The 57,671-nt window shown below is 35.4% G+C and carries 48 protein-coding genes (2 of these 48 cut by a window edge); 24 read left to right on the forward strand and 24 right to left on the reverse strand.

Annotation, left to right across the window (positions count from 1 at the left end):
- The 4 genes from A8L32_RS18460 to A8L32_RS18480 form a co-directional block, all read left to right on the forward strand.
- Positions 1–369: the final stretch of a DUF438 domain-containing protein gene (locus A8L32_RS18460; protein ID WP_083631401.1), read on the forward strand. The gene continues 822 nt to the left of window position 1, outside the view; the window shows 369 of its 1,191 coding nt (coding positions 823–1,191); the start codon falls outside the window, past its left edge; the stop codon is at positions 367–369.
- Positions 370–745: 376 nt separating this feature from the next.
- Positions 746–1,870: a Fic family protein gene (locus A8L32_RS18465; RefSeq protein WP_075591170.1), complete on the forward strand. Its 1,125-nt coding sequence runs from the start codon at positions 746–748 to the stop codon at positions 1,868–1,870.
- 780 nt (positions 1,871–2,650) lie between these two features.
- Positions 2,651–3,550 carry a hypothetical protein gene (locus tag A8L32_RS18475; RefSeq protein WP_075591172.1) on the forward strand — a complete coding sequence of 300 codons (900 nt, stop codon included), beginning with the start codon at positions 2,651–2,653 and terminating at the stop codon, positions 3,548–3,550.
- 28 nt (positions 3,551–3,578) lie between these two features.
- Positions 3,579–4,424 (forward strand): pentapeptide repeat-containing protein, encoded by an 846-nt coding sequence (locus A8L32_RS18480; RefSeq protein ID WP_075591173.1) that lies wholly within the window; start codon positions 3,579–3,581, stop codon positions 4,422–4,424.
- A gap of 170 nt (positions 4,425–4,594) precedes the next feature.
- Here the strand turns inward: A8L32_RS18480 and A8L32_RS18485 are convergent, their stop codons facing one another.
- The gene (locus A8L32_RS18485; protein ID WP_083631402.1) at positions 4,595–6,040 is read right to left on the reverse strand and encodes a carbohydrate porin; all 1,446 of its coding nucleotides are present in this window, start codon (positions 6,038–6,040) and stop codon (positions 4,595–4,597) included.
- A gap of 271 nt (positions 6,041–6,311) precedes the next feature.
- Here A8L32_RS18485 and A8L32_RS18490 point away from each other — a divergent pair, with 271 nt between their 5' ends.
- A complete protein-coding gene (locus A8L32_RS18490; protein WP_075591175.1) occupies positions 6,312–7,220 on the forward strand; it encodes a helix-turn-helix domain-containing protein in 909 nt (302 codons plus the stop codon).
- Between the two features lie 167 nt (positions 7,221–7,387).
- Complete coding sequence (locus A8L32_RS18495; RefSeq protein WP_075591176.1) at positions 7,388–8,512, forward strand: MBL fold metallo-hydrolase; 1,125 nt, start codon at positions 7,388–7,390, stop codon at positions 8,510–8,512.
- Between the two features lie 411 nt (positions 8,513–8,923).
- On the opposite strand, the gene A8L32_RS18500 is transcribed toward A8L32_RS18495, so the two are convergent.
- Positions 8,924–11,119: a glycoside hydrolase family 3 C-terminal domain-containing protein gene (locus A8L32_RS18500; protein WP_075591177.1), complete on the reverse strand. Its 2,196-nt coding sequence runs from the start codon at positions 11,117–11,119 to the stop codon at positions 8,924–8,926.
- Positions 11,120–11,316: 197 nt separating this feature from the next.
- On the opposite strand from A8L32_RS18500, the gene A8L32_RS18505 reads away from it, so the two are divergent.
- Entirely contained in the window at positions 11,317–12,918 is a 1,602-nt protein-coding gene (locus tag A8L32_RS18505) for a tetratricopeptide repeat protein (protein WP_075591178.1), read from the forward strand.
- Positions 12,919–13,039: 121 nt separating this feature from the next.
- Here A8L32_RS18505 and A8L32_RS23330 read toward each other — a convergent pair whose 3' ends face one another.
- From A8L32_RS23330 to A8L32_RS18520, 3 genes are all read right to left on the reverse strand, one after another.
- Entirely contained in the window at positions 13,040–16,075 is a 3,036-nt protein-coding gene (locus tag A8L32_RS23330; RefSeq protein WP_198931814.1) for a DUF5060 domain-containing protein, read from the reverse strand.
- A 241-nt stretch (positions 16,076–16,316) separates the two neighbouring features.
- Positions 16,317–17,084 (reverse strand): alpha/beta hydrolase-fold protein, encoded by a 768-nt coding sequence (locus A8L32_RS18515; RefSeq protein WP_075591179.1) that lies wholly within the window; start codon positions 17,082–17,084, stop codon positions 16,317–16,319.
- A gap of 118 nt (positions 17,085–17,202) precedes the next feature.
- The gene (locus A8L32_RS18520) at positions 17,203–17,592 is read right to left on the reverse strand and encodes a hypothetical protein (protein ID WP_075591180.1); all 390 of its coding nucleotides are present in this window, start codon (positions 17,590–17,592) and stop codon (positions 17,203–17,205) included.
- 201 nt (positions 17,593–17,793) lie between these two features.
- On the opposite strand from A8L32_RS18520, the gene A8L32_RS18525 reads away from it, so the two are divergent.
- The 3 genes from A8L32_RS18525 (at position 17,794) to A8L32_RS18535 (ending at position 20,220) form a co-directional block, all read left to right on the forward strand.
- Entirely contained in the window at positions 17,794–18,867 is a 1,074-nt protein-coding gene (locus A8L32_RS18525; protein ID WP_075591181.1) for a sensor histidine kinase, read from the forward strand.
- Entirely contained in the window at positions 18,860–19,579 is a 720-nt protein-coding gene (locus A8L32_RS18530; protein WP_075591182.1) for a LytR/AlgR family response regulator transcription factor, read from the forward strand. Before A8L32_RS18525 ends, A8L32_RS18530 begins: the two co-directional genes overlap by 8 nt.
- 122 nt (positions 19,580–19,701) lie before the next feature.
- A complete protein-coding gene (locus A8L32_RS18535) occupies positions 19,702–20,220 on the forward strand; it encodes a porin family protein (protein WP_075591183.1) in 519 nt (172 codons plus the stop codon).
- 90 nt (positions 20,221–20,310) lie between these two features.
- Here the strand turns inward: A8L32_RS18535 and A8L32_RS18540 are convergent, their stop codons facing one another.
- Entirely contained in the window at positions 20,311–21,831 is a 1,521-nt protein-coding gene (locus A8L32_RS18540) for a peptide MFS transporter (protein ID WP_075591184.1), read from the reverse strand.
- Positions 21,832–22,016: 185 nt separating this feature from the next.
- On the opposite strand from A8L32_RS18540, the gene A8L32_RS18545 reads away from it, so the two are divergent.
- From A8L32_RS18545 to A8L32_RS18555, 3 genes are all read left to right on the forward strand, one after another.
- A complete protein-coding gene (locus tag A8L32_RS18545) occupies positions 22,017–23,534 on the forward strand; it encodes a bifunctional ADP-dependent NAD(P)H-hydrate dehydratase/NAD(P)H-hydrate epimerase (RefSeq protein WP_075591185.1) in 1,518 nt (505 codons plus the stop codon).
- Between the two features lie 100 nt (positions 23,535–23,634).
- Entirely contained in the window at positions 23,635–24,747 is a 1,113-nt protein-coding gene (locus A8L32_RS18550) for a DUF4831 family protein (RefSeq protein WP_075591186.1), read from the forward strand.
- 237 nt (positions 24,748–24,984) lie between these two features.
- Positions 24,985–26,445, forward strand: coding sequence for an aminoacyl-histidine dipeptidase (locus A8L32_RS18555; RefSeq protein ID WP_075591248.1), 1,461 nt, complete (start codon positions 24,985–24,987; stop codon positions 26,443–26,445).
- A gap of 74 nt (positions 26,446–26,519) precedes the next feature.
- Here the strand turns inward: A8L32_RS18555 and A8L32_RS18560 are convergent, their stop codons facing one another.
- The gene (locus A8L32_RS18560) at positions 26,520–27,404 is read right to left on the reverse strand and encodes a sugar phosphate isomerase/epimerase family protein (RefSeq protein ID WP_075591187.1); all 885 of its coding nucleotides are present in this window, start codon (positions 27,402–27,404) and stop codon (positions 26,520–26,522) included.
- Positions 27,405–27,446: 42 nt separating this feature from the next.
- Positions 27,447–28,304, reverse strand: coding sequence for a helix-turn-helix domain-containing protein (locus A8L32_RS18565; protein WP_075591188.1), 858 nt, complete (start codon positions 28,302–28,304; stop codon positions 27,447–27,449).
- A gap of 96 nt (positions 28,305–28,400) precedes the next feature.
- Between A8L32_RS18565 and A8L32_RS18570 the strand changes: the two genes are divergently transcribed.
- A complete protein-coding gene (locus tag A8L32_RS18570; protein ID WP_075591189.1) occupies positions 28,401–29,573 on the forward strand; it encodes an MFS transporter in 1,173 nt (390 codons plus the stop codon).
- Between the two features lie 369 nt (positions 29,574–29,942).
- Here the strand turns inward: A8L32_RS18570 and A8L32_RS18575 are convergent, their stop codons facing one another.
- The 12 genes from A8L32_RS18575 to A8L32_RS18630 form a co-directional block, all read right to left on the reverse strand.
- Positions 29,943–30,266 (reverse strand): hypothetical protein, encoded by a 324-nt coding sequence (locus tag A8L32_RS18575; RefSeq protein ID WP_075591190.1) that lies wholly within the window; start codon positions 30,264–30,266, stop codon positions 29,943–29,945.
- 494 nt (positions 30,267–30,760) lie between these two features.
- The gene (locus A8L32_RS18580) at positions 30,761–31,501 is read right to left on the reverse strand and encodes a PKD domain-containing protein (RefSeq protein WP_075591191.1); all 741 of its coding nucleotides are present in this window, start codon (positions 31,499–31,501) and stop codon (positions 30,761–30,763) included.
- Positions 31,502–31,897: 396 nt separating this feature from the next.
- Positions 31,898–32,527: a hypothetical protein gene (locus A8L32_RS18585; RefSeq protein ID WP_075591192.1), complete on the reverse strand. Its 630-nt coding sequence runs from the start codon at positions 32,525–32,527 to the stop codon at positions 31,898–31,900.
- Positions 32,528–32,774: 247 nt separating this feature from the next.
- Positions 32,775–33,314, reverse strand: a complete 540-nt coding sequence (locus tag A8L32_RS18590; RefSeq protein WP_143525164.1) for a hypothetical protein — start codon at positions 33,312–33,314, stop codon at positions 32,775–32,777.
- A gap of 220 nt (positions 33,315–33,534) precedes the next feature.
- On the reverse strand, positions 33,535–34,242 hold the full coding sequence (locus A8L32_RS18595; RefSeq protein WP_075591194.1) for an FRG domain-containing protein: 708 nt from the start codon (positions 34,240–34,242) through the stop codon (positions 33,535–33,537).
- 201 nt (positions 34,243–34,443) lie between these two features.
- The gene (locus A8L32_RS18600) at positions 34,444–35,100 is read right to left on the reverse strand and encodes a hypothetical protein (protein ID WP_075591195.1); all 657 of its coding nucleotides are present in this window, start codon (positions 35,098–35,100) and stop codon (positions 34,444–34,446) included.
- A 608-nt stretch (positions 35,101–35,708) separates the two neighbouring features.
- The gene (locus A8L32_RS18605; protein WP_075591196.1) at positions 35,709–36,662 is read right to left on the reverse strand and encodes an LPP20 family lipoprotein; all 954 of its coding nucleotides are present in this window, start codon (positions 36,660–36,662) and stop codon (positions 35,709–35,711) included.
- Between the two features lie 6 nt (positions 36,663–36,668).
- A complete protein-coding gene (locus A8L32_RS18610) occupies positions 36,669–38,057 on the reverse strand; it encodes a hypothetical protein (protein WP_075591197.1) in 1,389 nt (462 codons plus the stop codon).
- 43 nt (positions 38,058–38,100) lie between these two features.
- Positions 38,101–39,195, reverse strand: coding sequence for an alanine racemase (locus A8L32_RS18615; protein WP_075591198.1), 1,095 nt, complete (start codon positions 39,193–39,195; stop codon positions 38,101–38,103).
- A gap of 471 nt (positions 39,196–39,666) precedes the next feature.
- Positions 39,667–40,155 carry a DUF4625 domain-containing protein gene (locus tag A8L32_RS18620; RefSeq protein ID WP_075591199.1) on the reverse strand — a complete coding sequence of 163 codons (489 nt, stop codon included), beginning with the start codon at positions 40,153–40,155 and terminating at the stop codon, positions 39,667–39,669.
- 76 nt (positions 40,156–40,231) lie between these two features.
- Positions 40,232–42,610 carry a TonB-dependent receptor gene (locus tag A8L32_RS18625; protein WP_143525165.1) on the reverse strand — a complete coding sequence of 793 codons (2,379 nt, stop codon included), beginning with the start codon at positions 42,608–42,610 and terminating at the stop codon, positions 40,232–40,234.
- Positions 42,611–42,671: 61 nt separating this feature from the next.
- Positions 42,672–43,034 (reverse strand): hypothetical protein, encoded by a 363-nt coding sequence (locus tag A8L32_RS18630; protein ID WP_075591201.1) that lies wholly within the window; start codon positions 43,032–43,034, stop codon positions 42,672–42,674.
- Between the two features lie 146 nt (positions 43,035–43,180).
- Here A8L32_RS18630 and A8L32_RS18635 point away from each other — a divergent pair, with 146 nt between their 5' ends.
- Together A8L32_RS18635 and A8L32_RS18640 are read left to right on the forward strand one after the other, a co-directional pair.
- Positions 43,181–44,356, forward strand: a complete 1,176-nt coding sequence (locus A8L32_RS18635; RefSeq protein WP_075591202.1) for an NAD(P)/FAD-dependent oxidoreductase — start codon at positions 43,181–43,183, stop codon at positions 44,354–44,356.
- Positions 44,357–44,456: 100 nt separating this feature from the next.
- A complete protein-coding gene (locus tag A8L32_RS18640; protein ID WP_075591203.1) occupies positions 44,457–45,719 on the forward strand; it encodes an arginine deiminase in 1,263 nt (420 codons plus the stop codon).
- Between the two features lie 86 nt (positions 45,720–45,805).
- On the opposite strand, the gene A8L32_RS18645 is transcribed toward A8L32_RS18640, so the two are convergent.
- Positions 45,806–47,032 (reverse strand): serpin family protein, encoded by a 1,227-nt coding sequence (locus tag A8L32_RS18645; protein WP_075591204.1) that lies wholly within the window; start codon positions 47,030–47,032, stop codon positions 45,806–45,808.
- 75 nt (positions 47,033–47,107) lie between these two features.
- The gene (locus A8L32_RS18650; protein ID WP_075591205.1) at positions 47,108–47,482 is read right to left on the reverse strand and encodes a hypothetical protein; all 375 of its coding nucleotides are present in this window, start codon (positions 47,480–47,482) and stop codon (positions 47,108–47,110) included.
- 284 nt (positions 47,483–47,766) lie between these two features.
- Here A8L32_RS18650 and ahpC point away from each other — a divergent pair, with 284 nt between their 5' ends.
- Together ahpC and ahpF are read left to right on the forward strand one after the other, a co-directional pair.
- Positions 47,767–48,330, forward strand: a complete 564-nt coding sequence (gene ahpC, locus A8L32_RS18655; protein WP_075591206.1) for an alkyl hydroperoxide reductase subunit C — start codon at positions 47,767–47,769, stop codon at positions 48,328–48,330.
- 231 nt (positions 48,331–48,561) lie between these two features.
- A complete protein-coding gene (gene ahpF, locus A8L32_RS18660) occupies positions 48,562–50,121 on the forward strand; it encodes an alkyl hydroperoxide reductase subunit F (protein WP_075591207.1) in 1,560 nt (519 codons plus the stop codon).
- 101 nt (positions 50,122–50,222) lie between these two features.
- Here ahpF and A8L32_RS18665 read toward each other — a convergent pair whose 3' ends face one another.
- Positions 50,223–51,350 (reverse strand): aldose epimerase family protein, encoded by a 1,128-nt coding sequence (locus A8L32_RS18665; protein ID WP_075591208.1) that lies wholly within the window; start codon positions 51,348–51,350, stop codon positions 50,223–50,225.
- A gap of 197 nt (positions 51,351–51,547) precedes the next feature.
- Here A8L32_RS18665 and A8L32_RS18670 point away from each other — a divergent pair, with 197 nt between their 5' ends.
- The 6 genes from A8L32_RS18670 to A8L32_RS18695 all read left to right on the forward strand — a co-directional run bounded on the left by A8L32_RS18670 (position 51,548) and on the right by A8L32_RS18695 (position 57,578).
- Positions 51,548–52,711 (forward strand): aldo/keto reductase, encoded by a 1,164-nt coding sequence (locus A8L32_RS18670; RefSeq protein ID WP_075591209.1) that lies wholly within the window; start codon positions 51,548–51,550, stop codon positions 52,709–52,711.
- An 84-nt stretch (positions 52,712–52,795) separates the two neighbouring features.
- A complete protein-coding gene (locus A8L32_RS18675) occupies positions 52,796–53,635 on the forward strand; it encodes a DUF6599 family protein (RefSeq protein WP_075591210.1) in 840 nt (279 codons plus the stop codon).
- A 143-nt stretch (positions 53,636–53,778) separates the two neighbouring features.
- Positions 53,779–54,663: a GTPase Era gene (gene era / locus A8L32_RS18680; protein WP_075591211.1), complete on the forward strand. Its 885-nt coding sequence runs from the start codon at positions 53,779–53,781 to the stop codon at positions 54,661–54,663.
- Positions 54,664–54,830: 167 nt separating this feature from the next.
- Positions 54,831–56,135, forward strand: a complete 1,305-nt coding sequence (gene der / locus A8L32_RS18685) for a ribosome biogenesis GTPase Der (RefSeq protein WP_075591212.1) — start codon at positions 54,831–54,833, stop codon at positions 56,133–56,135.
- A gap of 128 nt (positions 56,136–56,263) precedes the next feature.
- Positions 56,264–56,989 carry a hemerythrin domain-containing protein gene (locus tag A8L32_RS18690; protein ID WP_075591213.1) on the forward strand — a complete coding sequence of 242 codons (726 nt, stop codon included), beginning with the start codon at positions 56,264–56,266 and terminating at the stop codon, positions 56,987–56,989.
- Between the two features lie 10 nt (positions 56,990–56,999).
- A complete protein-coding gene (locus A8L32_RS18695; RefSeq protein ID WP_075591214.1) occupies positions 57,000–57,578 on the forward strand; it encodes a response regulator transcription factor in 579 nt (192 codons plus the stop codon).
- Positions 57,579–57,619: 41 nt separating this feature from the next.
- On the opposite strand, the gene A8L32_RS18700 is transcribed toward A8L32_RS18695, so the two are convergent.
- A protein-coding gene (locus A8L32_RS18700; protein WP_075591215.1) for a sensor histidine kinase crosses the window boundary here: on the reverse strand, positions 57,620–57,671 show its end. It continues 3,635 nt past the right edge of the window; the window shows 52 of its 3,687 coding nt (coding positions 3,636–3,687); its start codon lies off the right edge, out of view; it ends in the stop codon at positions 57,620–57,622.

A 57,671-nucleotide genomic window follows, 5' to 3' on the forward strand; every position in this document is an offset into this window, starting at 1 on the left:
GAGCAGATTAAATTAATTTTCAATCACCTACCTGTTGATATTACTTACGTAGATGAAAATAACCGGGTACTCTATTTTTCTACGCCTAAAAAGCGAATATTTCCTCGTACTACCGCTATCATTGGCCGACAAGTAAGTAATTGTCATCCTCCAGAAAGCGTTCATGTAGTAGAGCAAATTGTTGAATCGTTTAAAAAAGGAGAACAGGACCAAGCCGATTTCTGGATTAAAATGAGAGGGGAATATATCCTTATACAGTATTTTGCGGTTAGAGACGAACAGAAAAAGTATAGAGGTGTGATTGAGGTTTCGCAAGAAATTTCGGAAATAAAAGCCTTAGAAGGTGAAAAACGTTTGCTCGATTGGTAGTAGACAGAAGCAAAAAAAAAATAGGCCGATAGGTATTTAGGCTATAAATGAGGGATCTATTAAATCATTGGTTTGATAGAAAAAAAGACTGTAAAGGGTGTGAGGGTATAAAGGTTTAAAGGTACGAAGGTACAAGGTGTAATGGTTCAACGGATACAGGGCGTATTTTAAGTAAAAAAATATTTGCTCTGATGTGTTTAGAAGGTTTCGTTCATTAAATCCCAACACATTTCATCTGGCCAATCGTTGGCAAACATTAAAATTCACACAGCACTAATTAAGTAATTACTTTAATATTAAAAAAACACGACTCGTTATTTAAGAAAATTGATAAAATCTTAAATAAGGATTATCTTTGTTTAAATAAATAAAGATAATGAGGAACTTTAAAGCCGGTTATTATATAAATCAGGGAACTTTTAAAAGTTTTCAACCAGAGAGAATTAACAAGCAATGGATTCTTGAGAATATGGAGCTGGTTAATCTTCTTAGTCAAGCAGACAGACAACTTGGGCGCCTAGACATGTATTCTGAATACATCCCAAATATTGATTTATTTATTAGCATGCACATTGCAAAAGAAGCCACAAAGTCAAGCAAGATTGAAGGAACTAAAACTAATATCGAAGATGCACTTTTGGACAAGGATGATGTTAATCAGGAAAAAAGAAATGATTGGGAAGAAGTAAATAATTATATATCAGCATTAAATTTAGCGGTAGAGAACCTAAAAAAAATACCTTTTTCATCTCGACTCATTAAAGAAACCCATAGAACCTTATTAAAAGGAGTTCGAGGAAAACACAAATTACCTGGTGAATTTAGAAGTAGTCAAAATTGGATTGGGGGAGCCTCAATTAAAGATGCCACATTTATTCCACCCTCCTTTGATTCTATTAATGAATATATGAGTGACATAGAAAAATTTGCACATTCTGAGGAATTCTACTTTCCAGATTTATTGAAAATTGCACTTATTCATTATCAATTTGAGACAGTTCACCCATTTTTAGATGGAAACGGTAGAGTTGGTAGATTAATGATAACTCTATATTTAGTAGAAAAGGGTATTTTGAAAAAGCCTATTTTATACTTATCTGATTTCTTTGAAAGAAACAGAACCTTATATTATGATAATTTAACTAACGTTCGAGAAAAGGACAATATAGTACAATGGTTCAAATTTTTCTTAGTTGGAGTAATTGAAACGGCAAAGAATGGTATTGAAACATTTGACGGAATTCTAAAACTGCAAAAGGAAGTTGAAGGAAAAATACAGGAATTAGGAAGTCGTTCAAGTAATGCTGGATTAATTCTAAATCATTTATTTCAACGACCAATAATTAATGCTCAAATTGCTCATCAAATAACAGGATTATCATTGCCTTCTGTCTATAAGCTAATTAAAGAGTTAGAAGACTTGAAAATTGTTGATGAAATCACTGGAGGTAAACGAGGTAAATTATTTGTATTCAACGATTATTTACAACTATTCCAATAAAGTATGCCAAAAATCAATATACGTAATGCGGTTCTAGTCGGCATTGTGCCAGCTAAAAAATTAAATCGATAGGTATTTAAATCAGTTAATGATGCATCTATAAATCATTGGTTCGATAGAGAAAAGGGTGGTAAAAGGTGTAGGGTGTGAAGGTGCGAGGGTATTCAGGAAAATCATTTTCATCTTCTGCAGCCCTACGGAAGTTACTTTTAAAATAGAAACAAGCTTCCGTACCCCTACAGAAGGTACTTTTAAAAATAAAACAGACTTCCGTACTTATACGGAACCCACTTTTAAGGTAAAAACAGGCTTAGCTACTATTAGCGTATATTGTTTTGTTATGAGATTTAGCCTTCTTCTATTTGAATTAAACCAAGAGATAAAATATAGTGCCATAGGGTGAGGTACGTACTGGGAGGTAGTTTCATCAATAATTGCTAAAGATCCCGATGCAAATATTTATAGTATAATTAAGTTACTTGATGATGCGTCGGGCTTGCGTTTGTGCCATCCGGGAATGTGTTTGTAGGACTCGGCCGTGTATATATTGCTAAAAACACCTGTTTATAAATAAAAACCATTCTTTTAAAAAGGGCAGTTCTTCCTTCTTTTTTGAAATGTTTTATATGATTAGTAGCGTACTAATACTATTTTAGTAGCCGCTAAATGGCGATAATATAGATTACCTCAAAAAATAACATGGACTATAAGTGGGGTAAAAAGCATATGCTTTATATTTTTTAGTTGAACGTTGTATGCCATGAAAAACAATACTGCAAAATGATACAGATTGGATTATTAATAATGATTCTCTTATTGAATTATTCTTGTCGAGACAAGTCAGCTAAAGATAATGTAAGTAATAGAGATGAAAAGTCAGTAATTGAAAAAACTATAAAGGAAGAATTAAGTAAGACTGCTGATACTTTGGTTATAAATGAACCAAAAGATTCGTTGACCAAGCCAGTTGTAGAACCTGATTACAGACAAAAAGTATTGGACTCTGGATTGTCAGAAGAATTTTCAAAAGCTATTAAGTGTTTTCCCAAAGACAGTTCTTCTCTTTACCGATTTTACATTAAACGAACTTCAATAAAAGACCAAGAAAGACTAAACAAACAGAAAAGACGATTAAATGAATTGACTTCAAAAGAATCTGTTAAGAAATATAAAACTATTGAAAGCTACTTGAAACCGTTAATGATTGATATTGTAAAATCTAATACCATTACTAAAGCTCAATCCTATAGCTTAGTGGAACTTTATTCGAATTATGACAATTTTAAAGGTGAATCACTTTTTTCAAGTTTATTGACAAATGACGAGAACTATAGTTTAGTATGGAAATCATTGAAAATAATGGTGAATGAAAGCAGTAAAGACACATGTTTTATATCTGGATTAATAAAACTCAATAAAAATGTTAGAACTAACATTGAGTTGGCTGAAGGTTTAGAGGATTTTAAAGTGAAAGCTATTATTAATAATCCATTGGGTTTTCTAGATATGTATAATCTAAGACAAGGAAAACAAAGAAATAGCTTTGCATATAATATTACAGTTTGGGATGACCCTACAAAAGAAATCATGGATTTATTAACTATAATATCCAATAACTCAACTGATGAGAATTATAAAAAAATAGCGACAGAACTGATTGATAAATTTAAAGTAGAATAAATCACGGCATACTACACGCTAGCATATTATGAATAAATATACATCACATGTAAAGTATTGGATTAAGTACGAATTATTGAATTATTCTTCAATTCTATTTTTTGTAATTATTGCAATTTTAAGTCTAATTTTTATTGCAATACTTGATTTTAAGGACTCAGAATTTAATTGGCATGATATACTCGTTGAAGCACATGGTTTAATTTTCGATTTATTCATATTCGGATTACTAATAACTGCATTCGACTTTGTAAGAAGTCGACGAGAAAAACGCCAGAGATATAATGAGGAAATTCAAGACTTAATTGGTTGGAAAAGCGAAGAAGCAAAGGTTAAGATATTAGCAAAAGTAAAAAGGTTATACGATCTGGGACAACGACGCTTTTTTCTTTCAAATTCTTATCTCAAAAGTGCTAATTTGAATGATTATGACCTAACGGATTCTGTTATTGTTTTGACAAATCTTAAGAAGAGTTCTTTCGCTAGAAGTAATTTGAAAAATGTTCAATTAACAGCATCTAAATTGAATAAGGTATATTTCACTTCAGCTAAACTTGAAAATACTGATTTATCGAATTCTATTTGCAACGGCGCATTCTTTGTAGATACAAACTTCGTTAATACTAAATTTAAAAGAGCTGATTTGAGAAAAGCTAGCTTTGTAGGGTGTAATTATGAAAATGTAAACTTAGAAAATGTAAAATTGGATGATGCTATAGTTGATGACTTAAGCTGGTTCGAAAAGCTGCAAAATAGCGGAGCAATAGGAATTGACAATTTAATGACTAAATACTATGTCAATTCTAAAAGCAGAAAAGAAGAAGATGGAATTGCGACATACTTTATTGAAAGAATAAAAACCAGCACACAATAAATAAAACTATGAGAGGTCGGCACGACCCAGCGATAAGTTCCGGTTGAACTGCAACCCGGCCTTTATTTCAGTTCTTTTAATGAAAAAAAATCTAGACATCTATTTTTAAACAAAAATAGTCGCAGAAGTAATAAGCAGCCGCTAGGCCATTGGATTAGCGAAGAATAACCCTAATTTATCCACCACTCAGCTTTTACACCCAAATAATATCCCCAACGCTTAGCGCCTACTGTTGCCAAGTAGGGTGAGTAAAGACTATCCATAGCTGCGTCGTTATAGCGCGCTACTGAAGTTACAAAACGCAAGTGCGGACGAGCCCAGAAGCTTCTTTCGCCCGTAGGAACAAGTGTAGGAGCCAAACTAAATTTCATCATTGAGTTAAGAGGAGAAACACCATCTCTTCGTTGAGAGTAATGTGCTTCTGAAATTAAATGAAATTTATCCGTCACATATCGTATATGACGAAAACCAACAGTAAGATCCTTTTTCTGATTAAAAACTTCACGACCAAAATATGTTTTTGCTGTACTATCTGAACTCGCAGCTCCTTTACTGTAATTATAGATTAAATATAAGTTCAGGCTACTTTTATCCGAAAAGTTTAACAGTAAGTCGTCAACAATAGAAAAAGACATAGCTCCTTCATAGTTTTTTTTATTTAGGTCGGGCGCTCCATAGGTCAACCAGGTTCTAGACATTCCACCATCTCCCCCATTCGCTATTCTACTTCCATAACGCACAGCAATTTGATTATTGGAACCTTCTCCAATTTTATCAATACTACTCGTTAAGCGCACACCTGCAACCAAGCCATAATCAGATTCATAATCTAAAATTATATCTGTAGTATCTGGTAGCTCTATATCCTCATCTAAATAATTTCCCATATAGTGGGCTTCTCCCAAAAGCGTAATCTTTTGCTTCTCCGAAAGCTGAATATCATGTTCTAAAACAAAAACATTTCGTTGACGTAAAGCTGCACTTGGCGTACCAGAAGCAATATTAAGGTAAAAATAAGGCGGCACCGTAGCACTTGTATCTGTTGAAGAAATAAACAGAGATGCAAAACGCGTGTTTTTGTATTCTACTCCAAATCCCTGTCCAGAATGGTCATTAAAATAAAAATGATCTGTAATGTGCACATCAGGTCCCCTGTACAAGCGAGAACCCACCCAAACATTTACTCCAGAACCCGAGATGTTTTTAGCTTCTACATACATCTCAGGAATTGATAAAGTTAAGCCACCTAAACTACTGCTTGTTGAATTACCAAATAAGGAAAGGCTATTGGAGTATAATGCAAAACGAAAATTCACATTTATTTGTGTTGGGTCAGAATCGTTAAAAGGCTTAAAATGAATAGATGGGGCTAACTCCAAATAATCTTGTTCTTCTAATCGGCCACCAATACTGCCCATGTTATTTAAGTTTAATCGCTGACCAATAGAACCATTATTCTCAAATGACCAATCAACCCCTATTCGTCCGTATGATCCCATGGAGAAGTTTTTATTACTAACATTGGCATACGAAATCTGACTATATAAATTTTGTATACCTAATACGGTTAGCACTATCAACAGGTACATTGCCCTCAAACGATTAATCTTACTCATTGCTTCTATATTATAAATATCTTATTATCTATCTGTTATTTTTATTGATGCAAGCTAATTCCTCAGTGAAAAATAAACAAATATAATTTTATCATTTCAAGTAGAGTTTTAATATACCTATTTCCTTAAAAAGTATACAAGCTAAGTAGAAATGTATACAATTACTTGTGGCAATTCCCTTAGTTTTGTAATGTGCTTATTCCGTCAGAACGATATGAGTACATCATTGTTAGTTTAGTAATCATTATAATGACCAGTGACTAATTTAATTATGGATAACATCATTAAAATAAATACGATTAGTGAATTTCATCAGTTAATAGGTTTTGAAAAGGCAAAACATCCTTTAATTACCATTATTGATTACGCTAAGATGAAGGCTGATTATCCTCAAGGCCCTTTTAAAGTGGTAGATAGTTTTTATTCTATTTCGTTAAAAGATAATTGTGTGGGCGAAATGCAGTATGGCCGCAATAAGTACGACTTTCAGGAGGGTTCTTTACTTTGCAAAGGTCCCGAACAGGCTATTACCATTGATGTAGGCGAAGAACCTTTAGATGCCAATGGCTGGGGTTTATATTTTCATCCAGATTTAATTAGACGTTCCACTTTAGGAAAAACCATTAAGGATTATTCTTTTTTTTCGTACGAAAGCAACGAAGCGCTGCACCTTTCAGATAATGAAAAAGAAACTTTAGAAGAGATTCTGGATAAAATAAGATTAGAGCTAAAGCAAAACATAGATAAGCATAGTCAAACTTTAATTATCTCAAATATTGAGTTGCTATTAAACTATTGCAATAGGTACTACGACAGACAGTTTATTACTCGCGAAAACCATAACAAGGACTTAATCAGTAAATTTGAAGAGTTATTGGCTGACTATTTCACATCGGACAAGGTAGTAAATAGAGGACTTCCTTCGGTAAAATACTGTGCCGAACAAATGGGGTTTTCGCCCAACTACTTGAGCGATTTATTAAAGAAAGACACGGGTAAAAATACCCAAGAACATATTCACTATTATTTAATTGAAGAAGCTAAAAACAGGTTACTCAACAGCAATATAACGGTGAGTGAAATAGCTTATAATTTAGGGTTTGAATACCCCCAACATTTTAGCAAAATATTTAAAAAGAAAACCGGCGTTACTCCTGCATCATACAGAAATGTTAATTAGAGACTTGAAGTAAAAATTAAACCGAATAAAAGAAGGCAAGAACAGGGAGACAGAAGGCTGTGTTAAAGCAATGAAACCGTAATGATTATAGAGAACAAATAAGAGACTCTCTATATAACCGTGTTTATCAGTCTTTATACTTATGTCTTTATACTAATTTAAAACAAATGAAAAAAATAATGATCACACTACTCATCATCATATCAGTAATCGCATTAACAACCGTTATTGTATTGCGCCAGGATAAATTCGGAAAGCTTCCTACTGGAGAGCGTTTAGCAAAAATTGAAGCATCCCCAAACTATAAATATGGCAAGTTTCAGAACTTGAGTCATACACCTGAACTCACCGAGGGATTTAGTATGTGGGACGTACTTAAAAAATCGCTATTCACACGAATAGAGAATAAAAAGCCTAGTCAAACCGTACCTTCTGAAAAAGTAGATTTATTTAATCTTAAACCGGAGGAAAACACACTAGTATGGTTTGGACATTCTAGTTACTTTTTACAGGTGGATGGTAAAAAAATATTGATTGACCCTGTGTTAAGTGGTCATGCATCGCCATTTTCTTTTTCGATAAAGGCATTTAAAGGTGCCGATGCTTATGCTTACGATGACATACCTGAAATTGACTATTTATTTATTACTCATGATCATTGGGATCATTTAGATTATAAATCTGTTATGGCGCTAAAATCTAAATTTAAAAAGATCATTTGTCCTTTAGGTATTGGTTCACATCTCGAATATTGGGGTTTTGATAAAGATATTATTATTGAAACGGATTGGCACGACTATGTGATGTTAGATGAAGGATTTGTTTCGCACACCACACCTGCCCGACATTTTTCGGGAAGAGGTTTTACGCGCAACAAAACACTTTGGGCTTCCTTTGTTTTAAAAACGCCTAATACGCAATTATTCTTTGGTGGCGATAGCGGATATGATACACACTTTGCTGAAATTGGAGAAAAGTTTGGCTCATTCGATTTAGTACTGCTGGAAAACGGTCAGTACGACGAGGCTTGGAGTTATATACATATGCATCCAAATGAGGTACTAAAAGCAGCAACTGATTTAAAAGCGGAGAATTTACTTCCTGGTCACTCAGGAAAATTTGACTTAGCCAACCATGCCTGGGATACTCCTCTAAAAAAGATATCTGAGTTATATCAAGATCAAAACTTTAACTTGGTTACTCCCATCATTGGAGAAAAAGTAGCTATTGGAGATTCCTCTTTAAAGTATACGCAATGGTGGAATAATGATAAGAAGGTAGCTAATCGATAATATTTAGAGCCAATATTGTCTTAAACATTTTATTAAAATTGGCGCTTTGCCCAAACCCAACTTCATCCTGAAACAATTAAGAATACTCAATTCTTAACTGTTCCGATGTTCTTGATGACAAAAACTAAGGAAAAAACATCATGGCTCCACCTGCTTCACTCAAAAAACTACAGTCATTTGACTGAAATTGATTAAACTCACCTTTGTTCGTTCCTCTAAAGGCTCAAACAGAAATCAATTTTTAAACGTTAAAATAATCTTGTTTTTGGGTTAATCAGCTGAGAACTAGACTAAACAAGACGTTTGGACTATATAATAAAAAGGTTTAGTACACTGCAGATTTAGAAAACAAAAAAACGGTCATGCTAACCTAGATAGTTTACATGACCGTTTTATATTTATATAGTTTGTTTATCGCAATTGAATACTGGCTTCTTGCGGAGCAGCAGCTCCTAACTTTTGACTCAAGTCACTTGGAGATGAATTACCCACCGTGATTTTGTAAGCACCTTTTCGCCACTCTTTTTCACCTTCGGTATTCACTACCATAAACTGATCAGAACTCACTTTAAACTCCACCGTTTTACTCTCTCCTTTTTTAAGGCTGATACGTTGAAACCCTTTAATGCTTGTAATAGGAATTCCTCCTGTTACTTCTTCAGGACTAACATATAACTGAACCACCTCATCAATATCGTAATCGCCAGTATTGGCCACTTTTACCGACACCTTTAAATCCTCCTTCTTTTTTAATTTCTCCGACGAAAGTACTAAATCGCTAATTTGAGTTTCGGAATACGTTAAACCAAAACCAAATGGGAACATTGGCTCTTCAGTCATATACTTGTAAGTACGTCCTTGCATGGAGTAATCCTCATAGTCTGGTAATTGCTCCACATTTTTAGGGAAAGTAATAGGTAAGTGACCCGATGGAGAAATATCTCCGAATAAAACATCAGCCACTGCGTTACCACCTTGCTCACCAGGATACCAAATTTGAAGAATGGCATCACAATTCTCTTCAATACCTTCAAGAGAAACAGGACTTCCGCTGGCAATTAATAATACCAATGGTCCTTTTTTTACTTCTGCAATTTGCTTTACATAGTCAATTTGGTTTTGAGGTAACTTTAAATCTACCTTATCGCCAACAGCACCTGAAGCAATAGCATCAACTTCTTCCCCCTCAAAATCGGCTGTTAAACCAACAACGCAAATCGTAACATCCGATTCTTTTGCCACATTTGGCGCCCAATTTTTAGGGTTAATATTTTTATGAAATGGTAAAGCTCCGCTACGATAGTTTAATGATGAGCCTAATGAAACAGCATCTGTAATACCTTCCAGAATGGTCACTAAATTAGAACTTACCCCATAATAACTTCCCATCAACATATCTGCCGAATTAGCAAAAGGTCCGGTAACATATGGTATTTTAATATCCTTAGATAGCGGTAAAGTATTGTTTTTGTTTTTCAACATAACAATAGATTTTTGAGCTACTTCTCGCGATAAAGCTACATGCTCATCACAGTGTATTTTCTCTGGCCCTATATTTAAATAAGGGTTGTTTGAAGAACCTCCAACAATACCTAATCTAAAACGTGTTTTAAACAATTGTTTGGTACGCTCATGAATCAGTTCTTCCGTAACTAATCCAAGCTCTAAGGCTTTAGTTAAGTTATTGTACGTTCCCCCACAGTTTAAATTAACGCCAGCTTTTAAAGCCACCGCAGCAGCTTCGGGCGCAGTTTTAACAAACTTCTGTTTCCAAACTATACCACCAATGGCACCACAGTCAGAGGTTACATAACCATCAAAATTCCACTGATCTCTTAACACATCTTTTAATAAAAAAGTATTGGCACAAGCAGGCTCTCCATAAACTGCATTATAAGCCCCCATTACCCCTTCTACCTTGGCCTCAGTAACCAAAGCCTCAAAAGCTGGCAAATAAGTTTCGTATAAATCTTGCTGTGTGGGTTCTGCATTAAAGGTATGACGCACTTCCTCAGGACCTGAATGCACCGCATAATGCTTAGCACAAGCGGCCGATTTTAAATAAGTATCATCATCCCCTTGCAGGCCTTTTACAAAAGCAACGCCTATCTTCGACATTAAATAAGGATCTTCTCCGTAGGTTTCCTGACCTCTTCCCCAACGTGGATCTCTAAAAATATTTACATTGGGCGTCCAAAAAGTTAAACCAGCATATTTACTATGGTTACCCATACTTTGCGACACTGCATATTTGGCTCTTGCCTCATCCGAAATAGCGGAAGCAACACGCTCTGCTAACACAGGATCAAAAGTTGCTCCCAATCCAATGCCTTGTGGAAAAATAGTGGCCTTACCATTACGAGCTATGCCATGTAACGCTTCGTTCCACCAATCATAATCTGGTATATCAAAACGAGGAATGGCTGGTGCCCCATTAAGTAATTGCGCGATCTTTTCTTCAACCGTCATCTGGCTAACTAAAATTTCCACTCTTTCTTCAAGCGGTAAGGCTGGATCTTGGAAAGAAAAATCCACTTCCTGAGCAAGCATATTTCCTACAAACAAAAAAAGTGCTATTACACTTAATCCTTTTTTATAAATCTGCATTTTATTTTTGTTTTAAATAAGTCATGTAAAATTAAGTTGCCAATCATAAACTGAAAGAATAAAGAACTATTCATTTAATAGTCTTACTACTATTTTTACTACTCAATAACCCTTTTAACCTAATATTTACCTAGACATAAAACCAAAAAGGTTAACTGGCGTTATCATATATAAATATAATATATAACTTTGGTATTATGAATAATATCAGTCACTTACAAAAACTAACATTTTTTATACTATTAGCTGTTCTTTGTAGCAACAGCTACTCACAGGAAACCAAGGAACTAACAAGCTCCGACTCTTCATTGACCGTGAGGATAAAAAAAGCCCTTAATGAGGTTGTCAATAACTTTGAAGAAAGTGCTCAAGTATTACATGAGAGTTTACAAGTATCTATCGAGAAAAAAGACACCTTAAATATTATTCGTTGTTTTATAGGTATTACAGATATTGATCGTTTTAAAGGAAATTACAACAGTGCTTTTGATAAACTTTGGGATGCTTTATTATTAGCTGAAGAATTTAAAGATACGCTCAACACCATTAAAATTCATCGTAATCTGGGTATATTATACAGCATCTATAATAAAGACAGCATTGCTATTCATCACTTGGATTATTCTTCTCAATTAGCTAAGGATGCCAACTTTTATAATAAAGTCGTAAGAGATGGTCAGCTGAATCAAAATTATTTCAATTTAGCTACCATTTATAGAAACAAGAAGCTTTATAGTGTTGCACTAAATTATTTAGACTCTTGCATAAAGACCAGAACCAAAACTTATGCTCCATATGTTGAAACTGAAATGGGAAGAATATATCTGGAAACTAACAAATTGGACGCAGCTGAATCATATCTGGCCAAGGCCAATCGTTATTTCAGAACTAATGATGCCAATTACCTCGTAGCTAGTCATTTGTTTATGGGTGATTTAAAAAGTAAACAGAACCAAGTGGATAGTGCTGAATACTATTACTCTAAAAGTCTAGAAAAATTAACTTCGGGAAATGTGTTTTTAGAGTATAAATCGGAAGTATTAAAAAAACTAGCTCAGCTTAATCTAGATAAAAACAATACTCGCGAAGCTTATGAATATTTAAGTCAAGCCAACATTGCTTCGGATAGCTTATTTAATGCCACCAATGCCCGAAACAATAAAATGTTTGAAATTAAAAACAAATACAAAGAGGCACTAGTAGAAAAAGAGAAATTAATAGAGAATCAACATCTGGTTATTCAGCAAAAAAATAAAATACAGTCGATTCTTAGTATAATGATCATTTTAAGTCTGCTTTTATTTGGGGCTGGGTACTTTGTATATAAACTTAAAGATCAATTAAAAAAGCTAACCATTCAGCAACAACTAGAAAATGATAAAAACAATGAAGTATTAGAAGTGAAGAGTAAGGAATTAACCACCTACGCTCTGCAACTTATAGATAAGGATCAAGCTTTAAATGAATTGTTAGATGTAATAAAAAAAGAAGCACCTAAAAAGCACAATGCTTTAAATAATAAATACAACAAAGGCAGCAATAATTTATGGGAAGAGTTTAATATGCGCTTTGTAAAAGTAAATGAAAACTTTTATTCTAAACTACGCGAAAAGCACCCTGACATTACCCCTACAGAACAAAAGCATTGTGCACTTATTAAATTGAATTTTGATAGTATGGAAATGGCTAAGATTTTAAATATTTCAGTACAAAGTGTTCACACCTCTCGTTACAGAATTAGAAAGAAGATTAAGCTGGCTCACGAGGAAAGCCTAAGTAATTACATTGCTAGCTTGTAGAGCGTTTCCCTCAACAATTCACGATAATTTATAGCTCAAAATAAAAAACGGAATAAGCTTTTGCCTATTCCGTTTTTACCTAAACTAACTATTCAACTTTATAAACTTTCTACTCTTAACTCTACAAACGAACCACAGCAACCCAATCCTTACCATCAGCAACTGGTGGTTGACCTAAGTCTACTTCGGCTCCAGCCTTAACCGTTTTAATTTTTCCTTTCTTTAGATCTCCACCTGTGCGAGGGTTAAACCACATTACTTTTAGTTTTCCACTGGCTGTTGAAAGGTCAACTTTTGAAGTTCCTTTTTTAAGATAAAAAACATAGATTTCGCCTGGTTTCGCGAATCCATAATCTCCTTTATCTGCCACCATCTCGTCATGGCTCTCCATTTCCCAAAACGGAATATTATTATCGCTAAAAAAATCTAAAGCTATTTTTCCTTGATCCCAAAATAAATCACGAGATGCGTAATCCTCGCAAGATAAATCGCTATGTGCATGCTTGTAACCAAAATACCATTCGGTACCCCAGCCACCTGCCATAAATGTTCCCCAAAGACCATTCATACGGGCATTGTTGTGTTCTGGATTTTCTGCATCGGGCAATAAAGAGTGCTGTGCATCTCCCGGTTCATCACAAGCTACCGCCCATTGCTTACCAGCCTTTTTTGATTCGTTAATCCATTTTAATACGGCTCCATGTACATTGGCAAAATCTGCTCTATTAGTTTGTACCGATGGACCCGTTAACGGACTACAAGTACCTAATAAATCATGGAAAGGATTACCATTATGAATTACAATATGACGTTTATATGGATCGTGATCGGCAAAGTATCCAGCCATAGACAAACGTTGCCATTTAAACTGAGGTGCTGTTCGGTTATTTTTCACCCAGTCTCCACTCTCCTCACAAAGGTTCCAGTTTAAAGCCAAGTGATGACCAAAGCGCGCAATCAACTCGCGATAATACACTTTACTATTAGCTCCAACTCCACCATTATCTAATAAGCCTTGGTTTTCAACTTCTAAGGTTTTAAAGTGCAAAAACATGCCTAATTTATCCGAATGCTCAAAAAGAACTTCCCACTGATCTAACTTAGAACAATCCATTCTGTCGTAGGTATCGTAATCGATATACGGGAATACATTCTGATCATCTCCTCCAATATTCATGGTGATAAAAGAATAAGCATTCATTCCTTTTGAAGCTAAGTAATTAACCGCTCCTATAATATCTTTTCCCTTTCCATCTTGCCAAGTTGGGTCACCTTCGTTCCAATGCTTTTCGTGTGCTTCCCATTTTTTCACCAAGTTATCTTTATGTCCATCGTTATGGAAAGTACCATCAAACTCCTCATAGGCCAACATATTTTCTGGAGCATCTGAACCTACTTTTAAAAAGTATTCGCCCGTTCCTTCAAACTTTAAATAACGCTCACCCACATATTGCAACATTCCTTTTCCTCTGAAATCGCGACCTGTTTTATCCGTTTCTGCAATATTAAAAGAACCAAAAGATTGATCCATATATTCGCCACTTTGGCCTGTTTTTTCTTTATCGCTAACAGCTACAAAATTCCCTTTTCTAAAGTTTACTTTATAATCCCATTGCCCTATTTTATTGGGAGCAAAATGAACACGCCATTTATTTCCTTTTACGGCAGAAGTATTTCCTGCATCACCGTCCGCAGCAAAGTATCCTGGCAACATAAACTTCTGGCCACTTTCTTTGTGCGTAAAGGTTACGTCAAATTTATAGTTCATAAAAGGATTTACCTTAGCTGTTTCTGAGGTTTCTGGACCATCGAAAGTAAGCGTTACCTTATGCCATCTTTTTAATTCTCCAGTAATATCTGGTTTAACATTAGTTGGCTCTTTTTTTCCTTTATACGCAAGAGGACCAGCATTGGCTGCCGTAGCATTTCTATCGATGGCCTTTAGTACTTTTGCTGATTGCCCGAGTGGCACAAAAGCAATTCCCGACCAACGAGCTCTGCTAAACTCGCCATTTATACTTCCTACTTTTGCCTTAACCGTAATTTTATCGCCTCTATTCAGCGTTACATTTTCCCAAACTTGGCAATACTTAGAAGCCTCTTCAAAAGAGTTCAAACTTAAAGGAGGCTTGTATGTTCCGATCAGCTTGTCATTAATCGAAAGCGTATACTCCGATGAACCATCATTTTCTCCAACTCCTAAAAACACCACGTCAATGGTTCTATCAAAACCCTTAAACGTTTTCGTAACAATTGCCTCTTTAGCTTGGTTAGGATTAACGGCTAACCAATTTTTATCTACATAAAACTGCGTTCCTTCTATCGGAAAATCAACCGCTTTAAAAATAGCCACATCGCTTGTGCTTTGCGCTGCTGCCATGGTTACTGGTCTTTTTACCATCATATCCTCATCCACCACAGGAAAGGCATTTGGTAAGGTTCCGCTTTTGGCTACTACTTTGGGGCCAACGCCAGCTTCTGGAACATAGTTAATATCGTTGGTTAGTATAAACTTATCCATCTCAAAACCATCTTCGCGCATGCTAAAAACAATTTCGTGCTCTCCTTTTTCTTTAATATCTAAATAAATAAGATGATCGACGCCGCAGTGTACTTTCTCGGTACGTTGCTTACTTTCCCAATGCCAACTTTGTTTATTAGTACACCATTGCATTTTTTGTCCGGACTCTGGCCATTCGCCATTTAATCCCACATGAATTCCGTTATCTTCGCTACCAGTGCTATAAGCGCGTACCCAAACGTAATATCTCCCCGGATTATTAATATTCACTTTATAATGAACTAAGGCTAATTTGCCTGGCTCACCCGAAAAATTCTCATTAGGAATTAACTTATCACCGTGCGTAACACGCGTATCAGGAATAATTTCGATGTACGCATTATTGCTGGCTCCTTTACAATGCGGGTCGTCATCATCGCGACCAACTTTTGGCCAAACGCCCTTACTATAAATATACCACTGGCGAATATCGCTTTTAGATTGTTTGTAAAAATGCTCAGCTTCCACTGCAACAAGACCGTCAATCTCTTCAAAAACGACATCTTCGTTTACAATGGGTTCTGTTTGCGCTTTTGAATGCGTAGTTATCAAAAGCATGATTGCTGCCAAAAAGTGCAGAAACAAGGTAGATTTCATGATTATTTGAATTAATTAAGTGATTTCTCAGTTCTGTATTTTGTATACAAAATGCTAAAGTATTGAAAATTCAAATAATAGCAAAACAATAATGTTCATATAAAAACATAAAAGCACGATAATGGCATATTTATGTACAAAACCCCTCCTTTTGTAAAACGAAAAAAGCCCCCTGTGCAATTGTAGCACAGCGGACTCTATATCTTACTGAAATATACTATTAATTTTAAGACATAGCTTATTACTCTACTCTCTCTTTGTCTAAAAAAAACAGCTCAATAGCATGCATATAATTATTCAAAAAATAAATAATCTTGTTCGGTTCCTCCGAAACACTATAATGCCAATTTAACCCTTTAGGAGCATTAGCTTTTATGTTATCTAAGAATAATTGGATTTGAGATTCCTCCGCCTTACTACTGAAAATGAAATAATCCACATTTTTGTCTTCAAGATTGGCAAATGCATCTTTAGAATTTACTCTTCCTGAGATTAAATTTAAATCAGGTACATCTGCAATATACCCGTTAAATAAATCTGGCTTATCTAACATTAAATAGGTAGTGATCTCTGTTCCTTGTCCCCATATTATCGTTTGTGTAATATTGTATTTAGATTCAAGGTAGGGTAATAATTCATTGTCAAAAAAACGAGCAATAATATCCATTTTACTATCTATGTTTGAAGAATCGTAATCAGCATACTTATACTGAGGAAACCCAACAATTATTGATGTTGGTATGCTTCTCGCATATGCCATTAATTCTGTAGAAGCAGAAAATGCTTTAAAGGATGTATGAGCATCTAACAATAAAATTAATGGAAATCCTTTACCCTCTTTGTAATTGAACGGAAGATGGGTAAATATATTTAGACTATCATTAAGAATTTTTGAACCTATTTTTGTAGTAAATCCAACTTTTGTTTGAGGAGAATCTCCTATGTTTTGTCCAATTGCATTTGCATAGAAAGATATCATTATTGCAACTATCAAAATATAACTTTTCATACAAGTAGTTTTTTAATTTAGTTATTTGAGCAAAGCATCTCTATACTGCATGTAAATGGAGTTAAATCAGAATTCCAGAAAACTTAAACTTTAAAGTTGCACACAGAAAGAAACTAAATTAACGAACTATTTTACCCTTTTCATCAAAGCTTTCTTTTTTAGCACTCCAAATAAATGCCAATATTCCAGCTCTTGCGATAATAAAGGTAATGATGGCGAATAAAGGATTTAAGATAGCCATTTTTAATCCGCCTGCTAACAAATGAGGAGTAAGCTCTCCACTCGCTTGTACGTTATCAAACGCCATAATTAGTCCAAACGTTCTCCCTAAAAATCCCCAGGCCAATACAAACCAACTCAAAGAAGAGAGTAAAGCTATCGTTTTTCCTTTGTTGCCTTTTTGTAGAGCTCCTTTAATAATTAAACCAATTATTACCAACAATAGAATGATAATTGGATACGAAAAAAAAGGGCCGCCATCGTTAAACTTACTAAGTAATGCATTCATAACTATTTCTTTTAAAATGAGTAATACTCAAACTTATATAGTATTTCTCTTACTTATATTTTTTATCGACCAAGGTTAAATTAAGCACCCCAAAAGATGATTTATGTATGTATTGATGCCATTTTTGCACAAAACAGAACTTAACTGGTTATTCATCGATTTATAAATGTAATACAGCAGAAAAATACTAATATTGTAGGAATGAAGCGCAATTGGACCCAACATATAAAACAAATTCTGCTACATATCACTTTCTGGGTTGGTGTCTGGTTCTTTTATTTTTATTTTTTCAGTTATAATTCCAACGACTACAACTACATCATCTGGTTTTCGAGTTGCTTGCTGCCACTTACCATGTCTGTTACCTATTTTGTCGATTTGGTTTTAATTCCCAAGTATTTATTAACACGACAATACAAGCAGTTTGTCCTTTATAGCTTTTACGTGCTAGTAGTTAGCTCCTACGTTACCGTACTAACAATTTATGGTTGTTTGATTTTCCTGCTAAAGTTTAATGTTGCTATTATGCCACCCATGAGTAAAAACTTCTTTTTTATACTCATCTTGGAATATATGGTGGTTGGCTTTATTAGTTTTGTTAGCGTGCTAAATAAAAATTTTAGAATAGATAGCGAAAATAAAGCCCTTCAAAATAAAATACTAAGCACTCAACTACAACTTAAGGAACAGGAGCTGCATTACCTAAAGAGGCAGATTCATCCACATTTTTTGTTTAACACCCTCAATACTCTTTATGGCTTTGCCTTGCAACAATCTAAACAAACGCCCGATATCATATTAAAACTTTCTAACTTATTAGATTATATTCTTTATCAGATTAACAAACCAAAAGTTAGTTTACAGGAAGAAGTTTTGCATATAAAAGAGTATATCGATTTAGAAAAAATGCGCTTTCAGGATACCTTAAATGTGGATTTTAAAATGGATGATATCGACAAAAATATTCAGGTAGCTCCCATGTTATTAATCCCTTTTGTTGAGAATGCTTTTAAACACGGAAATATCATCAATGGCTTTCTTCATATCAATATTCAAGTAAAACTAGAAAGTAATCAATTGAGCTTTAACATTGACAACAGTATAAAACAAGATGATAATGCTGTAGCTCATAAAGGAATTGGCCTAGAGAATATTAAAAAACGTTTGGATTTACATTATACCAGTAAAGGCTATCAATTAACACCTACTCTAGAGAAAAATTTATACAAGGTATCACTGACCATTTACGATTTAAACCTATTACAAAATGTCTGAAATAATTAGCTGCATTATTGTTGATGACGAACCGATGGCAAGAGAGGTGCTTCAAAGCCATTTGTCTAAAATTGAAAACATCAAAGTACTGGCTACCTGTAAAAATGCATTGGAAGCTTTTAAGTGGGTTAGCTCATCGGAAGTTGACCTGATATTTTTAGATATTAACATGCCCGAAATATCCGGACTGGATTTTGCCAAAGCCATTAGCGATCATCAAAAGATAATTTTCACTACGGCCTATCGCGAATATGCCATTGATGGTTTTGATTTAAGAGCGGTGGATTACCTGCTAAAGCCCATCACCTTTGAACGCTTACTACAATCGATTGATAAGTTTATGAACGAGCAGCCAAAAGTTGTTGCTACCGAACAAGAAGTTATTGTCGAAACCAAAAATGATTTCTTTTTTGTACGTTCAGATAGAAAGATGATTAAGGTAGATTACAACCAAATTCTATACATAGAAAGCTTAAGTGATTACATTAAGATCCATTTAAAAACACAGTCCATCGTTACACGCGAAACCATATCTAACATTGAAGCTAAACTGCCGCAAAAGGATTTCATCCGCACCCACCGATCGTATATTGTTGCTATACATATGATAGAATCGTTTACCCACGAATATATTGAGATGAATAAAAAAACGATTCCTATAAGTCGAAATTACAAAAGTGAGGTATTAAATAGGTTAGAGCATATATCATAAAATTAAATTCTTTTTTGTTGACTTGAAAAAACAAAATTATAACTTTGGTATCATCGAAAATTTAAACTAATCATTTTAAGTATTAACCACAGGTTATAAATAGCCTGTATTAAACTATTGTTATGAAGAAAATTACACTATTGCTATTGGCTCTTGTTATGACAGCTTCTTTCTCTAGCCTTAAAGCTGGCGATAATAAAATTGGTGTTAGAGCAGGTTGGCAACAAACCATGTTTATGTATGATGGAAATAAGGTAGGAGATAACTTATCTGGATATTATGTAGGAGCATTTAGAGATCACCAACTAGTGCCTTTATTGCGCTTTAGTGCAGGTTTAGAATTATCTCAATTTGGAGCTGAAATAGAAAAAGAAAAAATGGCTATCACCTACTTAGGTATTCCGTTAGCACTTAAAGCAAAACTAGGACCAATTTCAGCCATTGGAGGAAGTGGTATTAATTTTAAAATTGGTGAAAGCGATGGAATGGATGTGAATAGTATCGATATACCTGTGTACCTTGGAGCTGGGTTCAATATTTTAATGATAGGTATTGAAGGTCGTTATATTTGGGGTTTAAGTGATGTTGCTGACGGTATAAAAAACAGAGGATTTCAATTAGGAGCAACTATAAGGTTTTAAACGTAATAAGATTTCACCTCTATTGGAGGAAAAACAAAAGCCCGCTGAACAGTTGTTCAGCGGGCTTTATTATATTATAAATACCAGTGTTTAGTTGATACCTTTCATCATTTTACTTAACCAAGGTCCAAGGATAAACAACAATAATGTTGCAACACCTGTAATGGCTGAAACAAACCAGAATACATTTACAGGCTGCCCCATGGCTACTTCCATCGATTTTGAAAGTTTTTCCATTTGCGATGCACCAAAATTACCTGCAGCAAAGGAGAACATCCAAACACCCATCATAGTAGATATTAATTTTGGCGGCGCTAACTTAGTCACCATCGATAATCCAATTGGCGAAATACAAAGCTCACCCATGGTAAAGATTAAATAAACCAAAGTTAACCAAAGTGAGGAAACAAGTACAATAGACTCTCCACCATTAGAAATACCATCAGCAACAGCCATAACTGCAGCTCCAATGGCCAACAACATCATACCCCAAGCAAACTTAAATGGTGTTTTAGGGTTCATTTTAAACTTATCTAATCTTAACCAAAGTATGGAGAATACTGGCGCAAGAAGTACAATAAAAATGGCATTAATAGCTTGAAACCATGACGCTGGAATCTCAAAGCTACCTAGCATACGATTTGTATTTTCTTCGGCAAAAAGGTTAAATGTTGTACCTGCTTGCTCAAAGCCAACCCAAAAGAAAATATTAAAAAATGCCAATACAAGAATAACAGCCACTCTTGCCCATTGCTCTTTTCCTTCCGTTCCTCTAATGATAGATACAATTAAGTATCCTCCTCCAATAACACCAACAACCTTAGGAATAATGCTCTGCGTACTTTCTGATAAAGCTGCCCAACCTTGCATAAACCCAATTACTCCAAATACTAGAATAGCCACAAAACCAGCTATCTTACCCCATTCTAATCCATTTAAACGAGTTCGAGTTTCTTCCGATTTAGGAGGCATACCAATACGACCCAATGTTTTTTCTGAGCGCATTAAAAACCAAAGAACGCCGACTAGCATTCCAACTCCAGCCGATAAGTAACCATATTCCCAACTTACACTTTCTCCTAACCAGCCAGCAACTAAGGGCGAAATAAATGCTCCCAAGTTAATACCCATATAAAAAATGGTAAATCCACCATCTTTACGCGGATCATTGTTATCATACAAATCACCCACCATGGTAGATATATTTGGTTTAAAGAAACCATTACCAAAGATTAACACACCTAAACCAGCATAAAACCAAAATTGACGCGATTCTAAATCATCACCTCCGATGGCGGCAGCAGATAACATGAACTGGCCAATTGCCATAGTTAATCCACCAATGTATATAGTCATTCTCTGACCTAATACCTTATCCGCTAATACTCCTCCAAGCATTGGCGTTACATATACCAAACCCGTAAATATACCGTAGATGGTAAATGCAGCTTCTCTATCTAATCCAAATCCTCCTTTAGCAAATTCGGCAGTTAAAAAAAGCACTAATAGTGCACGCATACCGTAATAGCTAAACCGCTCCCACATTTCTGTTGCAAACAGCGTTGACAACCCCATTGGGTGACCAAAAAACGCTTTGTCGTTTTTACTCATATTTTAATAGTTCTAATTATTATATATTGTTTATGTTGTATACCTGATTCTTACTTATCTTTGTAACACGCACAAATGTAGAAAAAACAGAACATGAATATAGTGCTTTTTCTCATGTTCAGGTTTTTTAATGTATTTTTTACAGTTTTGCTTTATTTAGGGTATTAACGTAATTTTTTATCAAAGTGAAAATATTAACCCCTCAACAAATAAGGGAACTCGACCAATTTACAATAGATAATGAGCCTATAGCCTCTATTGATTTGATGGAAAGAGCAGCGCAATGTTGTATGGATTGGTTGGTATCTAATATTGATGCCACTTCGTATTACATATTTGCGGGAATAGGAAATAATGGTGGTGATGGTTTGGCTATTGCTAGAATGCTAAGTGCCTTTCCTTTCAGAAAGAAAGCTTATTTGGTTCAGTTTTCGGATAAGTTAAGTGCCGATGCTAAAACTAACGTAAAGCACTTAAAAAAGGTAGATGCTGTTTGCTTGACCAAAGCAGAGTTTTTAGAAGATATACGATTTGAAGATATTGAACCAGAGGCGGTAATTATTGATGCCATTTTCGGTTCGGGTTTAAACCGACCAGTCGATGGATTTGCGAAATTGGTGATTGATAAAATCAACTCACTTCCTAATCAGGTTATCTCCATTGATATTCCTTCTGGTTTATTTGCTGAATATGATGAGCAACTATCTTTAGACAACCAATCTATTGTTAAAGCAGATATTACCTTAACATTTCAGATGCCAAAACTGGCTTTTTTACTGCCAGAGAACAATGAATATATTGGCGATTGGCATGTACTGGATATTGGCCTTTTATCTGAATATATAGATGAGCAGGATGATGTGCATATTTATGTAGAGCCTGACTTTATTCAATCGATGTTAAAGAAACGGAGCAAGTTCAGCCATAAAGGAAACTACGGGCATGCTTTATTAATTGCTGGGAGCTATGGTAAAATGGGAGCTGCATTATTGGCTTCTAAAGCTTGCTTAAGAGCTGGCGTAGGTTTACTGACTGCTCATATTCCACATTGGGGCTACAATATTATTCAAACTGCAGTGCCCGAGGCAATGACCAGCATCGATCGATCGGAAATGATTTTTACAGAATTTCCAGATTTAAATGGATACACTGCCATTGGTATAGGTCCTGGGTTAGATAAAAAGAAAAACACCGTACTGGCCTTTGAAGACATGCTCAAGCAGCTTACTAATCAAGCTTTGGTGGTTGATGCGGATGGCTTGAATATATTGAGTGAAAACACAGCAATGATGAGTCAACTTCCGGAAAACACCATACTAACACCTCATCCAAAAGAGTTTGAGCGTTTGGTGGGCAAATGGAATAACGACATGCATAAACTAGCTTTGTTAAAAGAATTCTGTATAAAAAATAAAGTCATTACTGTTTTAAAAGGAGCTAATACTATTACCTGCTTAGCCAATGGTGTTTGCTATTTTAACAATACCGGTAACCCTGGTATGGCTACCGCTGGTAGTGGAGATGTATTAACTGGTATAATTCTTGCTCTGTTGGCGCAAGGTTATCAAAATAAAGAGGCCGCAATTTTTGGCGTGTATATCCATGGCATTGCAGGAGATAGAGCTTTAGAAACTGAATCTCATGAATCATTAATTGCCTCGGATATAATAAGACACCTAGGAACAGCGTTCAAAAACATATAACTGATGTACCTAGATTAATGAATAAATCACAGAAGGATTATAACATGAGCCTTTTATCGATATTTTTCAAATTGTAAATCATATCAAAAAAAAATACACAATGAATTTCATTCAAAAAAAGACGTTCGCGTTTTTATTAATACTTAGTATTTCTACCGTCGCTTTTTCTCAGAAAAAAGTATATAATCAAGTTGAGGTAAAACCAAGCTCCGAAGTGGCCAACGCGACTTCGCAATCCTTAAGTTATTTGCTGCCCAAAACAGTTATTAAGGTGGATATTGAAATGGAGAAGGTGATTAAAAAGGCTGGTCCTTATTATCGTTACTCTCAACGTTCGTTAAACTTGAACAATGTAATTACCAAAGATAGCGAAGAGTGGATTATTAAAAACGTGCATATTTCTACCTCTGGTGTAGCCGATGAAGAAAAACGATATAACGTATTCTCAAAAGGGACAACCTCGGTAAATCACTTAAGCTTAACACCTGAAGGAACCTTGGCTGGTATTAATGCTCCTTATGTATACTCAAAAAAATATGCTAAGAAAGAAAGCATTGAAATTCCTCAACTGGAGGATATTAGTTTTGACAATGTTGCTTTAAACGAAGAGCTATTATACAAAACATCCACCGCTGCCATGGCACAAGAAGCTGCCAATATGGTTTATCGCTTAAGAACTACTCGCACAGAGTTACTATCGGGTGAGTTAGAAAATCTTCCTCCGGATGGTGAGGCTTATAAAATGGTGCTTACGGAGATAGCGCAGCAAGAAAAAGACTTTGTTTCCTTATTCGCCGGCAAAACAGTTACGGCTACTAAAACCGAAAGCTTCGAAGTTATTCCGGACCCATTAAGTAGCTATGCCAACTTTGTATTATGCCGATTCAACCAACAAAAAGGGTTAGTAGATGCCATGGATATCACAGGAACTCCCATCTATTTAAAAATGGATATCGAAAAACATAAAGTACTTGAAAACAAGGCTACACCAAACCCAAAAGAACCTTTAAAAAATGGTTTATTCTATAATATTCCTGGAAAAGCGGTGGTTAATATTGTAGATAAAAATGCACCTATTGCTTCTCAAAAAGTTAGCTTGGCGCAATACGGACAGGTAATTTCAATGTCGCCGGCTATACTTGAAAAAGAAGGTGTAGTAATTAAAGTTTGTCCTGTAACAGGAGCGCTTTTATCTGTAGGTAGTGAAGAGTAGGTAGTTTTCAGTAGACAGTCTTCAGTCTTCAGTGGGCAGTATACAGTGGGCAGTATACAGTTGGTAGCACTCAGTAAAAGACTTACTATTGACTTTCGACTTTTAACTTTTAACTTTCTAACTCGGTACTGATTCTTATCACAAGCTTTGCTGTATCAATTACTTATTTTAGCTGAAAATAAAACGAGAGCATGGATGGTTTAGGCCAGCATGTTCTTTATTTCAAAAAATACAATTATGGGAAACGAAATATCAAAATTAGAACCCCTTGGATTATGGGAGAACTTTTATGCTTTAACTCAAATTCCTCGTCCAAGTAAAAAGGAAAAGCAAGCTGCTGATTATGTGGTGGATTTTGGAAAGAAATTAGGGTTAGAAACCATTGTTGATGGAGTTGGTAATGTGATTATTAAAAAGCCAGCAACTCCAGGCATGGAAAATAAAAAAACGGTTGTATTACAAGGTCATGTGGATATGGTTCCGCAAAAAAATAGCGACAAGGTTCATGACTTCGAAAAAGATCCAATTGAGACATATATTGAAGATGGTTGGGTAAAAGCCAACGGAACAACTTTAGGTGCCGACAATGGTATTGGAGTAGCGGCTGCCATGGCTGTTCTGCAGTCAAAAGATATGCAACACGGACCTATTGAAGCTTTGTTTACCATTGATGAAGAAACTGGTATGACGGGTGCTTTTGGCTTAGAAGCTGGAATGCTGGATGCCGACATCCTCATCAATATGGATTCGGAAGATGAAGGTGAGTTATACGTAGGTTGTGCAGGTGGTTCAAATGCCAATATGACTTTTAATTATGATGAAGTTGACACAGATCCTAATTCTGTTGCTTTTAATATTGCCTTAACGGGATTAAAAGGTGGCCACTCGGGTATGGACATAGTTCTAGGTCGTGGAAATGCCAACAAACTCATGTTTCGTTTATTAAAGGAAGTGATTGCTGCTTATGGCGTTCGCTTATCTTCTATTAACGGAGGTAGCTTGCGTAATGCGATTCCTCGTGAGGCCTTTGCTACTGTAACTGTTCCGGCCAATAATGTAATTGAATTCGCCGATACGGTTGAGGAGTTTGCTGCTATTTATAAAAATGAATTAGCTGCTACCGAACCTAAGCTTGATCTTATTGCCGAAAAATGTGATATGCCTGCTACTGTTATGGCGGAGCATTCGCAAGATGATTTGGTAAACGCTATTCAGGCTTGCCCTAATGGCGTAGTTCGCATGAGCGATAGCATGGAAGGCCTGGTAGAAACATCGCTTAACTTAGCCATCGTAAAATCGGAAGGCGGAAAAACCAAAGTGATGTGTTTAATCCGCAGCTCTGTTGATTCGGCTAAAGAAGATGTAGAATCTACCTTAGAAAGTTTATTCAGATTGGCTGGTGCTGAAGTTGAATTCAGCGGTCAGTATCCTGGATGGAAACCAAATCCAGACTCTGAAATATTAACTGTAATGAAAGATGTATACAACAAGTCTTACGGTAAAATTCCTGAAATAAAAGGTATTCATGCAGGACTTGAGTGTGGTATTTTGGGTGCCGTTTATCCTAATTGGGATATGATTTCATTTGGACCAACCATTCGTTTCCCTCACTCGCCAGATGAGAAAGTGAATATTGAAACAGTGGCCAAATTCTGGGATTTTTTAGCCGAGACATTAAAAAATGTGCCTGCTAAATAAAGGCCAATAAAATATGATAAAACAAAAGGGTTTCGCTTAAAGTGAGGCCCTTTGTTGTTTATTATTGGTATTATTTAGTTATTAGATTCCATCTGGTACTTAGACTTAAGCTTATTGAATCCAACAATATTCCGCTCCAAAACCTTTTGTACATCTTCATGTTCCATATGTCCTAAAATACCCCATGACCCCGTATACCCTTCTTCCAATAACACTTTCATCATATCATACTCATCATCCCCTTCTCCTACTGTTAAAATCTCATGGCCGTCGTTTTTCATTCCATTAATATTAACATGAGATAGGTGCGGTTTTATTTTTTTTACTATTTCAGGAAATTCATCTATATAAGAATGTGCATGATGAAAATTATAAACCATTTTTAAGGAGTCATTTGCCAGTTTTTCAATAATCTCAAGCTGATTATATGGATTACCAAACCAACCATGATGATTGTACAATGCAACCTTACACCCTATTTTTGCTGCCTTAGTTTTAATAAATTGAATAAACTCAACAGCTAAATTAAGTGATTGTTCCTGACTTAATCCCTTAAAATAATTATTACTAAAGCTAAGCCATATGCATGGTTTCTGCTCCACTTGGCTTAAAATATCAAACATCCTTTTATTGGAAGGGCTCAGTTTACCCATACTATCCCTTTTTGCATTTAACCATAGAAAAACGGAGCTTATCTCAATACTATTTTCATGAGCCAGTTGAAACTCTTCAAGCATATCATCTAAATACTTACCCTGTCCTTCGTAGCCATAATTGGTAAATCCCATTTCCTTCAGCATGTCAATACGTGCTGCCGGCGATCTTTGTAAAGAATCAAATGTAACGATACACCATGGCATTACTTCTTGCTTATTACCATTGCTTTTCCTTTGGTTGGAACAAGAGTAACTTAACGAGAAAAGAAAAATTAAAATCCCAACTTTATATATCTCATTCATACTATTGTCAACTTTAGGTGAATAATTCTATATCGCTCCATACTACAACTCCTTTGTTCTAATCTTTTTTTTATAATCGCGCGGAGTATAAGAGGTATAGCGTTTAAAAACACGGGTAAAGTGAGCAGGTTCTACAAATCCCGATTTCATCATAACCTCCGAAATATTACTGTTGCTTTTAGCTAAAAAAGTACAAGCCTTCTGAATACGATATTCGTTTAAAAAGGTAATAAAAGTTTTACCAGTAACTTTTTTAAAGAACCTGCTAAACGATGTTTCTGTTAGGCCTGTTAAATCGGCCAATTCTTTTAACGGTATGTTTCTTGAATAATGTTCCGACACAAAATTATTAATGCGATTCACTCGATTAAAATCGTTGGATTGAATATGAAGGCTCGCCGTATTAGTATGCAATAACGTATAGTCCTGCGTGCTGGCTAATAGGCCTAATATCTCTATCAGCTTTAATAACTTTTCAAAGGATTTATATTGAACTAGCTGCATCAGCATAGGCCCTACTTTTTCCTTTACCCTGGCATGAAAGCTAATGCCATGTAACGAACGTTTAAAAAGATCCGATATCTCGTTAAACTCCACAAAGCCACCTAGCTGATTATCCACAAAATCCTCGCTCATCTGAATAACCACTTCTTTATTATGGGCATCATCAACATTACCCAAATTTGAATGCGGTATATTAGAACCAATGAGCAGTAGGTCTCCATTGGTATATCGGGTAATATTACTTCCGATATGCCTCTCGTTACTGCCTGAATGAATATACACCAACTCGTACTCTGGGTGAATATGCCAAAAAGGTTCGCAACAACCCGGCGATTCCATAAATGAATAAAACGAGCTATTGATATTAGGTTGAATATTTTCGTAAATGGGCTCCATCTTGCAATGATATAATAAATCAAAAATACGACATATTAAGACAAAAACAATCGCATTTTAAAGCATAAGTTTGTAGCCTAATTATAACTGATAGATATGTCCACTTCATCGGCCAACAGACTTACATTTTTTGCTACAGCTCAGCTTTTCTTATCCTTGAGTTTACTGTACGGAACCTGGGTATTATATATTCCGCACATTATCGAAAAATTAGAAATGAGTGAGAGTCAATTGGGCATTACTTTATTTTTTGGATCGATGGGCGCTCTACTGGGTACTTTTGCAGGCAAACCCTTGGTTCGTAAAATTGGAGAAGGCAATATGTCGTTTGTTAGCATTGTATTTATGACTTTTTCTATGATAGGCATCTTCCTTGCACCGAGCTATTTTTGGATAATCGTCATATTTGTATTTTGGGGCATTGGCAGCGGTTTATTTCAGATAGCGGCTAACTCTATGGTAACGGTGATTGAGGAGCAACGAAAAATAACCATTATGTCGTCGTGCCATGCTTTTTTTAGTTTGGGCGCACTAATAGCATCGGGCGCAGGAACAATACTGATGATATTACTGGACGATGCTACCTTACATGTAATGATAGCTGCTGCTCTGGTATTAATACTTCAAGTAGGCTTTTACAAACACTATATAAAAAACAGAAAAATTAAAGAACCCTTTCAAAGTGCTCCAAAGTCCTCCAGTAAACGTGTTGGCCTTTTGGTTATACTGGCTGTAATAGCTTTAATTGCCATGGTATCGGAAGGAGCCATTGCCGACTGGAGTGGTTTGTACTTAAAGGATGTGGTACACTTAAACAGTAATTATGTTGGTTTAGGATATGCCGGTTTCTCTTTAGCCATGACTTTGGCTCGTTTCGTTGGGGATTATTTTAGCAAAAAATATGGTGCGGTTCAGGTTATTTTGCGTGGTTTTATCATCTCTATTATAGGTTTTGTTCTGGTGTTGACCAATATGGGTTTAGTCACCATACTGGGCTTTTTTATTGTGGGCATTGGCTTCTCGGTCATCGTACCCGAAGCGTATCGTTTATCTGCCAATATTCCTCATATTGATTCTGCCTCTGGTATAGCTTTTATTTCCGGAACCAGCTATGTTGGTTTTCTGGCAGGTCCTCCCCTATTGGGATTTATTGCCGAAAGCTATGGTTTATCTGTAAGTTTTATAAGTTTATTATTGCTTGTGGTATTGGGAGCAGCATTGGTGTTTTTATTAAAATTTAAACCTAGTACACAACTGGCTAAAAGCTAATTCTGAAGTAAACCGATCCATACCTGCGACTAATCATATCTACGCAATAAACAGCTTTACTATAAATAATATCCATAGGGTAATATTGCCTACAAAAGAACCTATATAAAAACTTCCTCCTCTTTTATTATATACTTTAATAGAGCTTATTAATAACCAAACAAAACCTCCAAGACCAACTACCACAATTGCTAGAAGCTAAACCTGGAGTTCTACATTACTAATCATATGAGGTAAATAATTATTAATTAATAATGGAAAGTAATAGCCAAGCGAGTAATACAACGCCGTCAATATTATACCAAGTGTAAACAACACCATTTTATATGTTCGAAGGTTTTCTTTTAACATAGTTGAATCTAATATTATCTAAAACCCCTTTCCATAAAAGCTAGAAATATCAAAATAATAGGCACCTTTCTCACCATCAGATTTCTGAACCTTAATTACATCGTATGGTTTCTTTTTATCAAAGACCAAGGACTGACCTAATATCTGACATCCTTCGCAAACACTCCTTACGTAGGAATATTCACTCTTAATATCATTTACAATAATGGCTTTTTTAAATGAACTTCCATCTCGGTTTACAGTACTATCACTATTTGAAATGTCTTTGCTGGTTCCACAAGCACTTAATACAATAATGCCTATAATTAGTAATAGCTTTGGTATATTCTTTATGAATCTCATAATTTAGGTTTTCGGTTATTCTTTACCGCTCAAATACGGAAAGTTGAATTTCTTCTCCTACTTCGTTTTTTGCTTGTTGAAATAGAAACTTGTTTTAACCATATCTTTCAAATGATTTGATATAATCTTGATTTAAAAGCCAAGGCGGTCCATTTTTATAGCCTCTTTTTTCAGCTTGCAGCTCAGTAATATACAACTAAGTGACCACCTTCAGATACAAAGCTGGATATATTTTTAATTAAAACCTCTTCATGTTTTGGAGGAAGGGCTTGAATAGTGAAGATTTCTAAAACAAAATCATATTTCATATGCCACTCAGTAACTTCTTGTATTAAATCTGCTTGAACAAATTTAACATTAGAATCTGGAAACCGCTTTTGCAGAGTGCTACAGCACTTTCTGAAACATCAAAGGCAGTTACTTTATATTCCTTATTTATTTCTTAGCACTTCATTCATCTTACGCTTAGGGTATAATTAAGTGTTTATAGCCAATTATTTTACTATATATTTAACCTTAAATGTGGCACCTGCACTTACAGTAATCTCTCCTAATCTTTTTATTCTATCATGAACATAGGTTGTAATCCCATGGTCAAAGGATGTCATAATATTTTCATATGTATCACCGTCCTTATCATTTAAATAAATTATTCTTGATGCTTCATTAAAATCAACCGATAATGGTTCAATTTTTATAGTTGGAATCCTAAAAGTAAGAGGTAGTTTATTCGGATGTAAATTAAATATGGTCTCAGAAGTATAGTATACATCCTCATTCTGATCTTTTATTTCAAAATAAACATCTGGTAATCTTTCCTTCTCACTCAGATCTTCATCCCAATATTCATCTTGTTTATTATACTTACTCTCATCTAACTGAGTCAGTACTATTTCATATGCGAACCACTCTCCAACTTTTATTTTTTTATTCAAGCTATCACGGTTCCCCTGAACATCTTTAATAATTAACTTAACATCGTACATACCTGAATTCTGATAACGATGACTTGGGTTTCTTTCTGCAGAAGTGTTACCATCGCCAAAATCCCAACTATATAAAGCAACCGTATCACCAATATTAGAAAATTCAATTAATTCTCCTGGACTATACAAGTCATCAATTGTTTCAAAATTTGCTTTTAAAATTACAGGGTTCTCACTTTCAAGGGCTTCTTTATCACAACTAATTATAAAAATTGAAATAATAACCGTTAAATAAAATGTGGTTCTCATAGTATAAGTGTTTTTTTATGTGGTATAGCAAACATTGTGCAAAATGTAATGCATATCGCTAATTCTTTACCAAATAGTTTCTTCTAATTAAGTTTTATATAGTTTAAATTGTCTAGTCTTACTTTTAAAATCTCACGATATCACTTAGTAATAATTATAACTTAAAATAATTAACCAAGTCTTTTTACTATTATTCTCTTCTTACAATGCTCAGCGTCCATAAATAAAACAATGCAATTTCCGTTCTTTTAAAACTTTGATAAATGCATACTTCTTAAATTTAATGCTAAAACACATATAACCTTCGATTAGTGCATAGGTAATCCAGGGTGTAGTTCAACCGAAACTCATCGCTAGGTCGTGCCGAACACTCATAGTTCTATTTATTAGCATTAGTTATTCTTGTTTTAATCTAACATCAAGTTTTTCTGAATATAAAAATCCATCCTTAAAAACAAATTCAATTGTTTCTGTATCATCGGCATATGTTCCTGTAAGATTATTTTTTATCGACCGTGTTTTGAGTAATATAAGATTTGCTCCCGTAATTTTAGACGATCCTTCTCTTTGAAAAGAAACGCTCTCTTCCTTATATTTCAGGTAAAATTCTCCATCCGTATAAATATACATCTCAAAATCAACATTTTCCCATTTGCCTACAAAGTTTTCATATTCTGGTGGTGCCATCATATCCATTCTCAAGCATGAGCTTATATATGTTGCATCGTTAATAATTGTATCTGTCTTAGTAATTTTAGCATACTCAAAAAGTTTACTAATATTTATTTTCTGGTCACACATATCATCTCCGTTTTCCATTAATGTGACTGTTTCATATTTTTTCTTCTTTGGGATTGTCAATTCATAAAATCCATTTACTTTATTCATTGTCATTTTAGAATCTTTGTTTTTATCAAAGTAATAATCTAAGTCATACTTTGTTTTTCCTTTTATTACTACCGACTTTTGGGAAAAAGTAGAAACACTTATTCCTACTGTTAAAATCAAAACTACTAATATTCTCATAATCAATCTTATTTTATTGGTTCTTAATGCAATTTCACCCTGATGTTCGAACAGCCTGCCGTATGAAGCGTATGGCAATTTAACGAACCATACCTATTAAAACTCCACTGAGCCAAATCTTTTATTTGTTTTTATCTTTTCATTTCTAAAGCCAAATTAACGATTTGGCGTTGGTTGCCGAAGCTATAAAACTTACAAAATGAGTCAGACTCCATATGCTTAATTGCGGTTTGCTGGCATCCGTAGTTTATTTTGTAATTTTGGGATTTCCATCAATTTGCTGCACGTTAATTAATATCGCATTTGAGCAATTTCCATTCCATAACTCATATGTTTTAAAAGTTGCTTTTATAGTATATTGTTTTTTCCGCATTTCAAACGGTAGTTCCGGCCAAAGTTTCTTAAAATCACTTTCTTTTACATATAACCACTTTATTCCGTTGACTGTGTCTGCTAAAAATACTCGTTTATTCCCAAGTTTGGATTCAATTGCGTTGCGGATGTAATCACCTTGTCCGAAATCAAGTATTTGATATCTAATTTCTGAATTAATGACAACCTGTTTATTAGTTGGGAATTTTAATCCAATCAGAATGATTAATAAAGGTAAAATTGTCAAAGTATTAAGAACTATTGTCCAAATCCATTTCTTTAATTTTAACGAGACAAAAAAGAGAGTAGTAGGAATTACAATTAACAACTTTGTCAAAGGGAAAAGGTAAATCAAGATTGAAATACTTAATATACAGAGTACTATTCCAATAATATTTCTAGTCTTATTCTTCAATGTCTCTTTTTTTTCTATGGTTGCCAACGCTAACAATAAGGGGTTGTAAGCTGATTTGAAAATCCAACCTCCAAAAGCCCACAGAGCCGTAACTAAGGTTTTGGTTATATATTTATTCTTTTCACTAGCCGAAACAAAAGTTTCGGCGAAATTATTAAACGGAGCAAAACTCCCAGATTTCTGCTAACAGCCTATGACCTTTATTTTTTGTTGGGCACTGTTATCTAACGACATTTGGCAGAACTCCCAAATTCTCTACAAAACGATTTAAGTACGTAGACATATGGTCTAAGTCTTGATAAATACTTAATTCATTCACACCATACAACTCTAAAGATTTACTAATTTCACTAAGCCCTTCTTTAGCAATTATTATCTTTTTCATATTTCCACTGTCTTCAATAAGTTCTTCTAAAGGAACATTAGGCTTATGGCTAAATGTAAAAACACCTCTTTGACTTAATATTCTTGAAGTAATACCTTGTGGGTAATATACAGATGAAAAATCTACTTCAAACGGACCAATCATGTCGTGTTTTACAGTGTTCTTAGATTCAAGAACAAAGACAGCACTATCCTTATTTCCATTATTCCCTAGTAATGCAAAAAAAAGAGCTACTAAAGGATTCTTTGTCCAATCTAAAAGTCTTGTTACCAAACCATGATGCTGAGCTAAAGCTAACCAATCCCAATCATTTTCTGGTTTTTTGTCAATGAAATTTACAGCATACCTTTTCCAACTTTCAAATATTATTTTTTCATCAATGTTTTTATCACCTGTAATTACTTTATGATAGTTATCTCTTCCTACTTGTGGAATCAGCTTATATTTAACATCATTTTGTCCTCTAAAATGTGTTCTATTGCTACTAAATAATGATATAGTTTCATGAAATTCTGCAAATGATTTTACATATAATTTTTCCATACTATCAAATAATCATTAATGTTTACTTAGTTTTTGCATAATTGTGCCCTAACTCCCTAGAGTAAAACAAGCTAAGGTGTTGTTATTTTTCTTTTACTTACCCCTAAAATGTTTTTTTTAGGATTAATTAAATCTTTCAAAGCTAGAGTTTCACGCTGTTATACTAAAAAAAGGCCACCTCTCGGTGGCCTAAATGCTTTATTAACTCCTCACAAAAATGCCTACACTCTCCAGTAGGTCGTTGCGTTTGCCCAGGGCAATTTTTAGTAGGGTTGTAAACTCACGGTTACGCTCAATCATAACTTCCAAGGCTTCGTTTCGTTCTTGTGTAGCAGCTTGAGCTTCTCCTTTTTCTTGTACTTGCAGGCGTTGTAGCTCAGCTAGCTCCTCTACTTTTTGCTGTTCGGTTTGCAATACTTCAATACCCCTGTTAAAACGAGTAAGTAAAGGAAGTAAATTGACATCTGTAGTTATGCCAGCATAAAAAGAACGTAATCGCTCAATCTTTTTACCTATTGCAGCAGGCAGCTGAATTCCAATTTTTAAAGCGGTATCAAAGTTGGCATTTACCATTACCATACGCGCCAGTTGCATCGTATCATCGTAAATTAGCTCTACCTCCTCTAACGCAGCATCGCGCCTATCGGTAGCAGTAAGCTTTTCGCTATACTCCTTTTCTTGTTGTTGGCTGGCAGAACGTGCCGTTAAAGCACAAGTTAGCGTTTGGGCAACATACTCTTCATTTACATTAAACAGGCTTAATTTTTCTAGAATTTCAGGGTTAGCTAGGCTGTTTTTGGCTTTTGTTTCTACTGAAGAAATTTTTTCATCAATGGTAAGTTTGCTAAAAGACTTCATAATTATTTCGGTTTTGATTAAACTATAATAAATGTAGTACAATTATTTTATTAAATACAAATCTCTTAACTAATTCATAATTAATCCATATAAGTAAATTATCCACATAATATAATTAAGAACTTACATACATTTCAACGCAATACCACAACAACATCAAATAGTCATTTTGTAAGATAAATAAGTCATTTTGCAGAACTAATATTTCTGTTTGCAGGGCAACTAAGTCTATTTATTTCCTCAACAATTCATTTCTTCGTCACTATTATTTAGTTTGTAGCTTTTATATATAATTTTGTAGGCATCAGCAGTCACTTTGTAGCATATACCAATGAGTTTGCAGGCCAAAAACATAGACCTTGTAATTATGTACAATCATTTTGTAGGCTCGTGTAATGACTTTGCATGTTTAAGCAATCATTTGGCAGCTTTAAGTAGTAATTTCGTAGACAAAAAGAAATGAGTTTGTAGGCCAACTTATATCTTTTGTAGGCTGCAGTACCCATTTTTCAAGATAGAGTATTGAGTTTGCAGTGTAAATGTTCGATAAAATCTGGAAAAATCCCCTCTAAAACCTTAAACCTTTACACCTTTTCAACCCTTTACCCCTATTTCCCAACAACTATCTCCGCTGCTTTTTGCTGCTCAATAATTTTGCGCACATATAAATTACGGGTGACTTGTCGGCCTAGGCTTACAAGATCTATACTCACTCGCAAGGTATGCTTACCGCCATTGCTAGTAGGTAAATTAGGCATGGCCAGGCGACCTCTATCATCTGTTTTTATCTTATCCTGCACTAAATATCCACCCGAATATTTTAAACGAACCGGGCAATTAGTTACTGTAACTTGCTTATCATCATTAATCAGAAAAAAGTTATCAGCACTTAAGTTTTGTGTATTGGATGAAATACGAAATGAGTGAATAATTTCATTTATTCGTTTGCTGGATTCCAAGGCTAAATTAACCACTTTACCCTTTACCTCAGCCGTGGTCGATTCGTTTAAGTATCCGCTTAAAGCGTCGATGGCTTTGGCATAATGCTCAATGGCGGCAATATGTCGGCCATGCTCTTGCAGCTCTACCCCGCCCACATAATCCTCCAGGGCCAGTTTTATGGCTTCGGACTTACGCTGTGCCTTAACCTCTTTATACTTTTGTTTCGATAATCGATAGTACACATATACATTAGATAAATCTTCCCACTTCTCAATATACTCGTAGCCTTCTAAATATTGGGCCGAGGTTGATTTAATACGATTTTGTAAATACTCATGCACGCCTTGTTTATCCTCAACCTGATAAAACATAGCTTCGGATTTAATGGTAGAATTAATCTGACTCGATATATCTGCTAAAGCGCGATCCTTGGCTTTATCCTCGTAAAAAGTAGGCGAACCTACCTTTGAGGTGATACCAATTCCGTAATAATAATCTGGATTTACAGGACGCTCCTTTAACCATGCAGGTTTGGTTTGCTCCAATAATTCGGCCTGTTTTTTGGCACCAGAACAGGCCGCTAGTAAGGTGGCTAAAAGTAAAACAATGGCAATGCGCATATACAATTAATTCTCTGGTTTATAATTCTGAATTTGTTTGGTGATTTGCGATACACAATCCGACATCAAGTCGTTTTCCATATCGGTTAACGAACGTGGTGTTTTGTTGGCTTCAAACTTTTCTTTTAAAGCACTGATAGAGCTCGCACTATCGTACACCTCATCCTCATCGCTATCCTTGCTCGAATACTTCCAATAACCTGGAATCACCTTTTTATAATCACCATCAAACTTGGCATAACTCAATCGCTCCACTTCTTCGTTGTTGTACGAATCGGAAATAGCCAGCTCATCTCTATCGGTTCTTTTTAAGGAATAAGCCAATGATAAGTATACTCTTCGGGTTAGTTTATACTCGTAATATCTAACCTTATCGTACACCACTTTGGTTTTCATTAAACCTGTTTCCTTGTCCTTATATTCTATTGTTCTTTTAATAAAACCACGTTTTTCGGTTTTCTGTAGGTTACCCGCACTCTTGCTGTACTTATGCAACATCGACTCAAATACGGCCTTCGATTTAGGTCGAGCCTCGGCATTAGCCACACCTTTGGTTCTGTCGTATTGAAATGCCTTACCAAAAACATTACTGCTTTTTTGGGTGGCCGTTCCGGTACCCACTACCTCGTACAAAGGCGATTTAATACCATTAATACCGTTTATCACCTTACTGTTTAACTGTGCTGCTGTGGTTCTATAACCTGAGTAATTGGTATTCACGGCCGATACATACATGGTTACCTTAGCTTTATCCAAAGAGGTATTCATTAAATCCAGACTATTTTCATATATCTGCACCTGATCTACAATTCCCTTAAAAGTAAAATATGCCGAACGATACATCTGATTTTCCATCATTTCGTTTCCACTGCGGTATATCGGTTCGTACTTAGCAATCTTCCATTTACTTTTGGCATCCTTATAATTATTGTTGATAGACAGAATCTCAGAAAACTGCTTTTCGGAAGTAGTAAATTGTTCCAAGTTCAAGGCTTTTACCGCCTCTCCATAAAGCTTAGTTAAATAATTATCTTCCATCTCGTTATAATAACTTCTTTGCTCCTCAGGAAATAAAAGTTGAATTCCCACTCCCTTCAACTTCTTAATATAAGCTTCGGCATCTCTAAAAGAATATACTGCATCCTTAGCAATACCACTTTGATATTTAGTTTTAAAATCATCAATTTTATCATCCAACACCAATTGCCCAGTGCGCTGAAGTCCCAGCTTGGCATCTATATTATTGATGTTTTTTTGTAATGAGTTGTAGTAGTTATTGGCTGCATCTAAATACAAGCCTGAGTTTTCTAGCTCGGTAGCTTTTTTTACAAATCGTTTACTGGCGCAACCAGCCATTAACAATACAAGTGAAATAAGAAGTATAAAATTCTTCATATAAAGGTTTTTTGGGTACTGTGTTTATTGTATTCAGATAGTATTACTTCATCATTTCGATAAGGTTACCATCCGTACTTAAAAATTGCTTCATTAAATTGGCCGTTAAACAAGAATGAACGGGAATTATCCCCACTACATCTCCTGGTTTAATGTGCTGCAATATATTGTTATTTACAGAAACTATGCCGTGTTCCTGCGATAAGGATTTAATTTCTCCTATCTCTTCTTCAATATTCCATGTTAAACCACTTAACTTAACCACCTTACCAAAAGAAATAGTACCGTCAGAAAGTTTAATATTATCTTTGGATAGATGTACGGCGCCTGCATGTAATACTATTTCATTCCTTTCGGGATGAGTAGCAATAACCGGTGCTGCCATACAAACAGCCACATCTTTTAAGGTGCAACTACCTATTTGCGTTTGGGTGTAATCGTAAAACACAAAGTTACCTGGACGATATTCATCCAAGCCATAAAAATCATTGTACATAGAGCAACTTGGCGTATCGCCCCACGACAATTGCATCAACGGAAAATGATCTTTTAAAAAGGTTTTCAGCGCCAACGTTTTTTCTAAAGCGGGCTTTACAATGTCATCTAACTGTTGCTGATTACGTGCATAATAAGTATTGCCTGCATGGGTTAAAAAGCCCATGAAAATAAGTTTTTTGGCTTCTTGCAATGGTGTAAGTAACTTTTTCATCAGCACTAAATCATCCGCATCAACGCCTGTTCTGTGATAACCAGTATCGGCTTTTATAAAAACACCCACTGGATTATTTAAACAGCCCTCCAATGCATGGATGCTTTCCATATCCTCCACCACAATATTTAAATTGATGTTAGAAGCTAACTGATCAATTACCTGCGCTTGTAATTTAGTAACAGAAAGAGCTACCGTAATATCGCTCCAACCATGCTGAGCAAAGTACTCCGCCATTTTTAAGGAGGATACTGTAATTCGTTCTACTCCTGCTTCCCTCAGCCACTCACTCACCTCAGCCGACTGGTGTGTTTTAAAGTGGGGTCTAAAATCGCCTTTCCACAATTTTACCCGAGCGGCCATTCGCTGAATATTGGCTTTGCAAATAGCTGGATTCAATAATAATATAGGTGCTGAAATATGCTGCATGTACTTATATAGTTAGATGCTCAAATATAAGCATCGCTTTGTATTATGCCAAAGTGGAGATAAACACAATTGTATTTAAACGCAAAGAGAAATCCAATTTCAACTCTCAGCTATGGTAAATATTTATGAGACTAGCATAAGCCCATTAATATGTACCCCTTGAGAAGCGCAGAGGGCGCAAAGGGTTTTAACTGCGTAATAAACCAAAAAAGAATGGACGGCATATTGAGAATCGAAATCCCGAACCCAGCATATTTTAGCGTAGCCAAAACATCTCAGCGTACTCTGCGCCTTCTCAAATGAATTTAGTCAATAACTTAATCTTTCCGCTCAAACTATGCCAAGCGACTTCAATGCACCCAATTCTTCTCTGCGTTTAATTTCCTCCTGAAACTAAAAAAGGAAGAACCAACGTCCTCCCTTTCTCAATTCTATAGCGACTTTCGACTTTATTACTTGATAAACTATCTTCTAGTGATCGTCGTGCTCAATAGCAATTTTAATGAACTCTACCTGTTGGTTTCCGGCTTTATCTAAACAATAAATTCCAAAGTGGTATTCCCCTTCTGCCACTTCTTCCATTTCCCCATCATGGTCTATTTCTGTTGGAATTTGAATTTCCATATCTACCTTAACGGACATTTTACCTTCTTCAAATGTCCCATCATAATCATAGTCCCAAGGGTGCCCCTCATGGCCATGATCATCCACCACACCTGATTTTAGTTGTGCACTGTGCTCATGACCATCTGAATTAAAATGGATATCAATTTTATAATTGGCTAATTCTGTATCATCAGAGAAATTACATACAAAGTGAATCTTATCTCCAGGATGAAAGTGATCATCTTCTTCAGGACTAACAACATCTATTTCTGGTTTTTTAGTATCTACCTCATCTTTTGTACATGATGATAATGCCATAAAAATGGCTGCTAATATGATGAATGACTTTTTCATTTTGATTTTTATTTATTCGTTAAAAATTTTAATGATTACCTCCTACTAAAAACGAATAGCTAACTACTATTTTTATTTAAAAAGGCACTTTTACTAATAATTGAAAGTTTCTACCAGGCTCAGGTATTTCTACTTGTCGGTAAAAACTAACGTGGTTATAATATTTGGTATTAAAAATATTGCTGGCTTGCAGGGTTAGTTCTAGTTTATGACTACCCAAGGCCAAATCTGAAGAAATACCACCTCCAAAAATGACATAACCATCTGTAAGCTCTTCATTATTCGATATTCTATTTTGTGCCGAAGCAAACCTGCTATTTACAAATAGTCTGGAATTACTCCATCTACTATTACCATTGGTCAGCTTGTAATCCAACTCAACAAAACCATTAAAAGGTGGTGTAAATGGCAAAGGATATCGCTGCGATTCATCCTCAGAAATCCTCTTATTATAGATGTATTCTAAAGTAACCAACGACCCCACCTTATCATTAAACCAACTTTTATATACGCTAAACTCAAGCCCCGACAATAAAGCCTCGGTTTGCGAATAGCGATATATTTGTCCGCCATGTGGTAGCTGACTAAACTCACCAGTAGGTTGTAAATACAAGTAATTAGTGAAGTAATACATGTAAGGGCTCAACTCAATCTCCCAGCCTCTAGTCTTAAATTCGATATTGCCATCTAAATAATAGCCCTTTTCTGAATTCAGAGTACTATCGCCCATCTCATGCCTAAAAGATCCATGATGAATTCCGTTAGCGCCCAGCTCAATAGCCGTTGGCATTCTAAATGCCTTACCCACATTCATACGGGCAATAATGGCATCATTGGGTTTATACACCAAACCCACCAACCAGCTTATGTCGCCAAAATCTTTATCTAAATCATAGCTTCGCTGTGCATAGGCTATAGCATCCTCCTCACTATCTCCTCTAGAAATAAAATAATCGTACAGCACCTCATCAAAATAACCTAGTGTTTTCACATTGCTCTGGTCGTAGCGAATACCACCATTCAGCTTTAGCTTATCGGTAATTTTCTTCTCTACTTGAGCAAATGCACCCACACTATACGCATCATATTGGGGCAAAAAATAATTGTAACCAGCCACATCATTATCTTTTAATTGATATTGAAGACCAGCACTTAATTTACCCAAAGGCTGCGTATTTACTTGATATTTTAAATTGGCACTATAGGTTTTTAAACGAAAATCAAGTTCCAGATTCTCATCCACATCAGGTATAGGTTGATTAGGATAATGCGTATGAAATGCACTCCATTCCTGCCTCTTATTATCCTGAAAACCTAAATCTAATATGGCATGACCTTGCGGTAAAAACAACTTGGTTTGGCTCAACACTTTAAAGTGATTGGCCTTTTGATAAGGATAATCCACGTTGCGATAATCGCCATCATGTTTCACTCTATCATTATCTGGTATACCATGTGCCCCAGGAAAAAAGCCCGACTTTTGATTGACATTACTCACTGACAATGTTGTTTTATACTTGTCGCTGACACGGCCTACTAAAGCAGAAAAATCCTTTTCGTTACCCGCAGTATTTTTCAATCGGTTATTGTAAATAGGCATCTTTTGACTCAAATAAACTATCTGGTCAGTAGGTACTCTATAATCTCCAAAATCCAAGGCAGAAAGACGCAGCTTAAAAAAGGTCTTCTCCTTACGACCTTGCAAAAACACAGAACCGCCATAGGTATCGTTTACCGATTTGGCCAACAAACTGGCTTCTCCCGACAAGGAATTTTTAACGGGTACTTTGTTATTGGTGACATTAATATATCCTCCAATAGCATCGCTTCCGTATTCAAGTCCCGAAGCACCTTTAACCACCTCGGCGGTTTCAATGCTAAACGGATCTAGTTCCAGCCCATGGTCTGCTCCCCATTGCTGGCCTTCTTGCTTTACGCCATTTTCACTCACCACAACCCTATTAAACCCCATACCACGTATAATTGGCTTAGAAGATGTTGCTCCTATATCCATGGCATTAACACCTGCAATACGTTCGATGGATTTAATAAAAGTTCCGGTTTGATTTTTGCGCATAAAGCTGGCATCTACCACCTCATTTTTCTTAGATTTGGTGGTACTGATACCTGTGCCAACAACAGCAATTTCGTTGATTAATTGATTTTCTGAAACTAGCTGCACATTCATATCAACATCGTGTGTAACCACAAACGAAGTATCTTTTTTATCATAGCCAATAAAGGAAAATATAATATGTATATTCCCTTCATTCACCTCGTGAATAAAAAGACCTTCTAAATCTGTTACACTACATTTATCTTGATAATGAACATGACATCCCGGTAAGGGAATACCTTTTTCATCCAGTACTTTACCGGTAACAGTGTACAACTGCGCATTACTAACTACCGAACAAAACGATATTAGTAAGCACATGATCATGTACTTCTTCACAATAACTTGTATTAAGCATAAATAGAATAGCTTATCGCGGAATGGATAAACTTAAAAAGAATCACGTGAAGAGATGATAGGGTGGTCCCCTAAGTTTTATAATGAAAATATGTTTATCCGATACAAAATTTTGTACAAGCGGATAATCTATATCGAAGTAATTAAAAGCAACACCTTGTAAAACGGAGTGATTTGCACTATTAAAAACGGCAAATTCGAACTCACAGACTGCACAAGCTTCTTCCGTTTTTTGCGGGTAAGTAAAACTCACTTTACCAGCTGGTACAACATCGTGCTTACAACTGCAATGGTGTACCTCTGATTTTTGCCAATGCTTATGTACGACGTGACCTGCCTGATATACGCTTGGAAAAACGAATATCAACGCAAACAGAATCGATATATAAATTTTGGCCTTTTTCATTGAGTTGCAAAAGTACGATGAAAAAACATAGCTCGGCTCAAAATGTTTATTTTCTTTTTATGAATAAGCTTTAATTTAAACTAAATGGTGTTACGAAACCTTATATAGTTAATAGTATTTATCGCACCAGACAAAAACAAACCAAAATGTTAGTTAAAGATTTTATTATTATAGGCGGCGGAATAGCAGGTTTTTCGGCTATTAAAGCCATACGAGAAGAGGATGCCACTAGCAGTATTCTTTGGATTACAGATGAAGACCGCATTCCTTACAAAAGAACGCAAGTAAACAAACATATTGCCAGTGGGTTTCATAAAGAGGAATTCGCTATTACCAGTCACGAATGGCTTGTTAACAATCATGTTGAACTATTATATGACAGCGTTGAAGCTATTGATACAGAGAAAAACGAATTATCCTTTTTACAAAGAGGACATCTGCGATATAATAAATTGATTATAACAACAGGTAATAGTCCGCGAAAATTATCCATTGAAGGTTTAGCTGATGAAGATATTTTTCATGTGAATACAGCTCGTCAGGTGGAAAATATCATACGAGCCTCTGCCAAAGCAAAACGCTTTTTAGTTTTTGGAGCAGGTGTTGAAGGTGTTGAAACCGCTTCTGAATTAATTAAAATGGGTAAAGAGGTAACATTGATAGACCAAGGCTCCAGGGTTCTTCAGCAATTTTTTACGCCTGAGTTTTCTGGTTTTATTCAAGAAGCCATTCTTCAAACTAAAGTTAAGCTGGTACTCCATGCGAAGGAGGTCAAATATATTCAGGATGACTTAGGCAAGGATAACATACAAATTGATGGCATCAATTATCCTTACGATGCAATTATAGCAAGCATTGGATATTCTCCTAACATTCATCTGGTAAAAGAAACTGAGGTAAAACATCATAGAGGCATCCTTGTAAATCAGTATTTACAAAGTTCAGTGTCTAATATTTATGCAGCTGGCGATGTAGCCGAGCATCCATCAGCTGAAGTAACTGGATTATGGCATGCCGCGGAGCATCAAGGTAAGATAGCAGGACTTAACGCTTGTGGTCACCAAATAGAGTTGGAGTTAAAGCCTTTTCGAATGAAAACTAGTGTATTCGAGCAATTTTTCTTTTCCTTTCTGCCAAAGGAGAAAAATACCGAATTACTTAAAGAAAGTAACAACGGCATCATCAGGCATCTTTATTTAAATAATGATGGAAAACTAATAGGTGTTTTAATGCAAAACGATAAAGAAAGAGCCAAAATTTACCAAAAGGCCTTAATGGAAAAATGGACTTTGCCGCAGATTCATGAATTACTTCCCATTTAATGGGTTTCTTTTAAAAATTAGCTAGTCCATCTGCAAAAAATCATCTTTTGATGGGTTTGGATTATTTACTTTCGTACTCAATGAACAAATACTTGATTTTATGACCGAGGCTATAAACATTGGTGTACATTCCGAATTTGGAGAAATTGAAGGTGTAATTTTACATACTCCAGGTAGCGAAGTTGAAAATATGACTCCTGGTAATGCAGAGAGAGCTTTATATAGTGATATCTTAAACTTATCTGTTGCCGAAGAAGAATACAGGCAATTGAGTCAAGTATTGGGTAAAATAACCCAGACGTTTCAGGTAAAGGATTTATTGAGTGAGATATTAGAAATACCTGAAGTTAAAGAAAACTTGGTTTCTCAAATTTGTAAAAGAGAAGAAGTTAAGCCCATTAAAAATAGCTTATTAGAGTTAGCTCCAAAGGAATTGGCCAATCAAATTATTGAAGGAGTTCCTTTACAAAAAGATACGCTGACTGGCTTTTTATCAGACGAAAGAAATGCTTTACGTCCGTTGCATAATTTCTTTTTTACTAGGGATGCATCTATGACCATGTACGACCACGTTTTAGTTGGGAAGATGGCCAACAAAGTGCGCGAAAGAGAATCAATGGTGATGGAGGCAATCTTTAATCATTCTAAACATTTTGTAACCAACACGCTTAATCCCGGCAGCTCAAAACATCATAAAAAAGATATTACTATTGAAGGTGGTGATGTATTAGTCGCCCGTGAAGATATACTAATTGTGGGCACCGGTGTTAGAACAAGTACACAAGGCATTGATTACATCATGAAACAAATCATGAAGAATAAAGGCAAGCATAGCATTGTGGTGCAACAGCTCCCCTCTAAGCCCGAGAGTTTTATTCATTTGGATATGGTTTTTACTTTGCTGGATAGAGATTTATGCATGGTTTACGACCCGATTATAATGCAACCTAATAAATTCCAAACCATTTTAATTTCTATTGAAGATGGTAAAGTGAAAAATATTGAGAAACAATCTAATTTGGTGAAATGCCTGAATGATTTAGGAATGCCTTTAAAACCTGTTTACTGCGGAGGACGAAAAGATATATGGATTCAAGAGCGCGAGCAATGGCATAGTGGAGCTAACTTTTTTGCAGTTGGCCCTGGTAAAGTTATTGGATATGCCCGTAATGTTTACACCATGGAGGAGATGAACAACAATGGTTTTGAAATAATTCCAGCCTCTGATGTGATTGAAAACAAAACCAATTTGTCTGATTACGAAAAGTATGTGATTACAATTAGTGGTGCTGAACTAGCCCGTGGTGGCGGTGGTGCCCGATGCATGACCATGCCTATTAAAAGGAAAAAAGTTGAGTACTAGTCATACGATTACAACGAAAAAACTATAATACTTTTATACCCGACAAGTTTTAAAACCTGTCGGGTATATTTTTTCAACTCTCAGCGTTACTGAGGCATCATCATCTTACCCATAAATAATATGGTGTTGGTATCCCTTTCGGTGATAGCAAATACAAATGGTTTATTAACTACAAATTCCTTTGGCGAAGGATCTGCTGAAGTCATTCTTATTTCTACACTAGTAACTGCTGCAGCTTCGGTTCCTTTTTCATCCACCTCCATAAAAGTTTTATGACGCACCTGAGAAATAGCAATACCTCCTCTTGGATTAATGCCTGTAAAATCTGCTGCACCTGTAAATGCTGTTGGCATCCCCATTTGCATTAATGGCTTCTTTAATTTATACTCTGCCTCTAACTTAAACTTAGGGAATGAAAGATTCACTTCGCTTGTAACCAGATTTTGCATCCAACTATCCCACGCCTCATCAGTCATTGCATCAACAATATCTGCCACTTTTTTGCCTTCATTAGGCAGTAAAACCATCATGTTAAAATGGCCATTACCATAAGGCATCTCAACCGAGCTAAAAATATCATTACCGCCTACTCTTAATGAGCTAGTCTGATGCATCATTTTTACATCTTGCTCCTCTCCGCTCTCGGAATAGAATAGTTCAGATTTCGTATTTTTAGCATCAAAAGAATTTTGCCATTCTCCATACAAATAGATGGCATTAATTAAAAACATCACATGATCTGATGAAACTTCCTTAACAATTTCAGGAATTTTCCCTCTGGTTTGCTTATCCACCCAATCGTTAATTGTTTTCTTGGCCGCTTCACCTTGAGAGAAATCCAATGCAGTCACTTCTGCATTATAATATTGTTGATTGGTTTGAATAAAATCTGGCAATACTTCAAATCCATCTCTATACCAAATGCTATTGGCAATATCTAAATCAAATTTATTATCTGCTTTTAAAAGTGCATTTACCAATTTTTGTTGGTATATATTTACATCTGAACTAAAATCCTGTACTGCTAATACTTGATTCATTTCGTCCAAAGTTGTTTCCTTGGCTCCATTTCTGGTCATAGCTAAGGCCTGAAAAACACTTAAAGGTGAAATCAAAACATTCTTATTAGCATCTTCAACCTCAAGTACTTCTTTAAAAATTTGAGTACCAAAAACATTAGAAGACTTTACCAATTCTTTAGACTTCAAACTTAATTCAATTGGCACATAAGGGCTATTGGGTTCTTCAACCTTATCGTTACATGAAGAAAATAAAACTATTATAGCTAGTAGTAATACGTTAAAACTTCTCATATTAAAAAAATTAGTTATTAAATTTCTAATATATAGAAGAGAAATATTAGTGAGGGTTGCTTTTGAAAGTATATTTTAATGACTGACCCATTCCATAGCCGCTTCATTTGTACAAAAAGCTTTATGTTTAATATCTGCATAATTATTCTCAAACATCAACAATATCGCCACTCCTGGGCTATCTAAAACAACTCCATGTTTAAAGTGTCTAAAAATATCAAAATGACTTTTATAAAAGTCCGATATCTGACTTAGTTCACTCATCGTTGCATTATTCTTACAGTTGGTAAAGTCGGTTACAACTCCTTTTAGCTGTGTATTTACAATCCCACTACTGATATCTTGTTTCCAAGCATCGATAACATCTTCCATTATTACACTACCTGCGAATTCTCGAACTAAAATTCTTTTCTTCTCATCTAAAATGTGATTTACAGTGTAAGTACTCATAGTAATCATATTAAATTAACATTACTTAATATGAAGCTAAGACATAGTAAATAACATTGTAAAGGAATTACGCTGACGTATAAATTCCTTAGACGAAAAAAGAATAGCAATATTTTTTCATTACTCATTGCTACACAATACAACTGCAATCTACTGATTATATGCACATATAAACATTTACTATATCACCATAGAAACATTCGATTTGATTGATATCAGGACTTGAAGTACTTTTGAATCAGAAATAAAAACAAATAAATATCAAATATTTAAAACTTAGTATTATGTCACAAATTGGAAAAGAGATTGTAGATTTTGAAGTTCAAGCTTTTGTAAATAATGGATTTGAAACAGTAAATAAAGAGAGTGTATTAGGTAAATGGTCTGTGTTTTTCTTTTACCCTGCCGATTTTACTTTTGTATGCCCTACTGAGCTAGAAGATTTAGCTAACAAATATGATGAGTTTAAAGCTGCTAACACCGAAATTTATTCTGTTTCTACGGATACGCACTTTGTACACAAAGCATGGCACGACACTTCAGATACCATCAAAAAAATTAAATACCCAATGCTTGCTGATCCAACAGCTGTTATTTCAAGAGGGTTTGATGTAATGATTGAAGAAGTTGGTTTGGCCGAGCGAGGTACCTTTATTGTAAATCCGAAAGGAGAAATTGTTGCTTATGAAGTATTAGCTGGGAATGTAGGTAGAAATGCAGACGAGCTTTTACGTCGCTTACAAGCATTACAGTTTGTAGCTGAAAATCCGGCAGAAGTATGTCCTGCAAAATGGGAAAAAGGTGGCGATACCCTTAAGCCAAACATCGACTTAGTAGGTAAGATTTAATTAGTGCTTGCCCGAAAAGTCCAATTCAAGCACTTGAGAAAATATAATTTTCTTACAAAAACGAATTATTATTTACGATAAAAACAAAAACACTTTTGGCTCTTCCCTTTGCTCATGAAAGCAAGGGGAAGTAAGCTGCCAAAGGCGTTGATAAGGGGATTTAACAAACCTATATTATAAACTTTAAATACTTTCCCTTCTTTAGTATTCACCATTTAATCCATTCAAGATATGTTAGAACAAGCTTTAAAAGACCAGGTAAAAGGATTATTTGCAAGTCTTAAAAATCAGTATACTTTTAAAATACAAACCTCCCCATCACATGCCAGCAAATCTGAGCTAATTGAATTACTTGAAGATGTAGCTTCATGCTCAGATAAGGTAAGCGTAGAAATTCAAGAGGCGGAGGATTTACGTTTTAGCATTCTTAAAAATGGTGAGGAATCGTCTTTTATCTTTAGGGCTATACCCAATGGGCACGAGTTTACAACCTTGCTTTTGGCTGTATTAAATATGGATGGAATTGGAAAAAACCTACCAGACGAAACATTCATACAGCGTATTAAAGCACTAAAAGGTAGTATTACTATCAAGAGCTATATTTCATTAACTTGTACCAATTGCCCCGATGTAGTTCAGGCATTGAATATTATTTCAATGATGAACCCAAATATTAAACACGAGATTATTGATGGCGCCATTTATCAGGATGAAGTAGATGCTTTAAATATTCAGGCCGTTCCCTCGGTATATGCCAACGGTAAAGTACTGCACGTGGGTAGATCTTCTATGGCAGAATTATTAGGCAAGTTAGAGGACGTTTTAGGCAGCGATTTTAGTGCATCTGATGCTGAAACAAAAAACTACGATGTAGTAGTTGTTGGTGGTGGGCCAGCAGGCGTTTCTTCCGCAGTATACTCTGCCCGTAAAGGTTTTTCAGTAGCCATTGTGGCCGAAAAAGTTGGAGGCCAAGTCACCGAAACAGTAGGTATTGAGAATATGATATCTGTACCTAAAACCACTGGAACAGAACTAAGTGCTAACCTTAAATCGCATTTAAATGATTATCCCATAGATATTCTTGAAAACCGAATGGTTGAAAAGGTAGAAATGGTGGATGGCGTAAAAAGTATTAGCACCACCCTAGGTGAAAAGATACATACTCCCGCCTTGATTATTGCCACTGGAGCCAGTTGGAGAAAGCTTAATGTACCTGGCGAAACAGAATACATTGGTGCTGGTGTTGCTTTTTGCACACATTGTGATGGACCGTTTTACAAAGGCAAAAGAACTGTTGTTGTGGGTGGTGGAAATTCAGGTTTGGAAGCTGCCATCGATTTAGCTTCTATTGCCACAGAAGTTACCATATTGGAGTTTATGCCAGAAGTAAAAGGAGATCAAGTTTTACAAGATAAAATAAGTCAATTATCTAATGTAAAAATTATAACCAACGCGCAAACCATAAACGTTGAGGGTGATGGCAAAAAAGTAATTGGACTAAAATACAAAGACCGAATTAGGGAGCAAGAACAGTTAATTGAAACAGATGGTGTTTTTGTACAGATTGGTTTAAAAGCCAATAGCGACGTTTTTACTGATGTAGTAGAAACCAACAGAGCTGGAGAAATTGTAATTGACCAAAACTGTAGAACAAACAAGGCTGGTATTTATGCCGCAGGTGATGTTTCAATTGTTCCTTTTAAGCAAATTGTGATTGCCATGGGCGAAGGTGCCAAAGCCGCACTCTCCGCATTCGATGACCAAATTAAAGGGTTACAGTTGGCTAATTAATAGCATGAAGGCAGAAGCATGAAGTCCGCAGAATAATAGAAATTAGTTTGCGGCACTTTGTGTTTTACTTACTTTGCGCACTTTGCGTGAAATTTTCTTATTTATTCCTTCACGCTAAACTTAAAAATAGTAAGCGACTCAAATGTATCATCTGGGCGCAATACTGTAGATGGAAAATGACTTTGATTAGGACTATCCGGAAAATGCTGTGTTTCTAAACAGACAGACTCTCTTCTTTTTAAAGGCTTACCAAACTTCCCAGTATCAGAGCCATTTAAATAATTAGCCGTATACAACTGCATTCCTGGCTCGGTGGTATAAACTTCCATTACTCTACCCGATATGGGTTCTGTTAATGTGGCAGCATGACTAAGTTCATCTTCTTCTTTATTCAACACAAAATTAATATCATAACCTTTACCCATTATCAATTGATCAAATGGCTTATTAATTCTAGCTCCTAAGTCTATTGCTTTTTTAAAATCATATGGCGTATTAGATACCGCTGCAATCTCTCCAGTTGGTATTTGCACAGAATCTAGTGGCGTGTAGTAATCCGCATTAATATAAAGTTGGTGGTCTAAAGCCGTGCCACTTCCCTCTCCGGCCAAATTAAAAAAGGCATGATTGCAGATATTAATCACCGTGGTTTTATCGGTAGTTGCTTTTGTAGAAATTTTAAGTGCATTATCCTCTGTCAACTCATAAACCACATTTATTTTCAAAGCTCCAGGAAAACCTTGATCACCATTCTCCGAAAGGTAACTCAATTCCAATTTATTGCTGGTAGAACTCACAAAATCCCACACCTTTTTATTAAATCCTTCGGGTCCACCGTGTATATTATTTACACCATTATTAAGTGCCAGCTGAATGGTATCCTCCTCTACAACAAAACGGCCTTTAGCTATTCTATTGGCATACCTACCAATCATAGCACCAAATGCTGTTCCATTAGCGTTTAAATAATTGTCGGCACTTTTAAAGCCCAGGTTAACATCTGCAAAAGAACCATCTTTACCCTTAACCCATATAGAAACAATCCGAGCACCATAATTGGTTATCTGCACCGTCATATCATGGCTATTTGTCAGCGTAAATAACTCCAAAGCCTTTCCATTTAATTCCCCTTTAAATGATGTAGGATCAATAATATTATATGGAGTTTGTTGTTGGGTGCATGATACAACTGTCATCAACACCATTAAAAATATAGTAAGAATTCGCATTGTTTATTTTTATTAGTTAAGAGACTGATTATGTTTGGGAGTGTGATTTAGCATTTTTTCATTAAATATCAAAAAACACACAACTGTGACTATCCAATTAATCATTATTGTAGAATCATTCCAAATACACCATTAACTATTTGATTCAGCCCTAAAGTTCAGTAACTTAAAGCTCGTTACGACTAAAAACTCATCTTATGAAAGGCTTAAACAGAAGAAACTTTTTACGAACCTCAGCTGCAGGCGTTGCTGGCATTGCGCTTACGAACAATATGAACGCTTCTAATACAGCTAAAGAACCGAATCAAACTTCTATCATTACTAGAAAGCTAGGCAATACCGGCATAGAATTACCTGTACTAAGCATCGGTTGTGGTGAGGTAGATAGTCCTGCTGTGATAAAAGCTGCCTTAAAAGTGGGCATCACGCATTTTGATACAGCTTACAGGTATCAGCAAGGAAATAGCGAAAAGATGTTAGGTAAAACATTAAAAGATGTGGATAGAGATTCATTTATTATTTCCACAAAAGTGGTTCGTCAGGATACGGATGAGAAATTTCTGGAAATGCTGGATGAAAGTCTTGCTCGCTTACAAATGGATTATGTGGACATTTTGTATATGCATGGAATGTCTAAAGCTGAAGCAATAAAAAACCCTGCAAACATAGCTCAACTGCAAAAAGCAAAAGATTTAGGCAAAGCTAAACATATCGGTTTCTCAACACACAAAAATGAACCTGAAGTAATAGAGGCTGCTATTGAGGCTGGAGCTTATGAGGTTATTTTAACCGCTATTAATTTTAAACATGATGATGCAGATGCCATCAAAAAGCAAATAGCACTAGCCTCAAAAAAAGGGATTGGTATTGTTGCCATGAAAGTAATGGCAGGAGGTTATTTAGATAAAGAAAAAACAAAGACGGTTAATCATGCAGCAGCTTTAAAATGGATACTAGAAGATGAGCACATTTGCACTACTATTCCAAGCATGGTAAACCTAGAACAATTACAAATCAATATGGCAGTACTAAAGGATGTGCAGCTATCCTCGGATGAGAAAAACGACTTAGCGCTTGCTAAAAATGAGCAAGGTTTATTTTGCAATGATACTTGTAACACATGCGTTACGGATTGCACAAAGAATTTGCCTGTTCCTGAATTGATGCGTGCATACATGTATTCGTATGGATATAGAAACCCGCTTCAGGCCAAAGAGTTAATTACAACATTAAATATCGAAAACAACCCATGTGATGATTGTGGTTCATGTACGGTGAGTTGCACAAAAAGCTTTGATGTGGCAGCAAAAATAAAAGATATTAGCAGGCTAACTATTATACCAAATGACTTTTTGGCTTAACCCTATAATAAAAACATTAAAAGAATAACGATACTCTTAGCTCTATTTATTCAACGCTAAGCTCTGCAAAAAAATAAAAACTATATGTTGAAACATAAATGGCTATTATTACTGATTTTGATTGGTACAACACTAACCCATGCTCAGGTAAAATTTCCAGAATTAGATAAGTGGGAAAAAGCAAAACAAACCGACAGTTACACTACGGAAACACTTTGGGAATATATTAATGGCGCCGCGGCTTCCTATATTAAATATGGTTTTCAGAAAATGGAAATAATAGAGTACACATCAGGTTCCGATTACATTAGCCTTGAAGTTTACTTGCACGAAAGTCCCATTACTGCTTTTGGCATGTATGCCTTTGAGCGCCCATCAACAACCAATTACATTAAACAAGGCGTTGAAGGTTATCTTGAACCATCGGCTCTTAATTTTTGGGTAGATGAATATTACGTAAAGATCTCAGCTAATAATGAGAAGCATCAGAAAGCTATGCAAAACTTGGCCAATAATTTCATTGCCAGAAACAAGCTCATGATTATTCAGCCAGACTTTTTAAAAGCTTTCCCCTCTGAAAATAGAGTTCAACATTCGGAGAAATACTTTCCTAAAAACTACCTGGGCCATCAATTCTTAAATAGTGTGTTAGAAGTAAGTTATAAAAACGACGATGCTAAGCTTAATCTTTTTACTATTGAATGCGAAGATCATCAAGCAGCAAAAGCCACCATTGAGCTATATCAGGATTTCGCTAATAATAAAGAACTCATCGAGCCTGGCAAAGTTTTAATTATAGAAGATATGTTTAATGGCAAGGTCTCTTTATCTAATGTTGATAATATTTTAGTGGGTTGCTATAACTTTAGTAATGATACTATCGGTATTGAATACACGCAAAAATTAATGAAAGAATTACAATAAAATCCCTATCAGTTTTGTGGTGAAGGGTTAATTTCTGCGGAAGTTAACCTTTCATTTTTTCAGCAAACTGATGATTGATTTTCAGGCTTTTTTGTCTGTACGATGTATTACTTGTATCTTCGCACAATAATTAAAAAATAAGAATGAAGCATAAAGCTGGATATGTAAATATTGTTGGTAACCCTAATGTGGGTAAATCAACCTTAACCAATAAGTTAGTTGGTGAAAAATTATCTATTATTACCTCTAAAGCGCAAACTACTCGCCATAGAATTTTAGGTATTGTGAACGAGGAGGATTATCAAATAGTTTTTTCTGATACGCCAGGTGTACTGAAACCTAACTACAAATTACAGGAATCCATGCTTCGCTTTTCAAAAACTGCTTTACAGGATGCAGATGTGGTTATTTATATGACAGATGTAGTTGAGAAGATGGATAAAAATAGCGAGTTCCTGAATAGTGTAAAAAAAACAGACTCACCTGTTATATTGGTCATTAATAAAATTGACGAATCTAATCCTGAACAATTAGATAAGTTGGTTTCTTTATGGCAAACAGAACTTCCTAAAGCAGAAATCTATCCAATGTCGGCATTAAGAGGTTTCAATACCGATAATTTAATGACTCGCATCAAGGAATTATTACCTGAATGCGAACCTTATTTTGATAAAGATGTGTTGACGGACAAGCCAACTCGCTTCTTTGTTTCCGAAATCATTCGAGAAAAAATTCTTCTATATTATCAAAAAGAAATTCCTTATTCGGTAGAAATTGAAGTGGAGGAGTTTAAAGAAAGTAACAAGCGAATTGACATTAGAGCGATTATACATGTGGCACGCGATTCTCAAAAAGGAATTATTATTGGGCATCAAGGAAACGCGCTAAAAAAGACAGGTACAGAAGCTCGAAAAGACATAGAGAAATTTGTGGATAAAAAAGTTTTCTTACAGCTCTACGTTAAGGTAAACAAAGACTGGAGAGACAAAGACAATTCGTTAAAAAACTTTGGTTACGACCAAAAGTAAAATATTTCAATCATCACATTGAGAAGCTTCTTTTTAAGAAGTTTCTCCCTCTTTGAACGTACAATTAAAATAACTTAGCGTTTATTAACTTACTATGTGCCTAAGTGGTAAATAAATAGTTATCTTTGCACGCTTTTTATTTTTGAATATCACAAAACCAGATTAAAATGGGAAATATAGCAGCCATTGTAGGGCGACCAAACGTAGGAAAATCAACACTGTTCAACAGGCTTACGGAAACACGTACGGCCATTGTTAATGAAGAGAGTGGAGTTACGCGCGATCGTATTTATGGAAAGAGTATATGGAACGGACTTGACTTTTCTGTAGTAGATACTGGTGGATATGCCATAGGTTCTGATGATATCTTTGAGGAAGAAATCAGAAAACAAGTAATGATAGCGATTGAAGAGGCCGACGTTATCTTATTTATGCTGGATGTAACCACTGGCATTACCGACTACGATGAGATGGTGGCTGATATTCTTCGAAAAACGCAAAAGAAGGTTTTGATGGTTGCCAATAAAGTAGACAATCCTGAACGCCTTGCTGAAGCTAGTTATTTTTACGCTTTAGGTTTAGAAGAAATGTTTCCTGTTTCATCTATCAACGGCTCAGGAACTGGAGAATTATTAGACAGACTTGTTGAAGTTTTTCCAAGCGCCGAAAGTATTGAAGAACTAGATATTCCAAGATTTGCCATTGTGGGTAGACCTAATGCAGGTAAATCATCTATTGTAAATGCTTTTATTGGTGAAGACAGAAATATTGTAACTCCTATCTCCGGAACAACCCGAGATTCGATATATACACGTTATAACAAGTTTAATCACGACTTTTACCTGGTTGATACAGCTGGGGTTCGTAAAAAATCGAAAGTACACGAGGACTTAGAATTTTATAGCGTAATGCGTGCCATCCGAGCCATTGAAAATTCGGATGTTTGTATGCTAATGGTTGATGCTACACGTGGTGTTGAAAGTCAAGACCAAAAGATTTTTCAGTTAATTCAGAAAAATAAAAAAGGTTTAGTAGTGTTGATTAACAAGTGGGATTTGATCGAAAAGGATACCATGACTACCAAGAAATTCGAGGAAGAAATACGAAGCAAATTTGCGCCTTTTGTAGATTTCCCTATCGTATTTACTTCGGTTATCAACAAACAACGTATTCACAAGGCATTAGAAATGGCGGTTGAAGTTTATGAAAACAAGACACGTAAAATACCAACCTCAAAATTAAACGAAGCCATGCAACAAGTGGTGAGTGACAACCCACCACCATCAACAAAAGGTAAATACATCAAGATTAAATACATTATGCAGTTGCCAACTAATACACCTGCATTTGCATTCTTTTGCAATTTACCTCAATACGTGCGCGACCCATATAAACGTTTTCTTGAAAATAAGCTTCGGAAAATGTATGATTTTTCAGGCGTACCAGTCCAGATTTTTATGCGTAAAAAATAATATACAAAAGGAGTTAACATTAGTTAGCTCCTTTTTTTTGCCCTAAACCAAACCTTTTAACTATTCTTAAAAGGTAGTTATTTGGAAAGATTTTAAATAAGCCTTAGCTTTGCGACAAATCTGATATTATGCTTATTACTGCGGATATGAAAATGGCTGACTTAATCCATATGGATTTTCAGCTTTTGGCATTCATACAACGAATTGGAATTCCTTTGGGATTTAGAGAAAAAACAATTAACGAAGTGTGTGAACAACATGAAGTTAATGTAGATTTTTTTCTGCAACTGGCGAATGCGTTTCACGATACCGACTATTTTCCTAAAGAAAAATTACTTCAGTTTAAAGCAGATTGGTTAGTTAAGTATCTGCGCAGGACGCATCAGAATTATCTGGAACAAAAAATTCCTGACATTCAGGCTAAAATTATTCAGCTAGAGGAAGACCTAAAGGAGACTACGCAAAGTTACGAGCTCATAAAAAACTTTTTTAAGGAATATATTGGTGAGTTTAGTACACATATAGAACTGGAGGAAAAAACAGTTTTCCCCTATGTGTTAGAATTATCTAATTGCATTGAATTAGGCAAAAAAACCTGTGAATTCAATGAGCAATTTGAAGATTTTAATATCAATCAGTACCTCGAAGAGCATAACGACATTGAAGAAAAGCTGTTTGATTTAAAAAATATCCTTATAAAATACCTTCCTCCACCTACCGATAATGGCAAGTATAACAGTTTGCTATTTGACATTTTTAAGCTAGAGCAAGATTTAAAGGACCACTCCAGACTGGAAGAAAAGGTACTCATACCAAGAGTAAAAAAAATGGAAGAAGAACTAGAAAACCTTTAACAAATAGGATATGGTACAGATATTAGTAGCAGAGCCGTCCTACTTGGTACGAAAGGGACTTTCAACCATTCTACAGGAGCTAAAAGCGGTCACCAAAATTGAGGAGGTGCAAAGTATGGAGGAATTAATAGATTCGCTTAAATCGTCTACGCCTCATATTTTAATTATTAACACCACTTTAAGCAGTGTACCCGAGGTAGATGAATTTATTAAAAAATATACTTCGGATGTTCAGGTGATTTCTATTTTTAATACACCAATACCCGATGATGGAAACGAACTGGTTCTATCGGTCTTCGATTCAAAATCAGTGCTATTAAATAAGCTTCGTAATCAGGTTAAATCAGTTCAGCAATCAGTTACTCAACAGGATAATTCTGAAGAACTTAGCGACAGAGAAAAGGATGTTTTGAAAAAGGTGGCTTTGGGTAAAACCAACAAAGAAGTAGCCAATGAACTGTTCATCAGTACGCATACTGTAATATCGCATCGTAAAAACATCACACGTAAGCTTGGTATTAAAACGATTTCAGGACTTACCGTTTATGCTATTTTAAATCAACTGATAAAGCTTGAAGATATATCGTAACTACATTTAGCCAAAACTAAATGTAGTTCGTTTAAATCGCTCTACTCTCCATACGAAGGAAATTCCACAAAAAACTCAGTCCCCACATTTTCT

The organism is Labilibacter marinus (genome assembly GCF_001659685.2).
In the GTDB taxonomy this organism is placed as follows: domain Bacteria; phylum Bacteroidota; class Bacteroidia; order Bacteroidales; family Marinilabiliaceae; genus Saccharicrinis; species Saccharicrinis marinus.

Excerpts from the sequence above, each read along its gene's own strand:
- A8L32_RS18465 (WP_075591170.1), top strand. The coding sequence starts at position 746 with ATGAGGAACTTTAAAGCCGGTTATTATATAAATCAGGGAACTTTTAAA.
- A8L32_RS18475 (WP_075591172.1), top strand. The coding sequence starts at position 2,651 with ATGATACAGATTGGATTATTAATAATGATTCTCTTATTGAATTATTCT.
- A8L32_RS18480 (WP_075591173.1), top strand. The coding sequence starts at position 3,579 with ATGAATAAATATACATCACATGTAAAGTATTGGATTAAGTACGAATTA.
- A8L32_RS18485 (WP_083631402.1), bottom strand. The coding sequence starts at position 6,040 with ATGAGTAAGATTAATCGTTTGAGGGCAATGTACCTGTTGATAGTGCTA.
- A8L32_RS18490 (WP_075591175.1), top strand. The coding sequence starts at position 6,312 with ATGGATAACATCATTAAAATAAATACGATTAGTGAATTTCATCAGTTA.
- A8L32_RS18495 (WP_075591176.1), top strand. The coding sequence starts at position 7,388 with ATGAAAAAAATAATGATCACACTACTCATCATCATATCAGTAATCGCA.
- A8L32_RS18500 (WP_075591177.1), bottom strand. The coding sequence starts at position 11,119 with ATGCAGATTTATAAAAAAGGATTAAGTGTAATAGCACTTTTTTTGTTT.
- A8L32_RS18505 (WP_075591178.1), top strand. The coding sequence starts at position 11,317 with ATGAATAATATCAGTCACTTACAAAAACTAACATTTTTTATACTATTA.
- A8L32_RS23330 (WP_198931814.1), bottom strand. The coding sequence starts at position 16,075 with ATGAAATCTACCTTGTTTCTGCACTTTTTGGCAGCAATCATGCTTTTG.
- A8L32_RS18515 (WP_075591179.1), bottom strand. The coding sequence starts at position 17,084 with ATGAAAAGTTATATTTTGATAGTTGCAATAATGATATCTTTCTATGCA.
- A8L32_RS18520 (WP_075591180.1), bottom strand. The coding sequence starts at position 17,592 with ATGAATGCATTACTTAGTAAGTTTAACGATGGCGGCCCTTTTTTTTCG.
- A8L32_RS18525 (WP_075591181.1), top strand. The coding sequence starts at position 17,794 with ATGAAGCGCAATTGGACCCAACATATAAAACAAATTCTGCTACATATC.
- A8L32_RS18530 (WP_075591182.1), top strand. The coding sequence starts at position 18,860 with ATGTCTGAAATAATTAGCTGCATTATTGTTGATGACGAACCGATGGCA.
- A8L32_RS18535 (WP_075591183.1), top strand. The coding sequence starts at position 19,702 with ATGAAGAAAATTACACTATTGCTATTGGCTCTTGTTATGACAGCTTCT.
- A8L32_RS18540 (WP_075591184.1), bottom strand. The coding sequence starts at position 21,831 with ATGAGTAAAAACGACAAAGCGTTTTTTGGTCACCCAATGGGGTTGTCA.
- A8L32_RS18550 (WP_075591186.1), top strand. The coding sequence starts at position 23,635 with ATGAATTTCATTCAAAAAAAGACGTTCGCGTTTTTATTAATACTTAGT.
- A8L32_RS18555 (WP_075591248.1), top strand. The coding sequence starts at position 24,985 with ATGGGAAACGAAATATCAAAATTAGAACCCCTTGGATTATGGGAGAAC.
- A8L32_RS18560 (WP_075591187.1), bottom strand. The coding sequence starts at position 27,404 with ATGAATGAGATATATAAAGTTGGGATTTTAATTTTTCTTTTCTCGTTA.
- A8L32_RS18565 (WP_075591188.1), bottom strand. The coding sequence starts at position 28,304 with ATGGAGCCCATTTACGAAAATATTCAACCTAATATCAATAGCTCGTTT.
- A8L32_RS18570 (WP_075591189.1), top strand. The coding sequence starts at position 28,401 with ATGTCCACTTCATCGGCCAACAGACTTACATTTTTTGCTACAGCTCAG.
- A8L32_RS18575 (WP_075591190.1), bottom strand. The coding sequence starts at position 30,266 with ATGAGATTCATAAAGAATATACCAAAGCTATTACTAATTATAGGCATT.
- A8L32_RS18580 (WP_075591191.1), bottom strand. The coding sequence starts at position 31,501 with ATGAGAACCACATTTTATTTAACGGTTATTATTTCAATTTTTATAATT.
- A8L32_RS18585 (WP_075591192.1), bottom strand. The coding sequence starts at position 32,527 with ATGAGAATATTAGTAGTTTTGATTTTAACAGTAGGAATAAGTGTTTCT.
- A8L32_RS18595 (WP_075591194.1), bottom strand. The coding sequence starts at position 34,242 with ATGGAAAAATTATATGTAAAATCATTTGCAGAATTTCATGAAACTATA.
- A8L32_RS18600 (WP_075591195.1), bottom strand. The coding sequence starts at position 35,100 with ATGAAGTCTTTTAGCAAACTTACCATTGATGAAAAAATTTCTTCAGTA.
- A8L32_RS18605 (WP_075591196.1), bottom strand. The coding sequence starts at position 36,662 with ATGCGCATTGCCATTGTTTTACTTTTAGCCACCTTACTAGCGGCCTGT.
- A8L32_RS18610 (WP_075591197.1), bottom strand. The coding sequence starts at position 38,057 with ATGAAGAATTTTATACTTCTTATTTCACTTGTATTGTTAATGGCTGGT.
- A8L32_RS18615 (WP_075591198.1), bottom strand. The coding sequence starts at position 39,195 with ATGCAGCATATTTCAGCACCTATATTATTATTGAATCCAGCTATTTGC.
- A8L32_RS18620 (WP_075591199.1), bottom strand. The coding sequence starts at position 40,155 with ATGAAAAAGTCATTCATCATATTAGCAGCCATTTTTATGGCATTATCA.
- A8L32_RS18630 (WP_075591201.1), bottom strand. The coding sequence starts at position 43,034 with ATGAAAAAGGCCAAAATTTATATATCGATTCTGTTTGCGTTGATATTC.
- A8L32_RS18635 (WP_075591202.1), top strand. The coding sequence starts at position 43,181 with ATGTTAGTTAAAGATTTTATTATTATAGGCGGCGGAATAGCAGGTTTT.
- A8L32_RS18640 (WP_075591203.1), top strand. The coding sequence starts at position 44,457 with ATGACCGAGGCTATAAACATTGGTGTACATTCCGAATTTGGAGAAATT.
- A8L32_RS18645 (WP_075591204.1), bottom strand. The coding sequence starts at position 47,032 with ATGAGAAGTTTTAACGTATTACTACTAGCTATAATAGTTTTATTTTCT.
- A8L32_RS18650 (WP_075591205.1), bottom strand. The coding sequence starts at position 47,482 with ATGAGTACTTACACTGTAAATCACATTTTAGATGAGAAGAAAAGAATT.
- ahpC (WP_075591206.1), top strand. The coding sequence starts at position 47,767 with ATGTCACAAATTGGAAAAGAGATTGTAGATTTTGAAGTTCAAGCTTTT.
- ahpF (WP_075591207.1), top strand. The coding sequence starts at position 48,562 with ATGTTAGAACAAGCTTTAAAAGACCAGGTAAAAGGATTATTTGCAAGT.
- A8L32_RS18665 (WP_075591208.1), bottom strand. The coding sequence starts at position 51,350 with ATGCGAATTCTTACTATATTTTTAATGGTGTTGATGACAGTTGTATCA.
- A8L32_RS18670 (WP_075591209.1), top strand. The coding sequence starts at position 51,548 with ATGAAAGGCTTAAACAGAAGAAACTTTTTACGAACCTCAGCTGCAGGC.
- A8L32_RS18675 (WP_075591210.1), top strand. The coding sequence starts at position 52,796 with ATGTTGAAACATAAATGGCTATTATTACTGATTTTGATTGGTACAACA.
- era (WP_075591211.1), top strand. The coding sequence starts at position 53,779 with ATGAAGCATAAAGCTGGATATGTAAATATTGTTGGTAACCCTAATGTG.
- der (WP_075591212.1), top strand. The coding sequence starts at position 54,831 with ATGGGAAATATAGCAGCCATTGTAGGGCGACCAAACGTAGGAAAATCA.
- A8L32_RS18690 (WP_075591213.1), top strand. The coding sequence starts at position 56,264 with ATGCTTATTACTGCGGATATGAAAATGGCTGACTTAATCCATATGGAT.
- A8L32_RS18695 (WP_075591214.1), top strand. The coding sequence starts at position 57,000 with ATGGTACAGATATTAGTAGCAGAGCCGTCCTACTTGGTACGAAAGGGA.